43 protein-coding genes and 2 pseudogenes are annotated in these 57,279 nt (G+C 43.5%); 44 read left to right on the plus strand and 1 reads right to left on the minus strand.

What is annotated here, in order from left to right:
- Positions 1-265 precede the first annotated feature (265 nt).
- From cysK to ACTNBF_RS11985, 27 genes and pseudogenes are all read left to right on the plus strand, one after another.
- On the plus strand, positions 266-1,198 hold the full coding sequence (gene cysK, locus ACTNBF_RS11855; protein ID WP_427820818.1) for a cysteine synthase A: 933 nt from the start codon (positions 266-268) through the stop codon (positions 1,196-1,198).
- Positions 1,199-1,378: 180 nt separating this feature from the next.
- Positions 1,379-2,299, plus strand: a complete 921-nt coding sequence (locus tag ACTNBF_RS11860; RefSeq protein WP_427820819.1) for a LysR family transcriptional regulator — start codon at positions 1,379-1,381, stop codon at positions 2,297-2,299.
- 114 nt (positions 2,300-2,413) lie between these two features.
- Complete coding sequence (locus ACTNBF_RS11865) at positions 2,414-3,718, plus strand: O-acetylhomoserine aminocarboxypropyltransferase/cysteine synthase family protein (protein ID WP_427806031.1); 1,305 nt, start codon at positions 2,414-2,416, stop codon at positions 3,716-3,718.
- Positions 3,719-4,279: 561 nt separating this feature from the next.
- Positions 4,280-5,437, plus strand: a complete 1,158-nt coding sequence (locus ACTNBF_RS11870) for a MalY/PatB family protein (protein ID WP_427806030.1) — start codon at positions 4,280-4,282, stop codon at positions 5,435-5,437.
- Positions 5,438-5,587: 150 nt separating this feature from the next.
- On the plus strand, positions 5,588-6,745 hold the full coding sequence (locus ACTNBF_RS11875; RefSeq protein ID WP_427806029.1) for a helix-turn-helix domain-containing protein: 1,158 nt from the start codon (positions 5,588-5,590) through the stop codon (positions 6,743-6,745).
- Positions 6,742-8,925, plus strand: coding sequence for a double-cubane-cluster-containing anaerobic reductase (locus tag ACTNBF_RS11880; RefSeq protein ID WP_427806028.1), 2,184 nt, complete (start codon positions 6,742-6,744; stop codon positions 8,923-8,925). The genes ACTNBF_RS11875 and ACTNBF_RS11880 overlap by 4 nt, the downstream gene beginning before the upstream one ends.
- Positions 8,926-9,197: 272 nt before the next feature.
- Positions 9,198-10,418, plus strand: coding sequence for a M20 metallopeptidase family protein (locus ACTNBF_RS11885; RefSeq protein ID WP_441089320.1), 1,221 nt, complete (start codon positions 9,198-9,200; stop codon positions 10,416-10,418).
- The gene (locus ACTNBF_RS11890; protein ID WP_427806026.1) at positions 10,406-11,068 is read left to right on the plus strand and encodes an amino acid ABC transporter permease; all 663 of its coding nucleotides are present in this window, start codon (positions 10,406-10,408) and stop codon (positions 11,066-11,068) included. The genes ACTNBF_RS11885 and ACTNBF_RS11890 overlap by 13 nt, the downstream gene beginning before the upstream one ends.
- Before the next feature lie 64 nt (positions 11,069-11,132).
- Entirely contained in the window at positions 11,133-11,963 is an 831-nt protein-coding gene (locus tag ACTNBF_RS11895) for a transporter substrate-binding domain-containing protein (RefSeq protein ID WP_427806025.1), read from the plus strand.
- A gap of 44 nt (positions 11,964-12,007) precedes the next feature.
- Positions 12,008-12,745, plus strand: coding sequence for an amino acid ABC transporter ATP-binding protein (locus tag ACTNBF_RS11900; RefSeq protein ID WP_427806024.1), 738 nt, complete (start codon positions 12,008-12,010; stop codon positions 12,743-12,745).
- Between the two features lie 117 nt (positions 12,746-12,862).
- A complete protein-coding gene (locus ACTNBF_RS11905) occupies positions 12,863-13,264 on the plus strand; it encodes a DUF3842 family protein (RefSeq protein WP_441089321.1) in 402 nt (133 codons plus the stop codon).
- Positions 13,265-13,512: 248 nt separating this feature from the next.
- A complete protein-coding gene (locus ACTNBF_RS11910) occupies positions 13,513-13,917 on the plus strand; it encodes a hypothetical protein (RefSeq protein WP_441089322.1) in 405 nt (134 codons plus the stop codon).
- A 1-nt stretch (position 13,918) separates the two neighbouring features.
- Positions 13,919-14,233 (plus strand): hypothetical protein, encoded by a 315-nt coding sequence (locus tag ACTNBF_RS11915; RefSeq protein WP_441030446.1) that lies wholly within the window; start codon positions 13,919-13,921, stop codon positions 14,231-14,233.
- Positions 14,234-14,252: 19 nt separating this feature from the next.
- Complete coding sequence (gene larE / locus ACTNBF_RS11920; protein WP_441089323.1) at positions 14,253-14,999, plus strand: ATP-dependent sacrificial sulfur transferase LarE; 747 nt, start codon at positions 14,253-14,255, stop codon at positions 14,997-14,999.
- A complete protein-coding gene (gene larB / locus ACTNBF_RS11925) occupies positions 14,996-15,748 on the plus strand; it encodes a nickel pincer cofactor biosynthesis protein LarB (protein WP_441089324.1) in 753 nt (250 codons plus the stop codon). The genes larE and larB overlap by 4 nt, the downstream gene beginning before the upstream one ends.
- Position 15,749: 1 nt before the next feature.
- A complete protein-coding gene (gene larC / locus ACTNBF_RS11930; RefSeq protein ID WP_441089325.1) occupies positions 15,750-17,072 on the plus strand; it encodes a nickel pincer cofactor biosynthesis protein LarC in 1,323 nt (440 codons plus the stop codon).
- A 43-nt stretch (positions 17,073-17,115) separates the two neighbouring features.
- Positions 17,116-17,610 (plus strand): annotated as a pseudogene (locus tag ACTNBF_RS11935) (DUF362 domain-containing protein); the annotation flags it as partial.
- 460 nt (positions 17,611-18,070) lie between these two features.
- Entirely contained in the window at positions 18,071-18,712 is a 642-nt protein-coding gene (locus tag ACTNBF_RS11940; RefSeq protein ID WP_320856127.1) for a reverse transcriptase domain-containing protein, read from the plus strand.
- A 115-nt stretch (positions 18,713-18,827) separates the two neighbouring features.
- Positions 18,828-19,301: pseudogene (locus ACTNBF_RS11945) on the plus strand (hypothetical protein); the annotation flags it as partial.
- A 260-nt stretch (positions 19,302-19,561) separates the two neighbouring features.
- A complete protein-coding gene (locus ACTNBF_RS11950; protein WP_441089326.1) occupies positions 19,562-19,933 on the plus strand; it encodes a DUF2179 domain-containing protein in 372 nt (123 codons plus the stop codon).
- Between the two features lie 167 nt (positions 19,934-20,100).
- Positions 20,101-21,537 carry an aspartate ammonia-lyase gene (locus ACTNBF_RS11955; RefSeq protein ID WP_320856125.1) on the plus strand — a complete coding sequence of 479 codons (1,437 nt, stop codon included), beginning with the start codon at positions 20,101-20,103 and terminating at the stop codon, positions 21,535-21,537.
- Positions 21,538-21,558: 21 nt separating this feature from the next.
- Positions 21,559-22,926, plus strand: coding sequence for a class II fumarate hydratase (gene fumC / locus ACTNBF_RS11960; RefSeq protein WP_320856124.1), 1,368 nt, complete (start codon positions 21,559-21,561; stop codon positions 22,924-22,926).
- Positions 22,927-22,936: 10 nt separating this feature from the next.
- Positions 22,937-24,109 (plus strand): NAD(P)-dependent malic enzyme, encoded by a 1,173-nt coding sequence (locus ACTNBF_RS11965; RefSeq protein ID WP_441089327.1) that lies wholly within the window; start codon positions 22,937-22,939, stop codon positions 24,107-24,109.
- 138 nt (positions 24,110-24,247) lie between these two features.
- A complete protein-coding gene (locus ACTNBF_RS11970) occupies positions 24,248-25,180 on the plus strand; it encodes a LysR family transcriptional regulator (protein WP_427806014.1) in 933 nt (310 codons plus the stop codon).
- Positions 25,181-25,410: 230 nt separating this feature from the next.
- Positions 25,411-26,457, plus strand: a complete 1,047-nt coding sequence (locus tag ACTNBF_RS11975; RefSeq protein ID WP_427820485.1) for a GAF domain-containing protein — start codon at positions 25,411-25,413, stop codon at positions 26,455-26,457.
- Between the two features lie 164 nt (positions 26,458-26,621).
- Positions 26,622-27,707, plus strand: a complete 1,086-nt coding sequence (locus ACTNBF_RS11980; protein WP_427820484.1) for a hypothetical protein — start codon at positions 26,622-26,624, stop codon at positions 27,705-27,707.
- Between the two features lie 394 nt (positions 27,708-28,101).
- Positions 28,102-29,688 (plus strand): ATP-binding response regulator, encoded by a 1,587-nt coding sequence (locus ACTNBF_RS11985; RefSeq protein WP_441089340.1) that lies wholly within the window; start codon positions 28,102-28,104, stop codon positions 29,686-29,688.
- 88 nt (positions 29,689-29,776) lie between these two features.
- Here ACTNBF_RS11985 and ACTNBF_RS11990 read toward each other — a convergent pair whose 3' ends face one another.
- Positions 29,777-30,289: a helix-turn-helix domain-containing protein gene (locus tag ACTNBF_RS11990; protein WP_441017979.1), complete on the minus strand. Its 513-nt coding sequence runs from the start codon at positions 30,287-30,289 to the stop codon at positions 29,777-29,779.
- A gap of 204 nt (positions 30,290-30,493) precedes the next feature.
- Between ACTNBF_RS11990 and ACTNBF_RS11995 the strand changes: the two genes are divergently transcribed.
- The 17 genes from ACTNBF_RS11995 to ACTNBF_RS12075 form a co-directional block, all read left to right on the plus strand.
- Positions 30,494-30,640 (plus strand): hypothetical protein, encoded by a 147-nt coding sequence (locus ACTNBF_RS11995; protein ID WP_427806013.1) that lies wholly within the window; start codon positions 30,494-30,496, stop codon positions 30,638-30,640.
- Positions 30,634-30,852, plus strand: a complete 219-nt coding sequence (locus tag ACTNBF_RS12000; RefSeq protein WP_441050027.1) for a hypothetical protein — start codon at positions 30,634-30,636, stop codon at positions 30,850-30,852. The genes ACTNBF_RS11995 and ACTNBF_RS12000 overlap by 7 nt, the downstream gene beginning before the upstream one ends.
- A 60-nt stretch (positions 30,853-30,912) precedes the next feature.
- Positions 30,913-31,671: an AIM24 family protein gene (locus tag ACTNBF_RS12005; protein ID WP_441050028.1), complete on the plus strand. Its 759-nt coding sequence runs from the start codon at positions 30,913-30,915 to the stop codon at positions 31,669-31,671.
- A 102-nt stretch (positions 31,672-31,773) separates the two neighbouring features.
- Positions 31,774-32,763 carry a helix-turn-helix transcriptional regulator gene (locus tag ACTNBF_RS12010; RefSeq protein ID WP_441089328.1) on the plus strand — a complete coding sequence of 330 codons (990 nt, stop codon included), beginning with the start codon at positions 31,774-31,776 and terminating at the stop codon, positions 32,761-32,763.
- A 186-nt stretch (positions 32,764-32,949) separates the two neighbouring features.
- Positions 32,950-34,359 carry an NAD(P)/FAD-dependent oxidoreductase gene (locus ACTNBF_RS12015; RefSeq protein ID WP_441089329.1) on the plus strand — a complete coding sequence of 470 codons (1,410 nt, stop codon included), beginning with the start codon at positions 32,950-32,952 and terminating at the stop codon, positions 34,357-34,359.
- Positions 34,356-35,633, plus strand: a complete 1,278-nt coding sequence (locus ACTNBF_RS12020; RefSeq protein ID WP_441089330.1) for an NAD(P)/FAD-dependent oxidoreductase — start codon at positions 34,356-34,358, stop codon at positions 35,631-35,633. Before ACTNBF_RS12015 ends, ACTNBF_RS12020 begins: the two co-directional genes overlap by 4 nt.
- A gap of 13 nt (positions 35,634-35,646) precedes the next feature.
- Entirely contained in the window at positions 35,647-36,000 is a 354-nt protein-coding gene (locus tag ACTNBF_RS12025) for a DUF1667 domain-containing protein (RefSeq protein ID WP_427820476.1), read from the plus strand.
- A 24-nt stretch (positions 36,001-36,024) separates the two neighbouring features.
- Positions 36,025-36,954: an alpha/beta fold hydrolase gene (locus ACTNBF_RS12030; protein WP_441089331.1), complete on the plus strand. Its 930-nt coding sequence runs from the start codon at positions 36,025-36,027 to the stop codon at positions 36,952-36,954.
- Positions 36,955-37,404: 450 nt separating this feature from the next.
- On the plus strand, positions 37,405-37,950 hold the full coding sequence (locus tag ACTNBF_RS12035) for a hypothetical protein (protein ID WP_441089332.1): 546 nt from the start codon (positions 37,405-37,407) through the stop codon (positions 37,948-37,950).
- Positions 37,947-38,855 (plus strand): class C sortase, encoded by a 909-nt coding sequence (locus ACTNBF_RS12040; protein WP_427806004.1) that lies wholly within the window; start codon positions 37,947-37,949, stop codon positions 38,853-38,855. The genes ACTNBF_RS12035 and ACTNBF_RS12040 overlap by 4 nt, the downstream gene beginning before the upstream one ends.
- On the plus strand, positions 38,822-41,575 hold the full coding sequence (locus tag ACTNBF_RS12045; RefSeq protein WP_441089333.1) for a hypothetical protein: 2,754 nt from the start codon (positions 38,822-38,824) through the stop codon (positions 41,573-41,575). Before ACTNBF_RS12040 ends, ACTNBF_RS12045 begins: the two co-directional genes overlap by 34 nt.
- A 24-nt stretch (positions 41,576-41,599) precedes the next feature.
- Positions 41,600-45,673 carry a leucine-rich repeat domain-containing protein gene (locus ACTNBF_RS12050; protein ID WP_441089334.1) on the plus strand — a complete coding sequence of 1,358 codons (4,074 nt, stop codon included), beginning with the start codon at positions 41,600-41,602 and terminating at the stop codon, positions 45,671-45,673.
- The gene (locus ACTNBF_RS12055; RefSeq protein WP_441089335.1) at positions 45,661-47,781 is read left to right on the plus strand and encodes a DUF7601 domain-containing protein; all 2,121 of its coding nucleotides are present in this window, start codon (positions 45,661-45,663) and stop codon (positions 47,779-47,781) included. Before ACTNBF_RS12050 ends, ACTNBF_RS12055 begins: the two co-directional genes overlap by 13 nt.
- A gap of 38 nt (positions 47,782-47,819) precedes the next feature.
- Positions 47,820-49,427 (plus strand): SpaH/EbpB family LPXTG-anchored major pilin, encoded by a 1,608-nt coding sequence (locus ACTNBF_RS12060; RefSeq protein ID WP_441089336.1) that lies wholly within the window; start codon positions 47,820-47,822, stop codon positions 49,425-49,427.
- A gap of 171 nt (positions 49,428-49,598) precedes the next feature.
- Positions 49,599-51,077, plus strand: coding sequence for a hypothetical protein (locus ACTNBF_RS12065; protein WP_441089337.1), 1,479 nt, complete (start codon positions 49,599-49,601; stop codon positions 51,075-51,077).
- A gap of 168 nt (positions 51,078-51,245) precedes the next feature.
- Entirely contained in the window at positions 51,246-53,021 is a 1,776-nt protein-coding gene (locus tag ACTNBF_RS12070) for an AMP-binding protein (RefSeq protein ID WP_441089338.1), read from the plus strand.
- 307 nt (positions 53,022-53,328) lie between these two features.
- Positions 53,329-57,279 (plus strand): hypothetical protein (locus ACTNBF_RS12075; protein WP_441089339.1); only part of this gene is annotated, 3,951 nt, incomplete at its 3' end.

Below are 57,279 nucleotides of genomic sequence, written 5' to 3' on the forward strand. Positions count from 1 at the left end.
GAACTATGCAGAAAATCCTCTATTGGCATAAGAATATGGGAAGGGTATAGTTACAATCGACACCAAATATACCGAAAACTACGGTAGAAACTTATAAATAGCAACAAAAAGTAAAAAAGGGACGTTCGATGCCAGGGCTTTTGACCCCAGCATCGTGGCAAAAGAAACGTCCCTAAAAACACTTGACATATTCAAAAAGTAGGGATATAATTTAAAACATATTAAACATAGTTGATTAATAGGCTATGGAAGTGAGGAACGAGTTATGGCAAAGATTTATAAAGGAACACTTGGACTTATCGGGAACACTCCATTGGTGGAAGTAGCGAATGTAGAAAAAGAACTGGGGCTGGAAGCAACGCTTCTGGTGAAACTGGAATATTTTAACCCGGCAGGAAGCGTAAAGGACAGAATCGCAAAGGCAATGATTGAAGATGCCGAAGCGAAAGGCGAGTTAAAGGAAGGTTCTGTGATCATCGAACCTACATCAGGAAATACCGGAATCGGTCTTGCCTCTATTGCAGCGGCCAAAGGCTATCGTATTATTCTGACCATGCCGGAAACCATGAGTGTGGAGCGGAGAAATATTTTAAAGGCTTATGGAGCAGAACTGGTATTGACAGACGGTACAAAGGGAATGAAGGGTGCGATTGCAAAAGCAGAAGAACTGGCTAAGGAAATTCCGGGAAGCTTTATTCCTGGACAGTTTGTGAATCCTGCGAACCCAGCAATCCATAAAGCGACGACCGGACCGGAGGTATGGAATGATACAGACGGAAAAGTGGATTTCTTTGTGGCAGGGGTAGGAACTGGTGGAACATTGACCGGAACAGGTGAGTATCTGAAAGAACAGAATCCGGACGTAAAGATCGTGGCAGTTGAACCGGCAGGTTCTCCGGTACTATCAGAGGGTAAAGGCGGCCCGCATAAGATTCAGGGAATTGGCGCAGGCTTTGTTCCGGAAGTGTTGAATACAAAGATTTACGATGAGATTATTAAGGTGGAAAATGAGGATGCGTTTGCAGAGGCAAAACTGCTTGCGAAGAAGGAAGGCGTACTGGTCGGAATCTCATCCGGTGCTGCACTGCATGCGGCGATCGAACTGGCAAGACGTCCGGAGAATAAGGGTAAGACGATTGTGGCACTTCTGCCGGATACCGGTGACAGATATTATTCTACACCGTTATTTACGGAATAGTTGTGGAAAGCGGCGGATTTTTCCGCCACTTCTTTTGGGATTGATATTGTAAATAGAATCGACGGAACAGGCGTATTATCGCCAGATCCATCGATTTTATTTTGCTTTAGAAAACATGAAACCTATTTACACAGTAGGCAATTGATGATATGATGTCACAAAAAGGAGGCTGGGGAGCAAATGACACTGACACAGTTAAACTATCTCATCACAATAGCAGAAACAAAGTCGTTAAATAAAGCAGCGGAGCAGCTGTATGTATCTCAGCCGTCTCTGACCAATGCTATCAAAGAATTGGAAAAGGAACTGGGCATTACGTTATTCTATCGAAGCGGGAGAGGCGTTACCCTGACGAATGACGGGACGGAATTCCTGCTTTACGCAAAGCAGATATACGGACAGTATGAAAGCGTTTTGGAAAAATACGGGAAGGGCGGATCCTATAAAAAGAAGTTTGGCGTATCGACACAGCATTATTCTTTTGCAGTTAAAGCGTTTGTGGATATGGCGAAGGAATTCGATATGTCAAAATATGAATTTGCGCTTCGCGAAACGAAAACGATGGAAGTGATCAGTGATGTAAATACGATGAAGAGCGAGATCGGGATACTTTATCTCAGTGATTTCAACCGCAAAGCGATTGAAAAGTTATTGAAATCCTATGACCTTGAGTTTCACCATCTTGTAGACTGTCAGGCGTATGTGTATATCTGGAAGGATCATCCTCTGGCAAAAGAAGCATCCATTAGTTTTGCACAATTGAATGGTTACCCCTGCCTGTCTTTTGAACAGGGGGATAACAGTTCCTTCTATTTCGCAGAGGAAATCCTTTCCACAAATGAGTACTCGCAGGTTATTAAAGCGAATGACCGGGCGACGATGCTGAATCTTATGGTGGGGCTGAATGGATATACGCTTTGTTCCGGCATCATATGCGAGGAATTGAACGGAAATGATTTTGTGGCAGTTCCATTCCGGGATGATGCGCAGAACCCGAACAGTGTGATGGAGATAGGCTATATTGTTAAAAAAAATACGGTGCGGAGTAAGATGGGTGAACTGTATATAGAAAAATTGAAAGAATATCTGGTTATAGCTTAAAACTATAACTTGGTATTTTTTTTATATATTAGACAAAGGTAGCCTACTGTGTTAGTATGTATTCAACAAGAAAAACAAAGCAAAATCGAAATAAATGAATTGGAGGAAATAGAGATGGCAAATATTAAAGATTCTAAAAACTGGGGATTTGAGACAAGACAATTACATATCGGACAGGAACAGGCAGATCCGGTAACGGATGCAAGAGCAGTTCCGATCTACGCTACAACTTCTTATGTATTCCATAATTCACAGCATGCGGCTGATCGTTTTGGGCTTCGCGATGCGGGAAATATTTACGGAAGGCTTACCAACCCGACAGAGGATGTGTTTGAACAGCGTATCGCATCTCTGGAAGGCGGTGTTGCAGCACTTGCAGTTGCATCCGGTGCAGCAGCAATCGACTATACATTCCAGGCACTTGCAAAATCAGGAGAACACATCGTAGCTTCCAAGACTATTTATGGTGGAACCTACAACCTGCTTGCACATACATTGCCGCTTACCAATGGTGTTACCACAACATTTGTTGATCCGGAAGTAGAGGGTTCTTTCGAAGCAGCGATCCAGGAAAACACAAAAGCAATTTTCGTAGAGACTCTTGGAAATCCGAACTCTAATCTCGTCGATTTGGAAGAAGTGGCAAAGATTGCTCATAAGCATAACATTCCGCTTGTAGTAGACTCTACATTTGCAACCCCGTATCTGATTCGACCGATCGAGTATGGTGCTGATATCGTTGTTCATTCTGCAACCAAATTCATCGGTGGACATGGGACAGCCATCGGTGGTGTAATCATTGACAGCGGAAACTTCGACTGGAAAGCAGCAGGAAAATATCCGTGGATCTCTGATCCGAACCCGAGTTACCATGGCGTATCCTTTGCAGATGCAGTAGGTCCGGCAGCATTTGTAACATACATCCGTGCGGTCATCCTGCGTGATACCGGTGCAACCCTTTCTCCGTTCCACGCTTTCCTCTTCCTGCAGGGGCTGGAAACGCTGTCACTCCGTGTAGAGCGCCATGTGAGCAATGCGCTGAAGATTGTAGAATATCTTTCAAATCATCCGCAGGTAGAAGCAGTACATCATCCGTCACTGCCGACGGAACCAAGTCATGAATTATACAAGAAATATCTGCCAAACGGAGGAGGATCTATCTTTACATTTGAAATTAAAGGTGATGCGGCAACTGCGCAGAAATTTATTGATAACCTTGCCATTTTCTCATTGCTGGCAAATGTAGCAGATGTAAAATCACTTGTGATTCACCCGGCAACTACCACGCACAGTCAGTGCACGGAAGAAGAACTTCTGGATCAGGGAATCAAACCGAATACGATTCGTCTTTCTATCGGTATTGAGAAAGTAGAAGACTTGATCGCAGCACTTGATGCAGCTTTTGAGGCGGTAAAATAACGGAAATAGAAGCATACATTACAAGATGGAGTCGGCACTCCCTGGATATGGGAGGATGCCGGCTCCATTGTTCATGTCATAGAATTTGAAAAAGTTCTTCAAATTTATTTTTTGTGTGGTTGGGGACTATTATTTTGGAGAAGACTAATCGTTTGCAGTGCCTGCACTAATTGCTTCTGGACCTCGATAAGCTCTTGCTCTTTTTCGCGTATCTCCTGATTTTTACCATGTATCTCTTACTTTATTTTCTTGTTACATTCGGGTTTTACATTGGAAGATTGCTCCATTTGTGAATATACCGACTATCCATGACGGATAAGAGAAGTGGAAGTCTCAGAAGGAAACTTCCAGAATGAAAACATCATAGCGTAGCGGGGAATAAAAGGCAAGGAAATATTGATTTCTATTATAGAAAAAATCAATAAAACTCCATGATGTATAGAAAATGTGCAAAACATACAAATAAAACAACAAGTTTAGAGAATCTATCCGATGAAATATTTTTTTAAGATTTTATAATCTAAAGTGGTATAGTTTATGAAAAGTTCTTAGGAGGTAATTATGGATATTCAATATGTAGACAGAAGAGGAACAGATTGTAATAAATGGGACGGTCAGCAAAACATGTTTGGTGAAGAAGGACTTCATGCAATGTGGGTTGCTGATATGGATTTTAAAGTGGCAGATTGTGTACAGGAGGCTCTTCATAAATATGTGGATCTCGGAGTTTTTGGATATATGCGAGTCCCTGACAGTTATTATCAGGCATGTATAGATTGGGAATATGAGAATCATGGATATAAGATGGAGAAAGAATGGATTCGGTTTTCACCGGGGGTTGTATCGGCATTCAATTGGATCATACAGTTTATGACAGAAAAAGGAGACGCGGTCATTGTTACGACACCGGTGTATTATCCTTTCCTTCATGCGGTTACAAATAATGAAAGAAAATTGGTGACTTCAGATTTAATCAATGATCATGGAAACTACAGTATTGATTTTCTGGATTTTGAGAAGAAGATTATTGAAAATAATGTAAAACTATTTATTTTATGTTCACCGCATAACCCGGTTGGCCGTGTCTGGAAAAAGGAAGAATTAAGACAGCTCCTTGATATTTGCAAAAAGCATCATGTATTTGTTATATCAGATGAGATTCATCAGGATCTTGTTTATGGAAAAAATGAACATGTGCCATCATTGCTTGCAGGGGATTATGAGGATATGATGATTATGATTATTGCGCCTTCTAAAACATTTAATCTTGCAGGAGCACAGAATTCTGAGGTGATTATTCCGAATCAAACACTGCGCGATAAGTGGGATAAATATGTGAAGGGAATTCGAGTACTGGGAGGTAATGCATTTGGCTATATTGCGGCAGAAGCCGCATATCGTGGTGGAAAAGAATGGCTGGAACAGGTTAAAAAACAGATTCAGGATAATTATCAGTATTTGAAAGATACTTTTGCAGAAAGATTGCCGGATGCGGTTGTTTCACCGTTGGAGGGAACTTATCTTACCTGGATTGATCTAAGTGCTTATGTAGCTGGCAGTGATATGAGAGAATTTATGCAGAAAAAATGCCGGATGGCGGTAGATTATGGTGCTTGGTTTGGAGGAGACAGATTCTCCGGATTCATTCGGATCAATCTGGCGACATCTTTGGATAATGTTAAAACGGGTGTTGAGGCTATATGCAGTAATCTTGTGTAAAAAGACTTTAGCATTCATTATCATGTACAGCGGAAATATTGGAAAATTGAGATTTTGTTGTTGAAGTTTCGAAAGCATGATAAACTATGCATAGTGGATTACTATGTTTAGAATGATGAGCGATTAATAATGAGTTCTGGGAGTGATATTGTGGGGAAGATTGATGTAAATGCATGTTATAAAATTGCTTTTGATGCCTTGGCAAAAAATTTAAATTTGGATCAGGTTGTAGAGAAAATCAGAGATGATATACATGCATCGATTATGGTCGTAGAATACACTGGTAAAATCGTGTGCTATGCCAGCGGGGGATATCAAAGAAAGGCTGTCGGAATCAAGAAAAGCTGGATTACAACAGCGATGTATGATCATGCCATGCGTGGAAGAATTCCTGATACGGATTATTATGAGCTCCCGGGGTGCATGGCTGTAATTAAAAAAATAGAAAATAAAGAATGCCATTTGGGGTATTGCATTATTATCTTCAATGATAAATATGCAAAAGAGGATTATTCGGAAATAGCAGATATGCTTCGAAATGTAGTGGCAAACTATTGGATGAACCGTGAAGTATATCCGGATGAAAGTGTTTCTTTTCGCAAAAGGCTGGTGAACCACGATATATTTTGCGGAGCAAAATCAGAACTTTGTTATCTCGCACGTGAAATAAAGGGAAACTATATTATGGCTTGTTTCTCTGGGAAACAAAACAAGTATTCTCTTCCAATGACACAGGAAATATGGGAACGCTCTTATGGGAGAATGGACAATAAGTTGTTTTGGGTTCTGTTTTATGATATTAGAGACAAAAAGGACGAAGAGATTCTTTTAAATAAAATTAAGGAAACGAAGGAAGCATGCTGTGTAAGCTCCATATTTCGGGAAATAGAGCAGTGTGAAAAGAAAGTAAAATGGCTTCATAGAATGAATGAAATCAAAGAATATAACAAAGTAGAAGAAATCATGCTTGAAGGGGAATGGTATGCGCATACAATCTATACCTATGCATGGACGCTCTTAAAAAATAAGGGATTAAGAGATTATTCTGTAGAGATTCTTAAGAAAGAAGATGAAGAGAAAAATACAGATTTGTATGAAACTTTGAAAATGTATTATTTGTGCGGAAATAATATTGCTGAAACAGCTTCTAGGATGTATGTTCACCGTAATACGCTGGTCTACCGATTAAGAAAGATACGTGAATTGATCGGTTCAGACATAGATGATATGGAACAATCAGGGGAACTGCTGGCTTTGATGATGATGAATGATTTAGAACGGATTATGGATGGAGGAACGAGGGAATGAAGCTGGTTCAGGATTTGCCGGAAATATTTGAAGAATTTGGAGAGCAGAGAAGGCGTTCGTTTCTCGAAGTGAAGGAATATAAAGAAAAGGGAATCCCGGTGGTGGGAATGTACTGCGCATATTTTCCTACGGAACTTGCTTTAGCGATCGGTGCAATACCAGTAGGGCTATGTTCGTTTGCGAACGAAACAGTTCCGGCTGCAGAGCGTAAGCTTCCGAAGAGCATGTGCCCGCTTGTTAAATCAAGTTATGGATTTGCCGTGGAGGATAAATGCCCGTTTTTTCATTTTGCTGATCTTGTAATCGGGGAAACAACCTGTGACGGTAAGAAGAAGATGTACGAGATGATGGCGGAATTCAAGCCTGTTTTTGTTATGGAACTGCCTAATTCTCAATCACAGAAATCTATGGAATTCTGGAAGCAGGAGATTATACGTACGAAAGAATATCTTGAAGAATTCTTTCAGGTGATCATAACAGATGAGAAAATGAAAGCGGCGATCCATTTAGGAAATCGCATCCGGAAATCCTTGCTTAGGCTTTGTGAAGTTATGAAACTGGAACCGGCACCGGTATTGGGAGGTGATATCCAGAAAATTGTTTCCGGGTCCAAATACAGATTTGATTTTGAAACAACACCGGAAGTTGTAGATCAGATTACAGATCAGATATTAGAAGAATATTATCAGGGAACGATGCTCGAACCAAGACCAAGAATATTGATTACAGGTTGTCCGATTGGCGGGGACTCTCTAAAAGTAATCCGGGCAATTGAGGATCATGGCGGAGTCGTTGTTGCGTTGGAGAATTGCAGCGGAGTAAAAACGCTGGATCGAATGATCGATGAAGAAGATCCTGACATTTATGGGGCAATTGCGAGAAGATATTTATCGACAGGATGTTCAATCATGACTCCAAATGATAACCGCATAGAATTAATTGGGCGGATTATTGATGAATATCATGTGGACGGTGTGGTAGAGATGATTTTGACGGGCTGCCATGCTACGGGAGCTGAGTCGGCATATATCAATCAATTTGTGACTGAGGAAAAGAATATTCCATATATGGCCATTGATACGGATTATTCAAAAAGTGATGAAGGGCAGATTATTACAAGAATGTCTGCGTTTATGGAATTGATTGCAGATCAGAAAGCAGGGGATGCTCGAATAGATATTAATTATTGCTACAAATTGATATTCCCCGGATTTTCAGAAGATGGAGAAAACTGGGAAAAGGATCTTAACAGATTGTTCGAATATACGAGAATGCCTGTTAAGATTTTGGATCATAAAGGTCAGACGGTAGCAAGTATTGGACTGGAGGAAGGTAAGAAAAATCCGGAATATTGGACCGAGTATGAATTGCCGGAGAAGTCAGGCTCCTGTGTTGTGTTTTACCAGGAAAAATGTTTAAAGGAAAAAGCAGGGCAGGTTGCGAAAATTATCAGTGATTATTGCGCAATGAAAAAGCTGTTTTTGATTCCATCGAATAGAGAAGCCAGTGATTATATGATGGAAAAACCGGATTTCATGTGGGTGATTTTTTATGGAGAAGATGATCTGGATGTTTTGGAAAAAGAATTACAGGATCATTATTCAATTATAGAGAGTCATAGACAGGATAATAAAGCTGTGTATTTGCTATCGGAGATAGAAGGGAAGGGAGACAGAGATCGATTTATACAGGATTACAGGAATATTTTTGCACGGTTAAATACAGACACAAAGCTTATGGTTGGAAATGGGTTTGTATCATTATCCCAAAAAGAGGAAAACATGGAAATGATTCAGACTACATTGAAAATTGGGGAAGAATTTAGTCCGGAAAAAAATATTTACCTGATTGAAGAATACTATCAGGAATTGTCAGTATATTATATGGCACAAGAAATAGATGAAATGGATGATCGCATTGAAGAATTGGAAGTGATTAAGGAAGAAGATCGTAAAAAAAATTCGAATCTTTATGAAACATTATATTACTACCTTTTCTTTAAACAAAACTCTATGTATGCAGCAGCAAGGCTGAGAATCCATCGGAATACACTTCTTCACAGAGTAGCACAAATCAATGAGCTTATACATCTGGATGATATGGAGTGTTTGAAAAGACAGCGGATTCTTATGGTGATGCAGCTGGAACGTATAAAAGCAAAAAAACGCAAAAAATTATAAAAGGAAAACGTGACTGGTAGATGGATGATCAGTCACGTTTTTTGCTTTTCATGTATCAAAAACTCATAGATAAAATCAATAAATAGTCCTATAAATAGAAAATGTGCAGCTTTGTAAAAAATGATAAAGAGATTCGTTCTTTTTGTACGATGAAAACAAAAGCAAGGACTAGTAATATAAAACTGTTAAAAAATAGTATATGAAAAAAAAGAGATTAAGTAAGTGTGTAAGATGCAAAAAAGTTCATTTTGTATGCTTCGGGTAGGAGATATATGAGGGAGAAAATAAAGAAAATTGCAAAAGAGCGAGAGGCGGAATTGATACAGATTCGTCGTACTCTTCATCAGCATCCGGAACTAGCATTGCAGGAAGTGGAAACGGCAAGACTACTTGCAGACAATCTGAGAAAGCTTCCCGGGATTACCGTGTATGAACATATGGCAGAGGGGACCGGGGTAGTAGGGATTCTGAAAGGAAGTAAAGGGCCGGGAAAATGTGTCATGTTACGTGCAGATATAGATGCACTTCCGATTGAAGAACAGACAGATACGGAATTTAAGTCCAAAAATCCCGGGAAAATGCACGCTTGTGGACACGATGCGCATGCCACCTGGATCTTAGGAGCTGCGATGATTCTGAGTCAGCTTCGGGATGAATTCTGCGGAACGGTTAAATTTGTATTTCAACCGGGCGAGGAATGCGGAAAAGGAGCGACGGCACTGATCGAAAAGGACCAGATTCTTGAGAATCCAAAAGTAGATGCCGTATTTGCCGCTCACGCATGGCCGACTGTTCGGGCAGGAAAAATCGGAATAGCAGAAAAATATGCGTTTGGATGTCCGGGAGGATTTTCATTAAAGATAATCGGGAAAGGCGGACATGGATCCTGGCCGTATGAATGTATCAATCCCATTACAATTGCAGTTCAGATTTGTTCTGCACTTCAGGCTGTCGTTGCGGAGAATCTTGATTCCACAGAACCCCGCGTCATTTCAATCGGCTCCATCCATGCAGGAGACGCGGGAAATATTATTCCGGATGAGTGTATCGTGCGCGGTACATTTCGGGCAACAGAAATGGCAATCATGGAGCAGATAGCCACGCAGATTGAGCGGGTTGTTGATGGAATTACTGCGATGCATGGCGCAAAATATGAACTGGATGTTTTTATTGGCGGTGAGGCGGTGAAAAATGATCCGGCGATGATTGAACTGTCTAAAAAGAGTGCGGAAGAGATTCTGGGTGAAGGCAACTGTTATATCATTGATAAAAAGCATCTGGGAGGGGAAAATTTTGCGGAATACAGCAGCCGTGTTCCGGGATGCTATATGTTTGTCGGTATTGCGAACGATCAGACAGAAGGAAGATTCGGGTTACACAGTCCGATCTTTGAAATCGACGAGGAGGTTCTGGCGCCTGCGTCGGCTGTGTTTGCCAATATTGTTTTAAACTATTTTAATCAAGAAACTGAGGTGGAAAAATGTTTAAATTAAGTTATTTTCTGGAAGTGCTTCCGATTATTGCAAGAAAGGTGAATGTTACCTTTGAATTGACGATTGTATCAACCATATTTGCACTGTTGATCGGTGTGGTTGTTGCAATTATCAATTATTATAAGGTGAAGGGGCTGCATCAGCTTACCAGAGTCTATGTTTCTGTCATGCGGGGAACACCAATCGTGGCTCAGCTCTACTTCTTTTATTATGGACTGGCACTTTATAGTGCGGTAATTCGCGATATGACACCGCTTGTAGCTGTGGCGGTTGTTATGAGTTTTAACATGGGTGCTTTTATGTCAGAGAGTATTCGAGGCGCATTACTTTCTGTTGATGAAGGACAGAAAGAGGCGGCGTATTCACTTGGAATGACGAATTTCCAGCTGATCACCCGAATCATTATTCCGCAGGCAGTCAGAGTGGCGCTTCCGCCGTTGTTTAATGATGTGATCAATCTGATCAAAATGACATCGCTTGCATTTATGCTCGGCGTGCCGGATATTATGGGAGCCGCAAAGATTGAAGGAGCAAAGACATTCCGGTATTTTGAAATTTATGCGGCAGTTATGCTGATTTACTGGGTAATCATTTTTCTTCTGGGACTGGTACATAAGGTTCTGGAGAAGAAATGTGCGAATATGTATTAAACATCGGTCTTCAATGGGCAGCCATTTGAGATATATTTTATTATTAACAGGAGGATAAGAAGTTATGAAAAAAAGAATTTTAGCAGCTATGCTGGCAGCAGTAATGGTAGTAGCTGTTGCAGCAGGATGCGGAAAAAGCTCAGACTCAAAAACTGACGCATCAGGAGATGCAGAATCAAAGGATGAGGCAAGAAAAGTAGTGCTTGTAACATCCGGAGCAGGTGAACCGTACAGTCTTCTTGCAGATGACGGCACATGGACAGGTATTGACGCAGAGATGTGGGCAGAAATCGAAAAACGTACAGGTTGGGAAGTGGAAGTAAAACAGGCAGCTTTCGATTCAATCTGGGGAGAACTGGATACCAATCGTGCAGACGTAGCAGCAAACTGCTGGGCTGTAAAACCGGAAAGAACAGAAAAATACTATGCATCTATCCCGTATTATGGAGATGCTCAGTGTATTATCGTGCCGGAATCAAACACAGACATCAATACATTTGACGATTTAAAAGGCAAAAAAGTAGGCTGCACAAACGGTCAGGCAGCTCAGACGATTATTGAGCAGATGTCAGGAGAAATCGGATTTGAAGTTGTTCTTTATGAAGACAGTACCGTTGGTATGAACGACTTGAATCTTGGACGAGTTGATGCATATGCAAATACTACAACAAATGTAAATAACTTTATGCACTATAATGACACCATCAAATTCCGTTTCCTGGATGAGGATCTTACAGCAAATAACGTAGCATACTTTATTCAGAAAACAGATGAAGGAAAAGAGCTCTGCGACGAGTTGAATAAAGTCCTTCAGGAAATGCTTGATGACGGAACAGTAGCAAAGATCACAGAAAAATGGATGTTTGCCGATATGACACAGTTAATTCAGAAATAATATAAAACAGGAAGATTGAGAAAAGTATGGGAACAGAAAAGCCAATGGTTAAGATTGAACATCTGTATAAAGAATTTGATTCGGATACGAAGGTTCTGAAGGATATCAATCTTACAATCAATAAAAATGAAGTAATTGCAATTCTGGGACCTTCGGGAACCGGAAAATCCACATTGCTGAGATGCCTTAATTATCTTACGGTTCCTACCAAAGGAATCATTGAGATTGGGGACATTCGGATCGATGCTGAAAATCACACGAAAAAAGATGTGATCGAACTCCGTAAACATTCTTCAATGGTATTTCAGGGATATAATTTATTTAAAAATAAGACAGCTATTGAAAATGTAATGGAAGCACTTGTTGTAGTTCAGAAAAAATCAAAAGAAGAAGCAGAAAAAACAGCGCTTGAGCTGCTTGCCAAAGTAGGAATGCTTGAAAGAAAGGATTTTTATCCTTCCAAACTTTCCGGAGGACAACAGCAGAGAGTGGGGATTGCAAGAGCGCTGGCAGTAAACCCGAATGTATTATTATTTGATGAACCAACCTCGGCACTGGATCCTGAATTGGTGGGTGAAGTTCTGAATACAATCAAATCACTTGCGGAAGAAGGAACTACTATGATTCTGGTTACGCATGAGATTGGGTTTGCACGTGAAGTTGCAACCAGAGTTTTATTCATGGATGGTGGGCAGATTGCAGCAGACGGAACTCCGGAAGAAATCATCGATCATCCTGAAAATGAAAGAATCCAACAATTCTTGAAATTTATTTCAAATTAGTAACGATAATCATAAGAAGCGCCGCACGTGAAAAGTGTGGCGCTTTTTGAAATTGACATTTTTTCCCGCATACGATAAAGTGATTATTAGAACATTTTATTGAAGAAGGAATCGGATATGAACATTCTTGTTATTGATGCACAAGGCGGCGGAATCGGGAAGCAGGTAGTAGCCGCGATTAAACAGAATATGCCTGAGATGGAGATCACTGCTGTTGGCACGAACAGCGCTGCTACAACAGCGATGCTGAAGGCAGGGGCGGATCATGCGGCCACCGGAGAGAATGCCGTAATCGTCGGATGCCGCAGAGCGGATGTGATCGTCGGCCCGGTTGGAATCGTAATTGCAGATTCATTATATGGCGAGATTACTCCGGTGATGGCACTGGCTGTTGGACAGAGTAATGCCAGACGGCTGCTGATCCCTGTCAATCATTGTGATAATTTCATTGTGGGTGTTTCCGATCTTGCGTTGGGAAAATTGATTGAGGGCGTGATAAGTGAGATCAGGAAAATGTAGAGACGACCGGGAGAAAATCGTTGCTGTTGTCGGCTTGACTTTGGGGTAAATTCTATTTAAAATGATAATGTCTGGACAGGAAGTCCGGTATAAGCGCTGAAGCGTTTTGATTTAATTCAATTTATAAATACAGACGATGACGATATACATAAGAAGGTATATGACCGCTCAGAAGAGTGATTGTATATCTTTTTTTGCTGAGTTCGGATGTGGCTGTAGACAAAATCATTTTTCAGGAGGTAAATATTATGGCATGTTTTATTGTCCCTGTTACAGAAGCGGTTATTACAACAATAGCAGGAAAAGCATTGGAATCTAAGGAGAAAGAGGTACAGGAGGCGGATGTACAGCAAAGCACAACAGAAGTAAAAATTCCATTTACAAGAAAACTAAAATGGCTTACAAATCTTCTTTGGGGAGGTTCTGCATTACTGGCATTTGAGCATTTTTGGCACGGAGAGATCGTTCCGTTTTTCCCGTTTCTGACAGCGATGAATAATCCGGCAGATATGGCAAAGATGCTGCATGAAATGGCGCTTGTAGGTGGTACCATGGCAGTGTGGATCACTGTGATCTGGGCTGGAATCGTGGTAGCTGCTGACCACATCGTAAAACGGCCTGCTGTTGAGGAGGCTGAACTCAAGGAGGTATAGGATGACACTGCTTACTTGTATTTTCGCTGCCATCATCAGTACGATTCTCTGGTATAGGGGAGCGCCGAAGAACGAAATGAAATTACATATTCTGTGTTACTTATATTGGGGGGCCTCTCTGATGTGGATGGTGGATGCCGTGTTTGAGTACCTGGAAGCAGGTGCAGAGGTTTTTGCACCGGCACCACAGGATATGCTCAATGATTTTTTCCTCGGCCTGGCGGTGGTTGCGCTTGGTCTGATTATTTGGCTGGTAATATTATTGATCAAAGACCCGAAAGGTGTTGTGAAGGCATCCTTGAATAAGAAAAAATAATATTTTGTGAGGGATAAGTATGAACCTTTTTTTATTTTTTGAACAGCATCCCAAGGCCGCTGTTGCTTTTTCGGGCGGCGTTGATTCTGCCTACCTGTTATATGCTGCAAGTCAATGCAAAGCGGAGGTAAAAGCATATTATGTAAAAACTGCATTTCAGCCGCAGTTTGAACTGGATGATGCGATTCGGCTTGTCAAAGAGTTGAATATTCCCATGCAGGTTTTAACGCCTGATGTACTGTCATCCGAGGCTGTTGTGTCAAATCCGGACGACCGGTGCTATCACTGCAAACGTATTATTTTTGAAGAGATACAAAAGGCAGCGGAAAAAGATGGATTTACGACGATTCTTGACGGAACGAATGCGTCCGATGACGCGGGGGATCGCCCCGGTATGCGGGCACTTCGGGAGTTATCTGTATTGTCTCCATTACGGGAGTGCGGTCTCACAAAAGATGAGATACGGCAGCTTTCTCGTGAGGCTGGCCTGTTTACCTGGGATAAACCCGCTTATGCCTGCCTCGCAACACGGATTCCGACAGGAGAAAGAATCTCAAAAGAAAAATTAGAAGCAACTGAAGAAGCAGAAAAATTTCTTTTCTCTCTTGGGTTTACAGATTTTCGGGTTCGCCGGATGGGAGATACGGCAAAAATCCAGGTTCCTTCCGGGCAAATCCCAAAAGTGATCGAAAACCGTGAAACGATTACAAAGGAATTAAAAAAATATTATTCTTCCGTACTGCTGGACTTGGAGGTGAGGGCATGAGAAATGATACCAAAGCAATTCTGGAAGCGGTTCAAAAAGGTGAAATGACAGTAGAAGAAGCGCTGCTCTTTCTGAAAAAGGCACCTTTTGAGGATATCGGGTATGCGAAGGTCGATTCTCACCGCGCGATCCGGCAGGGAGTGGCAGAAGTCATTTTCGGTGCAGGAAAGACGGCAGAGCAGATGATCGGAATTGTGGAACAATTGAAAAAGAATGGGCAGCAAACGATTCTGCTCACCCGGCTTTCCGAGGAATCAGCGGAACAGATTTCCGCTGTGTATGAAATGGATTATCATAAAGATGCCAGAATCGGGTTGATCGGAAGTATGCCCGCGCCAAATGGAATCGGGAAAATTGTTGTCGCAACGGGTGGGACAAGTGATATCCCGGTTGCAGAGGAAGCGGCCCTGACAGCAGAAGTTTATGGGAATAAGGTTACGCGCCTGTATGATGTGGGCGTTGCCGGTCTTCACCGGCTGCTGGCACATCTGGATGATATTATGAGCGCCAGTGTCGTTATTGCTGTTGCCGGTATGGAAGGCGCACTTGCCAGCGTAATCGGAGGGTTGGTTGATTGTCCGGTGATCGCGGTGCCTACCAGTGTAGGATATGGAGCGTCATTCGGTGGATTATCCGCATTATTATCAATGCTGAATTCCTGTGCCAGCGGAGTGTCGGTGGTTAACATTGACAATGGATTTGGAGCAGGATATCTGGCAAGCAGGATCAATCATATGGAGGTAAAATAATATGAAGACTTTATATTTAGATTGCGGTATGGGAGCTGCCGGGGACATGCTGACAGCGGCGCTTTTGGAACTGCTGCCCGATAAGGAAGAGTTTCTCCGTGAATTGAACGGACTGGAAATTCCGGGAGTGACTGTTTCCGGTGAGAAGATTGCAAAGTGCGGAATCCAGGGGATGCAGGTTACCGTCAAGGTGAACGGAACAGAAGAATCTGGAGATATGCATGATCATGTGCATGAACACGCACATGACCATAACTGCGAACATACACATGACCATGACCATAATCATATCCATGAGCACGGCCATATTCATGATACTTCCCACGAACAGGCTCACGTTCATCACCATGTTCATTCTCACCATCACCACAGCGGAATGCATGAGATCGGGCATATTGTACAGGACCTTCCGCTATCAGAAAAGGTAAAGGCGGATATTCTTGCGGTATATTCTCTGATTGCAGAAGCGGAGAGCCACGTACATGGCGTCCCCGTGAAGGAAATCCATTTTCATGAAGTTGGCACGATGGATGCCATTGCGGATATCACTGCAGTATGTCTGCTCATGGATAAGCTCGCCCCAGAGAAGGTCATTGTTTCCCCGGTTCACGTAGGAAGCGGTCATGTCAGGTGTGCCCACGGAATTCTTCCGGTTCCTGCGCCGGCAACGGCATATATTCTGAGGAATGTACCCATTTACGGCGGCAGTATAAGAGGAGAGCTTTGTACACCTACCGGCGCGGCACTTCTTAAGCATTTTGCTTCTGAATTCGGAAATATGCCGGTTATGAAAACCGACGCAATCGGTTACGGAATGGGTAAAAAGGACTTCGATACGGTCAATTGTGTGCGTGCTTTATTGGGAGAAACCGAAGAAACTGGTGATACGATCGTAGAGCTGCAGTGCAATCTGGATGATATCACGTCAGAGGCGATCGGCTTCGCGCAGGAGCAGTTTTTCGAAGCGGGGGCTCTGGATGTATATACGATACCGGTTCAAATGAAAAAATCCCGTCCGGGTGTTCTACTTACTGTCATGTGTCGGGAGGAAGATAAAGAAACCATGCTTCGATTATTCTTCCGGAATACGACGACACTCGGGGTTCGTGAAAATGTCAGTCGGCGATATAAGCTTTCCCGGACAATCCGGAAAGTAGATACAGAATTTGGAGAAGTGCGAAAAAAGGTGGCTTCGGGATATGGCGTGACGCGGGAAAAGTACGAGTACGAGGACATAGCCCGAATCGCGAAAGAACAGGAGATGAATCTAGAAGAAGTAGCAAGAAGAATCGATATGCAGGCAGGACGAAAAGCAGAAGATTAATAATGTGCTTTATGTAATATCTGTTTCGTGCTAAACTATAGTTCATTATGATTCGATGCTGGTTCTGTCTCACTTTAAGGGGCATCCGATGGGAGGCTATGGCGGCGCATTAAAGCAATTATCGATCGGAGTGGCTTCTTCCTATGGTAAGGCATATATCCATGGAGCCGGTGTGCCGGAGAATATCTGGACCTCAGATCATGATTCGTTTCTTGAGTCCATGGCAGATGCGGCAGGATCTGTAGTAGATTATTTTAAGGGAAATATGATCTATGTAAACGTTATGAAGAACATGAGTGTGGACTGTGACTGTTGTGCGGTGGCGGAAGATCCGTGTCTGAACGATATTGGTATTCTGGTATCGACAGATCCTATCGCAGTGGATCAGGCCTGCATTGATCTGGTGTATGCCTGCGATGACCCCGGCAAGGCACATTTCCTGGAGCGGATAGAGAGCCGTAATGGGATCCATACAATTGAGGCTGCGACTGCACTGGGATATGGTACAAGAGAATATGAGTTGATCGAGGTCGAATAAGAGAATTTGTTTATCTTAACAGAGAAAATAGTAGTAAAACTAATAATCCATTTTCGACAGTTAGGAGATTTCAAAAAGTCGATAATCCTAGTAAAAAATGCAAGGGTTATCGACTTGATTTGTATTATCTTATAGGCAAAGTCATTGTATGATTTCAGATTTTCTTTCTTATGTATATCAAATTCTTTCATACCTTGTACATAAATAGGGGATTCTGTATATGAATCATGGAAATAAAATAAGTTGGAACTGATTCAGTGATGCGGCTTTTGAGGTGGTAAAAAATAGAATAGAAAAACGGAGTCCGGATTCCCACAGAAGAGGGGAGATGGACTCCGTTTTTTAAAGAGGGTCAAATTATGTCTCGGATATGTCTTTAAATTAAGTCTAAATATGCAGCCATTAATTTGAGCGTGTTTCTAAGCCCATTTATATGTGTGCGTTCCATACCATGTGAAGCGTGAACGCCAGGGCCAATCAGAGCTGCACGTGTGTCATAACCAGCTTTCCAGAGCGCAGAAGCGCAAATATATATCTGCATTATGTACTGGATAACTGGTTTGATGTAATCGTAAAGAGACAATGTAAAGGCGAATGTTATTTGATTCGCTATTGTGACGACTTTGTCTGCTGTTTTCAGAATCAACATGAAGCACAGGTATTCAAGCAGAGACTGGAAGAACGCTTTAGGAAATATGGACTGGAGCTTGCGGAGGAAAAGACAAAAATCTTGGGATTTGGAAGGTTTGCCAGGCAAAACCGAAAAGCAAGAGGGGAAAGAAAACCAGATACCTTTGACTTCCTTGGTTTCACGTTTTATTGCGGAATGGACGGAAAGAAACAGTTTTACCGTTGTAGGGTAAAGACCAGTAAGAAGAAATTGCGCAGTAAAATTAAAGCAATGAAAGACTGGATAAGAAGTCATAGGACAATGCCATTAGAACTGATATTTAAAACAGTCAATGCGAAATTGAGAGGGCACTATCAGTATTACGGAGTGACAGATAATACAAGGGAAGTAAAGAATTTTCTTATGCAGACGAAATGGCTGTTGTTTAAATGGCTTACTCAGGACATTTCCGTTACTCGAACCAAGTATTAAGGTGAGTTTGTTTTACAGATAGAGTATGAAATATAGAGTGAAAAGCCGTATGCGTTAATAGCGCACGTACGGTTTGGTATAGGGGTATGGGGAGTAATCCCCATATCTACTAGAGAATCTGGCACTTGGAAAAGAGGAAGAGGATTATTACAGAGCCGTTGCCTCCAGTTTTATGTTAAGTTGTGACAATGCACATGCAGTACATCCGAACCATCCGGATAAGACTGATAAAAATAATTGTGTGTATATGAATGAAGGAATTGTCGTGAAGTCCCATGCAGGACAGAAGTATACGAGCGATGGTGTCAGCATTGCTATTTTCCGTGATATTTGCAAAAAAGTAAATATACCAATTCAGTTCTTTGCAAATCGCTCTGACATGGAAGGGGGAAGTACACTGGGCAATATCGCAATGTCACAGGTATCAATGAATGCAATTGATATAGGCTTACCTCAGCTTGCAATGCATTCTGCATATGAGACTGCAGGAGTAAAGGATTGTTATTATATGATGAAGCAATGTCATTTAGTTAGCGTCGTGTATCTTAAATGGTTAGCCATCAAAAAATCAAAGATCTGTTTGAGTTAGCTGTAGAACATATTTGTTCTGATATTTCGGATTATTCCCTTCATCCGGATATCGATTTTCAAAGGAATCGAAAGATCTCATCTCAAAAACTTATTTCTTTTCTCGTTTCGCAAGGCTCTTCCTCCACCAAAGTGGAAATGCTTGACTTTTGGGGATTGGACGCTTCTTCCATGCCTACTTCTTCCGCTCTTAACCAGTAGCGTCAAAAGCTGAAACCGGCTGCCTTGGAAGCTGTGTTCAAACATTTTAATTCATCTGCCATGGGATTGCTCCCAAGTACTTTGAGCGATGGCAAATACCGCTTTCTGGCTGCCGATGGTTCGACCTGCACTTATTTCAGTACACCATCTTTCTCTTCCGCTGAATATTATTGCTCACCTGGAAATTCCATCAGAGGGGTCTACAGCATGCATTTGAATGCTTTTTATGACCTTACAACACACACCTATACAGATGCCCTGATCCAGCCTGTCCATTGCAAAAATATGGAAATTGTGACAATTCTTGAGAAGAATGAGTATAGTAAGTTGTTGGCATTTCTTCAGCAGGCAGATCCGGCTGCATTTGTAACGGTAAGTACGGTAAATGAAGTTATTGGCGAATGGAACAGAAAGAAAAGTGTTTTAGGATAGGAGTGAACCGCTATTGTCGGAGATATAGTTTTAGAATTATATTTTTTATAAAAATTTATGTATTTGATTGTGCAAGATGCCCGGGATATAATATAGACGAATTGAGAAACAGACTGTAAGTGGCGCCCTTGCAGAAAGTATAACAAAAGACTTTGGAGGAGAAAATCATGGCAGAAAATGCTTATCGTGTGGAAAAAGATTCTATTGGTACAAAGAACGTACCGGAAAATGTATACTATGGTGTCCAGTCACTCCGGGCGGCGGAAAATTTCCGTATTACAGGTCTTAACATGCATCCGGAAATTATAAACAGTCTGGCTTATATTAAGAAAGCTTCAGCAATTACAAATTGCGAAATTGGAATTCTGGATAAGAAAATTGCAAGTGCGATCGTACAGGCATGTGACGAGATTCTAGAAGGAAAGTTTCGTGACGATTTTATCGTAGATCCGATTCAGGGAGGTGCGGGGACTTCTTTGAACATGAACGCCAACGAAGTAATTGCCAATCGTTCTATTGAAATCCTTGGCGGACAAAAGGGTGACTATACAATTGTAAATCCGAATGATCATGTAAATTGTGGTCAGTCTACTAACGATGTAATTCCAACAGCCGGAAAAATGACTTCTCTTAGGCTTTTAGATAATCTGAAAAAGGAATTACTTCGTCTTCACACCGCACTTTCTGAAAAATCTAAAGAATTTGACCATGTGATTAAGATGGGACGTACACAGATGCAGGATGCTGTTCCGATACGTCTTGGACAAGAGTTTCATGCATATTCTGTTGCGATTCTCAGGGATATCAATCGTATGGACAAGGCGATGGATGAGATGCGTTCCGTGAATATGGGAGGAACAGCCGTTGGAACCGGTATCAATGCAGATGAGAATTATTTGAAGAGAATCGTACCGAATCTGGTAGAAGTGTCCGGCATGAATTTTGTTCAGGCATTTGATCTGGTGGATTCTACACAGAATCTGGATCCGTTTGTTTCAGTATCTGGTGCAATCAAGGCCTGTGCAGTTACTCTGTCTAAGATTGCGAATGATCTTCGACTGATGTCTTCAGGACCAAGAGCCGGTTTTGGAGAGATTAATCTGCCTGCTAAACAAAATGGTTCTTCCATTATGCCGGGAAAAGTAAATCCTGTTATCCCTGAGGTGGTCAATCAGGTAGCGTTCAATATTATTGGAAACGATGTTACAATCACTATGGCAGCAGAAGCAGGACAATTAGAACTGAATGCGTTTGAGCCGATTATTTTTTACTGTATGTTCCAATCTATTGATACACTTGCTTATGCGGTACAGACATTTGTGGATAACTGTATTTCTGGTATTACGGCCAATGAAGATCGTTGCCGCTATCTTGTTGAAAACAGTGTTGGAATTATAACAGCAATTTGTCCTCATGTTGGATATCAGAAAGCCGCTGATATCGCTAAGAAAGCAATAAGTACCGGTGATTCAGTACGCAAGCTTGTTGTTGAAGAAAAACTTTTGTCAGAGGAAGAATTCGATTATATCTTAGAACCGCGGCAGATGACTGAACCTGGAATACCTGGAAAAGATCTGTTGATGCGCGGCAAAGAAAGTGAATAGAAAGAGCAAGGTAGAAAAGTCATGAGCGAATATCGTATGGAACATGATACCATGGGAGAGGTGAAAGTTCCGGCAGAACATTTTTGGGGGGCACAGACTCAGAGAAGCTTTCAGAATTTTGAAATCGGTACCGAAAAAATGCCGCATGAAATCATAGAAGCATTAGTAATATTAAAACGTTCAGCTGCAAAGGCAAATAATCGTTTTGGAAAAATAACAAAGGAACAGATGAATGCTATTGTGGATAGTTGTGACCGGATTCTTAACGGAGAGTATGAAGAAGAATTCCCATTGAAAGTCTGGCAGACGGGGAGCGGAACGCAGAGCAACATGAATGTAAATGAAGTGATTACTCACATTGCTGCAAAGAATTACCCTGATATAAAGCTACATGCCAATGACCATGTAAATATGTCTCAGAGTTCAAATGATACTTTTCCGACAGCAATGAATATTGCCGCATTTATGTCTATCCGACGGAATTTGTATCCGGCGTTGGACAAAATGATAGAAACTATGAAATCTCTGGAGGAAAGGAATCAGCATATCATCAAGATCGGGAGAACACATTTGCAGGATGCAGTTCCTCTTCGTTTCTCACAGGAAATCAGTGGATGGAGAGGGATGCTGGAAGAAAACCGGAAGATGTTAGAAGAGTCCGTGGAACATCTGCGTTATCTTGCTGTCGGCGGTACTGCGGTTGGAACAGGGATTAATTGTCCGAAAAGCTTTGGAGTAGAATGCGCCTTGAATATCTCAGATTATTTGGGTGAGGGATTCCGTGCATCAGAGAATAAATTTCATGCATTGACATCAAAAGATGCATACGTATTTACGCATGGCGCACTGAAAGCACTGGCGGCCAATCTGATGAAAATTGCCAATGATATACGTTGGCTTGCCAGCGGTCCGAGATGTGGTATTGGGGAAATCAGTATCCCGGAAAATGAGCCCGGAAGTTCTATTATGCCCGGTAAAGTTAACCCTACCCAGTGTGAAGCAGTTACTATGGTTGCAGTACAGGTGATGGGAAATGATGCAACTGTCGGTTTTGCCGCATCTCAGGGAAATTTTGAATTAAATGTATTTATGCCGTTGCTTGCGTATAATATGTTGCAATCTGTGCGCCTTCTGAGTGATGCTATGGACTCTTTTAATAAGAACTGTCTGAGCGGCTTGAAAGCGAACGAGAATAAGATTCGGGAGAATCTGGACAATTCACTGATGTTGGTGACTTGTCTGAGCCCGGAGATTGGATATGAGTATGCAGCCGCTGCTGCGAAAAAAGCTTATAAGGAAAATAAATCTTTAAAAGAGGCTGTGATTGAACTTGGTTATATGAATAGCAGTGAATATGATGAGAAAGTAAATCCTGAGAAAATGGTATGAGGTGAGATAAATGGATTACGCAAAAGAATCATTAGAAATGCATTATGATTTGAGAGGGAAAATTGAAATGACATGCCGTGCGGCAGTGGATTCCAAAGAAGCCTTAAGTCTGGCTTATACTCCGGGAGTGGCTGAACCGTGTCTGGAGATTCAGAAGGATGTAAAAAAGAGCTATGCATTAACAAGACGTTGGAATACTGTGGCCGTTGTGACTGATGGAACGGCTGTGCTGGGACTGGGAGATATTGGACCTGAAGCAGGAATGCCGGTTATGGAAGGCAAATGTGTACTGTTTAAAGCGTTTGGTGATGTGGATGCAATTCCACTTTGTGTGCGCAGTAAGAATGTAGATGAGATTGTAAATACGGTTCGTTTGCTGGCAGGAAGTTTTGGAGGAATTAATCTGGAAGATATTTCTTCACCAAGATGCTTTGAAATAGAAAAAAAGTTGAAGGAAACTTGTGATATTCCAATTTTCCATGATGATCAGCACGGAACAGCAGTCGTCACACTTGCCGGAATCATTAATGCACTTAAGGTAGTTGGAAAAGAATTAAAAGACGTAAAGATTGTTACTTCAGGTGCTGGAGCCGCAGGAATTGCGATTATTAAACTTTTGATGTCTATGGGACTGAAAAATGTGATTATGACGGATAGAAAAGGCGCTATTTATGAGGGAAGAGAAGAGCTTAATCCAATAAAAGAAGAAATGGCAAAGATTACTAATTTTAATCACGAGAAAGGCTCTCTGGGAGAGGTGATTAAAGGAGCGGATGTGTTTATCGGTGTATCGGCACCTGGAACACTGACAGCTGATATGGTTCGCAGTATGGCAGATAAACCGGTGATTTTTGCCTGCGCAAATCCAACACCGGAGATACTGCCGGAGGAGGCAATAGCCGCAGGGGCAGCAGTTGTCTCAACCGGAAGATCCGATTATCCGAATCAGGTAAATAACGTACTTTGTTTCCCGGGAATTTTCCGCGGTGCACTGGATGTACAGGCAAGCGACATCAATGATGAAATGAAGGTGGCTGCTGCCTATGCAATTGCAGGTCTGGTAAGTGATGAGGAACTAAATGCAGAATATATATTACCTGCAGCATTTGATCCCAGAGTCAAGGATACGGTTGCCAGAGCAGTAAAAGAAGCTGCAATAAAAAGTGGCGTAGCTAGAAATTAAAGGTGTTTTTTGAGGTATGCAGGTGTTATAATTATTATAGGTTACACTTATATAGAAAACGGACGAAACTGATCGGGTTCGTCCGTTTTCAAATCGTTATCAAAGTGAATAGCTGAGGAATACGTTATGTTTAGCAATATGAGATATATTTATAAAATTTATAAAGAGGGAAGCTTTTCAAAAGCGGCAAAGGATCTTTATATTTCCCAACCGTCATTAAGTGCTACAGTGAAAAAGGTGGAACAAAAAATAGGAATGCCGTTATTTGAGAGAAGTACCAATCCGATTCAGCTTACAGAATGTGGAAAACAGTATATTAAGACAGCAGAACAATTAATGAATCTCGAAGAACAATTTGCAAATTATGTGGAAGATCTGAATGAACTTAAGGTGGGACATCTGGCAATAGGCGGGACGTATCTTTTTTCAGCTTTTGTTGTTTCAACAGCTATTCTGAAATTTCAGGAAAAGTATCCGAACGTGAAGGTGAGCCTGTTTGAAGGAAGCACGCCGATTTTGGAAGAAAAGCTATTTTCCGGAGAACTGGATATGATTATTGATAATTATCCGATGAATGAGGACATTTATGAAAAAAAATATTTTATGAAGGAACATCTTGTTTTGGCAGTTCCTTCTGGTCACCATAGTAATCAGGAGGCAAAGCAGTGGAAACTGACAGCGGAAGATATACAAAATAATGTACATACAAAAAAGGAAATTCAGGGTGTGCCGTTAAAGTTGTTTGCTGATGAGCCTTTTGTAATGTTGAGAGCGCATAATGATACAAGAGAGAGGGTTGAAGCTATTTGTAAAAGAGCGGAAATTAATCCCAAAGTAGCGCTGAAACTGAATCAGTTAATGACCGTGTATCATTTGACGGAGAAAGGAATGGGAAATGCGATTCTTAGCGATACGGTAGTAAAATGTATGCCGCCAAGTCCCGGAATTGTTTATTATAAGATTGATGATCCATCTGCAGAAAGAAACGTTTATTTCTATTATCGTAAGAATAAATACTTCACAAAAAGTATGGATGAATTTATTAAGGTGGCGATTTCGGATCAAAGGTGAGCATAAATATCTTTTTCCCTGCTTGACGCTCCTCTTACGAGGAGGCTGTAAAATGATTCCAGAGCAGATCAAAGGAGGAATCAGAAATGAAGATGCGAGAAGATGTAAAGTAATGATTCATCTTGCAACGATAAAAAAAGAAACGTATTGTGGAATTTCGTCTTGATAGAGCTTTGTGGGAAATGTATAATTGAAATCAGACAAAGTATACCAATTCCCGGGGGTGTATCATGAACGAGCTTTCACAAAATCTGTTAAATCAGGAGCAGGCAATCAAGCATTTCCTGCATGATTACGCAAATAAAGAAAAGGGTGGACAAACGATTCAGAATATTCTTGCTGATGCAGGCAGATACTATGATGCGGACCGTGCCTATATTCTGGAATGGAATGTTCAGAAGACGGCAGTCAACAACACGTATGAATGGTGCCGTGAGGGAGTCGCGGCCAAAAGAAATGCGCTTCAGAATATCCCTGCCGACATGGTGGAAGGCTGGTTCAGGCTGGTTAAAGAAAGAGGAGAATTTTTTGTTTCGGCACAGGATGAAGAGTTTGTCTTTGGATCAGAGACATACCAGATCCTTGAACTAAGAGGGATCGACAGTGCAGGGGTTTCGCCTCTTGTGGTGGATGGCGAGATCATAGGCTTTTTCGGAGTAGATAATCCCAAACGGAATACCGGACATCTTCTGCTTCTATCTGTTATTTCATCGACTTGCTGTATTGAGATTGCGAACAAACGACTGGAAGATTCTAATAAAGCATTAGAAGAACGGATGAAGATCATCCAGTCATTGAGTGAAATTTATACATCGGTATATTATATTGATCTTACAAAGAATTATTTTACAGAGCTCTCATCGGTATCTGATGTACGTACGCACATCGGAGCATCCGGTGATGCACAGGAACGGCTGAATTATTTTTCCCATCATATGGTGACTCCTGACTGCACGGATGAGTTACAGGTATTTGTAGATCTTTCCACTTTGGAGGAACGGCTCAAAAACACCCGGATCATATCGAAACAATATCGAAGTACCATTTTCCCTTCTGCGGAAGCCGGGGGATCGGCGGCAAGCTGGGGACAGTGCTCCTTTATTGAAGGAAATCGGGATCCCGAGGGCAGGTTGACACATGTTTTTTTGCCACGCAGTCCATTCATGGGGCTAAGCTTCAGGAACTGGAGGCCAAAAAGAAACTTCAGGAGACCAATGAGGAGCTTACCGTTCTTCTTCAAAACGAGAAGCAGCACACGGCCATTATCGGTTCCCTGAGCAGTATTTTCTTTGCACTTTATTATATTGATATAGAAGAGAACTCTTACCAGGAACTTATCTCGGTCGACAGTTCGCACCATGTTTACAGCAAAAAGGGAAATGCACGGGAATGCCTGAAAAGGATAGTCAAAACGCAGGTTTCGGAAGAATCCCGACCGAACATGCGGATTTTTACGAATCTGAATACGCTTGACGCGAGGTTGGGGGAAAAAACAATCATTATTCAGGAGTATATTTCTGTATCCGGAGGATGGATCAGATGCGCATTTATTCCGGTCGAGAAAAATGCAGACGGAAGAAATAAAAAAGTGATCTGTACATTTCGGAATATCACTGCCGAAAAAGCAACGATGGGAATCCAGGATAATCTGATTCAGGCGCTGGCTGTCTCCTATGAAAATGTATATGCAATCAATATGAATACCGGAGAAGCCGTCTGCTATCGTATGGGGCAGACGATGAGTGACCGCTACGGCACGAAGTTTGCAGCGGGAAATTATGACCGGAATCTCAGCGCTTATATCGACAATGACGTCTTTGAAGAAGACCGGCATCTATTTGACGATGTCCGTACGGTGGCCGGTGTGAGCACGCTTCTGGAAGATAAACAGGCTTATTATTTTAATTACAGAGTCTTTCGGAATAGTGAAATGCAGTATTTTCAGTGCCAGATCGTAAAACCGCTCAGAGAGCGAAAAGAATTTGCCGTTGCGTTTAAAAATATTGACGAAGAGAAAAAGAAAGAGCTCGCCCAGCAGAAGAAGATTGAGGATGCGCTTACAGCCGTTGAGAGAACCAACGAGACACTGAAGGATGAAATGGAGATTGCCAATGCACTGAGCAAAGAGTATCCGGACGTTACACTGATCAATTTTGAAGAAGACAGTGCCACGACTCTCAAAAAGAACGGAAATCTTATTCCCAAGGATAAGCGCGTCTCAAGACATTCCTACAATACGACCTGGGATTACTATATTTCCAAATATGTTGTGGACGAGGATAAGAAAAAATTGAAAGATGCCGTCTCTGTTCAGAATGTGCTTCGCGCTCTGGAAGAAAGTGATGAGTATGTATGCAATTATCGTGTAAATTATGATGAAAGCGGCACCCATTATTTCCAGGCGGTCTTTATCCGGATCTATTTCTGGGCACACATCGGAAAGCTGGATTATTCTGGGATTCCGAAATGTCGATTCGATCGTGGAAGAAGAAAGAAAACATATCAAAACTTTGGAGACACAAAGTGAGATTATAGAGGGAATTGGCTCAGAGTACTATTCTGTTCTTCTTGTTGATCCGGAAACGGATACCGTGACCACTTACCGCGCACAGGATGAAGACGGCCGTGCTATTGCGGAGCATTTTTGTAAGCATAATGGCTGTTGGTCAAAAGGATTGCGCAGTTACGCAGAGGAACTTGTTTCGGAAGAAAGCCGCGGTGAATTTATCGAAAAACTGTCGTTGGATCATATTCGTGCAGACGGCAAAGACTACTCTTTGACTTATGAAAAACATACAGATGACGGAACCATATATCTGCAGGCAAGGGTTGCGTTTGTAGAGAAAAAAGACGGTGGTTTCGTCGCAGTAGTCGGTACCAGAAATGTAGATGATCTGATCAAGAAGGAGCGCCAGCAGGAAATGGCACTGCAGGCAGCATTTGATGCGGCAGAAGCGGCAAATAAGGCTAAGACGGATTTTCTGTCCAATATGTCCCATGATATCCGCACACCTATGAACGGCATTATCGGAATGACGGCAATTGCCGCGTCGCATATTGATGATAAAGAGCGGGTTCAGGATAGCCTTCAGAAAATTACTCAGGCGAGCAAATATCTGCTCAGCCTGATCAACGAAGTTCTGGATATGAGTAAAATCGAGTCAGGAAAAGTGGATCTGATCGAGGAAGAGTTTAAACTTTCCGACCTGGTGGATAATCTGCTCTCTATGACCAGTTCACAAATCGCAGAGCACCATCATGAGCTTTCTGTCAACATTTCCGGTGTGATCCATGAAGAGGTAATCGGTGACAGCCTCCGCATCCAGAAGGTGTTCACCAATCTGATGGGAAATGCGGTAAAATTCACACCGGATGGCGGAAAGATCCGGCTCTCTATTTCTGAAAAACCTTCGAACCAGGCGGAAATCGGCTGCTATGAATTCGTTTTTGAAGATAACGGAATGGGGATGAGTGAAGAATTCATGGAGAAGATTTTTGAACCGTTCACCCGAGCAGAAGATGGATGCGTAAATAAAATACAGGGGACCGGTCTTGGCATGCCGATCAGCCGGAATATTGTCCGCATGATGGGAGGAGATATCAAGGTTGAAAGTAAGCCGGGAGTCGGTTCGCGCTTTACGGTGACGATGTACCTCAGGCTTCAGGAAGGCTCGGATGTACAGTATGACAAATTTGTTGATCTGGATGTACTTGTGGCGAATGATGATGAATTAAGTCTCGAGTCCTGCCGCGGCATGCTGAATGATATGGGGATGAAAGCCGAGGGTGTGTCTACAGGGGCCGAGGCTGTTGATCATATTGTGCTTCACCATAACCAGAAGCGGGATTATTTTGCCTGCATTATTGACTGGAAGATGCCGGATATGGACGGGGTTGCAACGACAAGAGCAATACGGAAAGCCGTGGGAAATGACGTGCCGATCATAATCATCTCTGCCTATGACTGGTCGGATATTGAGCAGGAGGCCAGAGCGGCCGGTGCAAATGCATTTATCAGTAAGCCGCTGTTCCGCTCCAGACTGACAAAAACGTTCAATACTCTTGTAGGAGACGAGAAAGCACAAGAACCGAATATACCGTTTGTTGATCTGAAAAATATGGATCTGACAGGCCGCCGCGCGTTGCTGGTAGAAGATAATGAACTGAACGCAGAAATTGCAACAGTCATCCTGGGAACAACGGGGCTCGCAATCGAGCATGTGGCTGACGGTACGGAGGCCGTTGACAGAATGGCATCATGTAAGGACGGTTATTACGATATCATCTTTATGGATATCCAGATGCCGCGGATGAACGGGTATGATGCTACCAGAGCGATCCGCTCCATGGATCGGAATTACTGCAGACAGGTACCAATCGTTGCCATGACGGCAAATGCATTTGCGGAGGACGTACAGGCGGCCAAAACGGTTGGTATGAATGAGCATATTGCCAAACCGCTTGATCTCAAATCGCTTGCCAGAACACTGGACAGATGGTTGAACTAATGTAAGAAGGATGACAGAATATGTAACAATTTGAATCTATTTTGCTGAGAGTCTGGCTGTTTGCCAGGCTCTTGCGTTATGAGCAAAATTATTTTCTGTGAATGATTTCTTCCAGTACTTGTTTGTCAATCTTCCCGGAAGCAATGGTGTGATCCAGCCACAGATTCAGGGAATCGATGGCAAGAGCCATTTTCGACAATTCATCTTTGATTCTAAGAAAATCAGGCAGTTCATCTTCCGTAAGTTCGCCGTCTACTGTTATTTCAATAAGACGTTCCTTCGCGTGTGACAGCCGATTCAATGTGGCTAGCATCTCCAGGGTAATCTGGGAGAGTTCTTTTGCATGAATCTCAGGTACATACTCGATTCCAATCGGGCATTCATGAGAGCAGAAATAGTTGCATAAAGAAGGATTTTTGTAGCAGTCTGCCATCGCAAGTACCTCTTCCGGATGCGGCAGTGTCCGTTCATTTTCGATTTTTTCAATACGGTCAGAAGAAATGAAGCCAAGTTTCTCGGCTGCTGCTTCCCGGGAATATTCCATATTTTCCCGGCTGATCTGATAAATATTTTTAATTTCTTTTGTTGATTTTCTTCCCATAATAAAATCCCCCTAATTAATCTGATCCTGAAAATATTATATATGATATTGACAACGAAGGGAATTTATTTATTCTTAAGATTTACTTTATATCACCTCAAAAAAGGAGAAATAGATGATACTAATTCGCAAATGATTTTGTTTATTTGAAGGAAGGATTCAAGTATAATATTGGCATAATCTGGCGGAAAGGAGAATAGGAAGATGAGTATAGAACAGAGAGTCAGGATGTGCCTTATGATTGAGAGAATACACGAACAGAAAGATTACAGTAAGATACTTGGACTGGAAGAAAATTCAAAATTCCATGGGAAAAGAATCGCAGAAGAGGAGGATGAAGAACGATGTTAACATTCATATTTACAATTTTCATGTTTTTGATATTTGGAAAAATACTTGTTTTTGCGGTGAAAGCAGCATGGGGAATTTCAAAAATCATAGCCAGTGTTGTGCTGCTTCCGTTATTTTTAACCGGCCTTGTGGCAGTCGGCCTGATTAAAATTGCATTTCCGGTGTTGTTGATCGTGGGTGTGATTTCACTGTTTGCGCCGAAGCGTTTATAGGAAAAACGTACTGCTAAAAGTTATTTTTAAGTCTAAAAACTAATAAAAGGAGAATGAAAAATGTATCAGATTAAAAATTTTATGGAAAACGATGATGTGAAGGTAATTGATTCTTTGGGAGCATTTTCAGTGGTTGAGTACCAGCGCGACTTAAGTGTTATGCCGGAAACGGCAATGGAAGCATTTTATGCGAGCCAGATGAATGTTCGAAAAAGGCAGGTTGTCTGTGATGTCTCCAAATCGAATGTGACGGTTCAGGCAGGCGCGATGCAGTGGATGGTCGGGAATGTAAAGGCCACAACGGGAATCAAAGGCGTCGGCGATCTGTTCGGAAAAGCAGTGCGCGGTTCCGTGACAGGAGAATCGGCAATCAAACCGGAATATACCGGAGACGGAACATTGGTGCTTGAACCGACGTATCAACATATTTTGCTGTTGGATTTAAGCAAATGGAATGGTTCGGTTGTGCTGGATGACGGACTCTTTCTTGCATGTGAATCCTCATTAAAACACAAAGCAGTGATGAGGTCGAATCTGTCTTCCGCAGCTGCCGGAAATGAAGGATTATTCAATCTGGGTATTCAGGGAAACGGAATCGTCTGTCTCGAATCACCCTGCCCGAAAGAAGAGTTGGTGGAAGTTACGCTGGATAAGGATGTTTTGAAAGTAGACGGGAACTTTGCTATTGCATGGAGTGGCAGTCTGGAATTTACCGTGGAGCGCTCCGGGAAAAGTTTACTCGGATCGGCAGCATCGGGAGAAGGGTTGGTAAATGTGTACCGCGGAACCGGAAAGGTGCTGCTTGCACCGGTCAGATAGTAACAAAGTTGCAGGTCTTGCATTGAACTTGTTTGTGGAGAATGATAATATGATATCAGACATTACAAATATCTGGTCTTGATGCGAGGAGAAAAGATTGATATGCCAAAGGGAACGAATCAGAAATTTAAATTATACCGGGTTGCACAGATCATGCTGGAGAGGACGGATGAAAATCACTATATCACAATGCCGGAACTTCTGGAGGCGTTAAGAGAGTATGATATCACCGCAGACAGAAAGAGCGTTTATTCGGATTTGAAAGATCTGGAAAAGTTCGGGGTTGAGGTTGCGGGAGAGCCGGTGGGTAACCGGTACCATTATCACGTGATCGACCGTCCTTTCGAACTTCCGGAACTGAAGCTTCTGGTGGATGCGATCCAGTCTTCCAGGTTCATCACAGAACGAAAATCGAATGCATTGATCAAGAAGCTGGAAAAACTGGTCAGCAAATATGATGCAATGAAGCTGCAGCGCCAAGTATATGTATCCGGGCGAATCAAGACCATGAACGAGAGCATTTATTATACGGTCGACGCGATCCACAATGCGATTTCGGAGAATAAGAAAATCCGTTTCCAATATTTTCAGTGGAATGTAAAGAAACAGATGGAACTGCGCCATGATGGAGCTTATTATCAGATTAGCCCATGGGGACTTTCATGGCATGATGATAATTATTATCTGGTTGGATATGATTCGGAGGCCGGGAAGATCAAGCATTACCGTGTAGATAAGATGCTGCATATCCAAATGTGTGATGAAGCCAGAGAAGGGAAAGAACATTTTAAGAAACTGGACATGGCTGAATATGCTAAGAAGAGTTTTGGAATGTTTGGAGGAAAAGAATGTCAGGTCAAACTTCTGGTAGATAATGCGCTGGCGGGAGTTATCATTGACAGGTTCGGGAAAGATGTGATGCTTGTCCCGGTGGATGAGGAGCGTTGTACAGTGAATGTGAAAGTCTATGTCAGCGGGCAATTCCTCGGGTGGATTATTTCGCTTGGAGAAGGAGTGAAAGTGGTTGGACCGGATGATGTTGTGGAAATGATGAAAGAAGAGATTAAAAGGTTGACGCGACAGTATGTATAGGGGGGAATGTGGGAAGGGGACATAGCCACCCCTTTAAAGCAGATCAAGGACCTTCTTGAGTTGCTTTTTATTGTACCGGGAAAAGTTTCGTGATAGAATTAAGGTATAAATTTTGCCGGTTGATTGGAGATGCCTGGAGCAACCGGGTAACACGGACAGGGATTTGCCTAAGGAGGATGATCGGAAATGAAAGATGTCATCATTATCGGAGCCGGTGTATCGGGATGTGCAGTGGCAAGAGAGCTCTCCAGATATGAACTGGATATTTGTGTACTGGAGAAGGAAAGTGATGTATGTGAAGGCACCAGCAAAGCCAACAGTGGTATCGTGCATGGGGGATTTGATGCGAAACCGGGAACACTGAAGGCGAAGCTGAATGTGCTGGGAAATCAGATGATGGATGAGATGGCGGAGAAACTGGATTTTCCTTTCCGGCGCAACGGGGCTATGGTCGTGTGTCAGAGCAAGGAAGAGATGGCGGTACTCGAGGAGCTGATGGAGCGCGGTAAAAAGAATGGAGTTGAGGGAATGGAGATGCTGAGCCGCAGTCAGGCGCTTCTTCTGGAGCCGAATTTGGCCGATACCGTATATGCAGCGATTCATATCCCCTCCAGTGGAATCGTATGTCCATTTGAAATGAATCTCGCCTATGCAGAAAATGCAGTGCAAAATGGAGTTCAGTTTCATCTGGAGACAGAGGTGAAGCAAATCGAGAAAATGGAGAATGGATTTCGTGTTCTGACCGATAAAGGAATGTTCGAAACACGATTCCTGATCAATGCGGCTGGAGTGTATGCGGACATATTTCACAACATGGTCAGCAGGGAAAAAATCCATATTACTCCACGCAGAGGGGAGTATTGTCTGCTGGATAAAAACGCGGGCAATTTGGTTGAACGTACGATTTTCCAGATCCCGACTCCAAAAGGAAAAGGAGTGCTCGTGACGCCGACTGTGCATGGGAATCTGTTGATCGGGCCTACAGCCGCCGATATTACGGATAAAGAAGGAACCGAAACAACATCCGATGGACTTGAAGAAGTTATGAAAAAGTGTACAAAATCCGTTAAAAATATCCCGAAACGGCAAATTATCACTTCGTTTGCAGGACTTAGGGCACATGAAGACGACGGTGATTTTATCATTCAGGAAGTGAAAGACGCAAAAGGATTTATCGATGTGGCAGGCATAGAATCGCCGGGACTTTCCAGTGTACCTGCGATAGGTGTTTATGTTCGCAATATTATGGCAGGGCTCACAGAATTGTGCGAAAAGAAAGAATTTTGTGAACATAGAAAGAGAATTACTCGCATTTCGGAGCTTTCAAGAGAAGAACAGAATGGTCTGATTCAAGAAAATCCGGCATATGGCCAGATTGTTTGCAGATGTGAGGGTGTTACAATGGGAGAAATCCTTGACGCGATCCACCGCCCTCTGGGAGCGACGACGCTGGATGGCATCAAGCGGAGAACGCGTGCAGGTATGGGACGGTGTCAGGCTGGATTCTGCACGCCTAAGAATATGGAGCTTCTTGCGGAAGAACTTCATCTGGAACTGAAGGATATACGGAAAACCGGAAGGAGGGATGCAAGATGAGAAGCTGTGATCTGGTTATTATCGGAGGCGGACCGGCAGGACTGGCGGCGGCTGTGGCGGCAAAGAAAAAAGGAATCAATGATATCCTTGTGATTGAACGGGACGAACGTCTGGGTGGTATTTTGAATCAGTGCATTCATAATGGGTTTGGCCTGCATACCTTTAAGGAAGAGCTTACAGGCCCGGAATATGCAGATCGTTTTATCCGTCAGGTGCAGGAGTTGGGGATTGTGTGTCAGACGAATTCCATGGTGCTGAACATCACGTCGGAGAAAAAAGTGACGTTTTTAAGTCGCACGGAAGGGATGCAGGATATCCAGGCTAAATCGATTATTCTTGCCATGGGATGCCGGGAGCGGCCGCGAGGGGCTCTGAACATTCCTGGGTACCGACCGCAGGGAATCTATACAGCCGGAACAGCGCAGAGGCTGGTTAATATGGAAGGATATCTTCCCGGAAAAGAAGTTGTGATTTTAGGTTCCGGGGATATAGGGCTTATTATGGCGCGCAGAATGACACTGGAGGGAGCCCATGTTCAGGTAGTGGCAGAGCTGATGTCATATTCCGGCGGCCTAAAGCGGAATATCGTTCAGTGCCTGGAGGATTATGGAATTCCTCTGAAGCTTTGCCATACGGTGATCGACATCAAGGGGAAACAAAGACTGGAAGGTGTTACGCTTGCGGAAGTGGACGAAAACGGAAGACCGATACCGGGAACGGAGGAAGAATACTGCTGTGATACACTGCTTTTGTCCTGTGGTCTGATTCCGGAAAATGAACTGTCGCAGGGAATGGGTGTCCGGATGAATCCGGTTACGAACGGTCCCGTTGTTGACGAAAGTCTTGAGACCAGCATTCCAGGGGTGTTTGCCTGTGGGAATGTACTGCATGTGCACGATCTGGTGGATTTTGTGTCAGAAGAAGCAAAATGTGCGGGAGAATGTGCAGCAGATTATATCCTGGGCCAGCTTGACAAAGCAGGAAAACGTGGAATTGCGATCGAGGTGGAAGGCGGAATTCGTTATACGGTTCCGACAGAAATCTTGCCGGAACGCATGCGGGGGAATCTGAAAGTACGTTTCCGGGTGGGAAATGTATACCGCAATTGCTACATCAGTGTGTATTTGGATGAGAAACGGATTGTGCATAAAAGAAAACAAATTGTGACTCCTGGAGAGATGGAAGAGGTTATTTTAGAGAAGGAACAATTAGAAGGGGCCAGCCGGCCTGAGAAGATCAGGATTGTTTTGGAGTGCGGTGAAAAGCAGGATTGAGGTGAGCGGAAATATGGAGAAGAAGGTATTGATTTGTATCGGATGTCCCATGGGCTGTGAGCTTCAGGTAGAGATGGAAGACGGCAGCGTGATCAGTGTTTCCGGAAATACCTGTAAACGTGGGGATATTTATGCAAGGAAAGAAGTGACGAATCCGACCAGAATTGTGACGACGACAGTGCGTTTAAGCGGAGGCGGTGTAGTTCCGGTAAAGACGAAGGAGGATATTCCGAAGGAGAAGATCATGGACTGTGTCCGGGAATTGAAACAGCTTGTAATCGCAAGACCGGTTCAGATTGGCCAGGTGATTCTCGAAAATGCAGCCGGAACAGGAGTACCTGTGGTTGCAACTGCAAACAAAAAATAAGCGGTGGAAGGGGAGAAAAAACGGATGAAAAGGAATTTATACTATACTTCGGCGGATGGCGAGACGAGAATCCATGCGATTCTGTGGATACCGGAAGGAGAAGTCAGAGCGGTTCTTCAGATCAGTCACGGGATGGTGGAATACATCGGCCGCTATGAGCGATTCGCAGAGTATCTGAATGAATACGGAATCTGCGTAGTCGGAAATGACCATCTGGGACACGGAGAATCGGTAATTTCTGATGAGAAGCATGGTTTCTTTAAACAGCCGGATGGAAATGAATGTGTAATAAAAGATATTCATAAATTGCGTTTATACATGGGAAAGCAATATCCGAATACTCCCTATTTTATGTTGGGACACAGCATGGGATCATTTTTGATCCGACAGTATATGATGCTGCATGGGGAAGGCCTTTCCGGAGTGATCGTAATGGGAACCGGGGCACAGCCGGAACCGGTTCTGGTTCTGGCGAAACTTCTTTGCAGAGCGATGGCAGCATGCAAAGGATGGGAGTACCGGAGTAAGCTTGTTGACCAGCTTGCATTTTCTGGAAATAACAAAAAGTTTGAACCTGCCCGGACGCCGCAGGACTGGCTGACAAAGGATGAAAAAATCGTTGATGCTTATCGGGAAAATCCGTGGTGTACGTTCACATTTACACTGAACGGATTCTATCAGTTGTTCCGGACGATTCAGTTTGTTCAGCGCAAAAAGAACATTCAGAAAATCCCGAAAGATCTGCCGCTTTTCTTTGTCGCGGGAAGCGATGACCCGGTGGGGAATTTCGGAAAAGGTGTCCGGAAGGTGTACGAGTCCTGTCTAAAGGCCGGGGCTCAGAATGTAGAATTAAAATTATATGAGAACGATCGTCATGAAATCCTGAATGAAACGGATTATATGGATGTATTTGAAGATTTGCGAAAATGGCTGGAAGAAACTTTTGAAAAATAATGCTTGAATTTTCAAAAGTTATGTGATATTGTAAATGCAATCTCAGAAAACATTCTCAGATTCGTTTCGTGTAAATGGCTGCACGATTTCTGAACAGATTCAGTTTTATTATTATATCAATTGATTCCATTTATCAAAATTATATTTATACAATATCTTTCATGGCGCACTTTTTTGTGCGCCATCTAAGGACAGAATCTTTTCTGTCTCAAATATCATATCGTTCATTCTGTATCGAATGAATACCATTTTAATATTTTAACAGGATATTGCTTTAAAGTGCATATCAAAACAAAGGAGAGTGCGAATGATTCGTAAAAGAAAAAGACAGATTTTGTCGAAAGGTCTGGCTTTCTTCTTCCTACTGACTCTGCTGTTCAGACGGTTACGGTACGCGCCGGAGAACAGGATAGCTATCATTCAGATGCCCGGTGCAGCCTGACAATCGAATTGAAGGATCTGGGAACAAGGCCGGAACATACTGTCTTCGACATTTATCAAGTCGGAACGGTTGAGGCAGAGACATCCCTTCATTTTCGATTGCTGGACAGGTACCGGAAAACGGGGATCAATCTGAAGCGGATCCGTCTGGCGGAGGAACAGGAAGAGGCAGCCGCGAAGCTGACCGGTGTGTTGAATGAGGACACACTGGTTGCAGAGATGGAATCCGGAGAAAATGGGGTGCTTGCCATCGTCGATCTGGAACAGGGGGCTTATCTTGTCAGGCAGAAAGGCCCTGCCGATTATGGAAATGTCGCGCCGTTTCTGGTGTTCCTGCCGTATGGAACGAGTGAGAAATGGGAATATGACCTGAAGGTTTCGCCCAAAGCGGAACGCCTGGAACAGGATAAAACGCCGCTGCCGGAAATGCAGATTCAGACACATGTCCTTCCGATCGAAACAGGGGATTCATCTGAAGCGGTGATCTATGTGTCGTTATCCGTGGGTATGCTGTGTATTTTAATTATTTTAGTAGAAAGGAAACAAAAAAGTTGAAAAGAAAAGTATCTTTGATGGTATTTGTTTTCTTCTATCTTAGCTGTATTGCTATTATGGATTACCCTTATCTGGCGCGTATATATAACGGCCGTGTTCAGGGAAAGGCTGTGACAGAGTATGAAGAGACCATTGAAAAAATGGACCGGAACATGTGGCAGGAACAATTGGAGAGAGCTGAGAGGTACAACTGTTTCCTTGGCTCGGGAACGGAAGAGAGGCTGGAAGATCCTTTTGGAAATACATCTCAGAACCATCGAGAATATGAGGAACTTTTAAACGCGGGAAAAGAAGGGATTATGGGGTGGATCGAGATACCTCAAATACAGGTCACACTGCCCATTTATCATGGCACTTCTGAAAATGCACTCCAGAAAGGAGCAGGTCACCTGGAGGGGAGTTCTCTTCCGGTAGGCGGAACGGACACACATACGGTGATATCCGCACACCGGGGACTACCCAGCAAAAAGATGTTTACGGACCTGGATCAACTGGAAACAGGCGATCTCTTTTACATTCATGTGTTTCAAAAGATCCTGGCTTATCAGATTACGGAAATAGAAACGGTAAGACCGGATGAAACAGGGCCCCTGGCAATCCGTAAAGGGGAGGATCTGGCAACACTGGTCACTTGCACACCGTATGGAATGAATACGCATCGGATGTATGTTCATGGGAAGAGAGTTCCTTTTGAGAAAATCACAGGAGAAAGCACCGGGACAATCGAGATGGAGAGGTGGATTCGGGAATACGGGTGGCTTTGCCTGTCCATTGTACTGATTGTATGGCTTTTGATTCTAATAATACGTTTTTGCGGAAAAAAGGAAGATGCAGTCAGAGCAAGAAAGAGAAGGAGGAGAAAGGTAAAAAAATGCGGGAAACAAAATCAATCTGGAAAAAAGTGACGGTAGCTCTTTTTGCGGTGTTTATTCTTGCGCAGGCTGTTCCAAGAATACTGTCCGCAGAAGATAATACGGCAAATTGGACACTGGATGTGTATTATGTGAATGAAACGTCCCTCTACGATACGAAGAAGACGCAGGATTTTACGTTGAAATATCAGATGGAGTTCCATACAAATCAGGATCTGGGGGAAGGAAGCGTAGAGATCCGGATTCCAAAAGTGTTGCTCACCTATCGGGACGGCACGGAAATTCTTCCGGCAGATATTGCCGTGCCGGCGGGAACACCGGAGAATCCGATAGATGGGAAGAATACGCCGTTTAATTACTATGAAGAAGAGGATGAACTGGTATTTTTCAATTATAAGGAGATGTGTTCCGGGTCAAATGCGGCATTTCAAGTATTGTATAAGAACCTGGCTGTCATGAACATTGTTGACATGACAGAATGGTCGCTGACACCCAGGATTCAGGTGACTACAGAAAATGACACAGAGACGGCTGAACTGAAGCCGCTTACGGGGCGTGTGGACACCTATGCATCACTTGGCAGTGTGACGAAAACAACGTATGTAAGCGGTCAGAGCTATACGCCCGGACTTTATACAAAAAAGCAGGCAGAAGCATTTCTTTCGGGAAAGCTTCCGGAAGAATACGAGGAACATTTTGAAAATTACAAATATGTAGTCTGGGAAGTAAAAGCAAATGGAAATGGTACACAGCCATTTACACTCAAAATGGAAGAAACACCGAAGGCTGCGGACCAGACGGCAGGGAGTATTGTCGGTATTAAAGTAAAGCGGGGATTTACCGTGATAAGTCCGATTGATTATTCGGCCGGCACGGTAGAAATACGGGCGTCGGGCAGGCAAGATTCCTGGTCCGGAAGTCTCTATGTAGTGACGGCATATCCGGCAGAGGCAGCCACGGATGGGACGGTGCTGAACAACGAGGCGGCGATGATACTGATGCCGATAGACGGAAAAGATCCAGAACAGAAAAAGACAGGATCGGCCTCATGGACTTACAAAGAATATGAGTGGATCTATCCGGGCGATATTCTGAATGTGAATAAAGAGCAGGATCAGACATGGGAGAGCTGGCTGGAAGTATTCCGGTATGCAAAGGCGAATCAGGAAGATAAAGGAGCATTTCCATTTTCGACAAAAAGTATATGCCGCGGGTATGGTTACACACATGAGCTTTCCGGAAGCGAGATGGGAACATATCGGGAGGGAAGCAGCTATACGGTCAGCACCTTTGACGATACCGTCTGCGCTTATCTGTCTTCCGAAAAAAATGCCAGAGCAATGACGGGAGAAGATTATTACTTCTCGGAAGTTAAGATCATACAGAAAGACCGGGGATATGATGTGTGGGAAAATGATTTTGAACAGCCGGAACAGAATGAGGATGTGGACCAGAAGCTGGCTGTTTATGCGGTCTTTGCAGACACGGATCCGCGGGGAAACGGGGAATGGGAGCATATCGCAGATGTCGGTTGGAATGAAGAAGGAGAGATGACTTATTCTTTTACAGAGGCGCAGCTTGTGAGAAAACCATGGAAAGTCAAGGCGGTACATCAAAGCATCAATTATCAGACGACATGCGAAATATATGTGCAACTTCGGCTACGCTATGATTCCCCGGTGATGGAGGAACTTCTTGCAGCAGATCCGGACCAGATTATTCTGAAAAACAGTTCCGGCGCCGAGGTGCTGCACGATGGCGGACAGTTGACGATGCAGGACGATGCGGCAATTAAGCTTTCCAAAATGCAGATGCATGCGGCAGCTTATAAGACGGCAAAGACGACAAACGATGTGGTAAACGGCAGGGCGCAGGTGGAATATTGCCTGACCGCACATGATGGCTACCTGGTAGAATCCAATGAGGATGCAGTATATTTGAAACAAAATGGCGTGAAGAGTCCCGGAAGAAAGCATCTGGTATTTTATGATCTTCTTCCATATGGGATGAGATTTGATCCTTCCGGAGAAGTGATCGCTGGGCGTCTCAAGAATCTGAGTTATTCCGGTGTGTACAATACACCACAAAGCTGGGATACCACACAGGTGGAAGTGGAAATGGATTCCGAGAGAGATGTGATTGAAAATTATAAGGGAACCGGGAGAACGATGGTAATCTTTCATTTGACATATCAAGGAACGGATTCCTCTGTGATGACAAGAAATTCTAATCAGTATACTTACTGGATGGAAGGCTGGGGCGTCAGCTTTCAGGCGTATTATGACTGGAAAGATGAGCAGGTCAGTCAGTCGGAAGCAAATATCTGCGCTTTTATGCCGGGGCAGGAGGATACAAAGCCGCTTCTGGGAACGCAAAGCGAAGTGGCCTGCGATGACGGAATCATCGTGCCGGAAGGATTTGAGGAGGATTATAAAAGTCTGGGAAGCGACATCAATCAGGACGGGATCACCAATATCCGCAATGTGCTTTACGCAAGAACACTTGCAACGGAAGACATCGCTCTGGCATCCCAGTCGGCTATCCAGAAGCTGGTCCGCGCGGATGAGGACCGTTTCGGGGTGTACCTGAAAAGCGCGAGAGTATCACCTTCGGGCGGCTATACCTATGACATAACGGTTACCAATACCTCTGCACAGCCGATGAGAAATATTGTGATTTTCGACAGACTGGAACATGCTGCATCCGACAGACGAGGAGTGCCGGAAGAGATCGATTTTGAAGATTCCTGGTGATACGGGAGCTTTCGGGAAGTCGTTTTGGAGGGATTACAAAATCAGGATATTGCACCGGTCGTTTATTACAATGAAGATCGGGAAGCGGTGCTGCCCGAAGAAAAACAGTCTCCCGGGGAAGTTCTGACGACGGCGAATGGATGGTACTCAGAGGAAGAGTGGCAGTTACTTGGAAAGACAGCGGATGAGGTACGTGCGGTTGCGGTGGATATCAGCGATAAAAGAAATGGCGACGCGTTCATACTCGATTCGATGGAATCGGCGACATTTCAGATCAAGATGAAAGCACCTGAAAATACAGAAAACGGGGCTATTTATGCATATAATAATCCGGTTTTCTACTCTGTGACGGGGATGAATGGAGCAGAGAGTGTATATACCGTTAGCGGAAATTCCGTGAAAGTGTCTCTGGGAGGCAGCGGAATTCTGGAAATTGAAAAGCAGTTCGTGAAGGAGGTACCGGATGCCGTCAAAGCAGAGGAGTTTGAATTTTATTTAACAAGAATCGAGGATGATGCACCCAAATATGCCAATCAGGAATATCAGCTCTGGCGTACCAAAGACGATGGCACCTGGGAACAGGTGAATGGGATCTATGCTACGGACGCAAACGGAAAGCTTGTACTTCGGGCAGGAGAAAAGGCGGTATTTCTCCGGGTGAAAGATGTGGCACAGATTCGGGTGGAAGAGGAGGAAAATCCATTTTGGGAAGCTGAACAGACGGATGCGACCACCTCAGAAGATGGAATAGAAAAACGGGTAGTCCAGGTGAGAAATACCTATCGCCCGGTATTGTACGTGCAGAAGAAATTGCTGGCAGTTCCGGAGGGAGATGCGGCAGCGGAAGATATTTTCACATTCCAGCTCCTGGCAGATGGGGAGCCGTATGCCCATCGGGAATTCTGGTATGTGGACAGCGTGCGGACGGATGGCGGGATTCCGCAAAAGGTTACAGCGTCCGGGCAGAACGGAATCGGGAAAACGGACAGTGATGGAAGATTTCAGATCAAAGCAGGGGAGATTCTTGCGCTCTTTCCCGGGGATTGCGGGACCAAGTATACAGTAAAAGAATGTGTGGAGAAAGACGCGGATTGGATCTGCAAAACGGATACTGTTGAAGGGATTCTGCCGGTTCAGGGAGCTTCGGCGAGTATTACCAATATTTATCGGTGGAAAAATCTGTATCTGACAAAGCAGATCACCCATCAGGATGTAAATGCATGCACGCAGGCATTTACATTTCGTATCACCGATTCAGAAGGAAATCCTGTTGGCGGAAAGCACTGGGTATTACTGGAAGAAGGAGAGGAGACCAAAGCAGAGGGTATCTTGAACCCGGATGGAAGCTTCACCTGCGTATGCGGTGGAAAAACGGTGAAAATAGAAGGATTGGAGGCGGAACAGACCTATCTGGTGGAAGAAACGGTAAGCGGGGAGCTTTACGAGAAAGTCAATCCGGGGACGGACGAGATTACTATGCCGCTTTACAGCAGTAAGAAAGAGATGGTGATTACCAATGATTATCGGAAACGATCCTTCTCGGTGTCCAAACAAGTGATCTATGATGCGACGGATTCGCAGCAGGCTGCAGAATTGGAAGAACGGTTATTCACGATGACGGTGACGGTAAGAGGAGAACTCCTGAGTGAGTATCCATATACTCTTACGGAGCAGGGCGAGACGGTGGATGGAGATCACAGGACGGATGCAAATGGACAGTTCCGACTGAAGGACGGTCAGACGGCCATTTTTGAGGAAGCGGGCCTCCGGGGTGATGAAATCACCGTTACAGAGACGAAAGATGTGTATTATCCGCAGATCTATCCTCCTTCCCAAAAACCATGGGAGGGTGAGCTGGGAGATGATACAGAAATTATCATCATGAACGGAAAAAGCGGAGGGCTTCTGATCGGGAAAACATATGTCGGCAAGGATGATGATTCCAAAACATATGTGGAAGAAGTGAAGGCAAAGGCATCATCTGTAAAAAAGCACGCGGTGAAGATGGTGCTTCGCGTGACGGATAAAGGCGGAAATACATATCAGTGGCCGACCTCCAGCCAGTATGTGAAGTCCATTCATCCGGATGGCACCAGCGGGAGTATATTCTGGTCGAAGGCAAGTGATTCTTCGGATGGTGCTTTGACGATAGAACCGTGGGATCTGGTTTACCTGACCAGTAAACAGATGAAGGATATTGTGTCATATTCGCTGGAAGAGGTGGAAGAATCTCGGCACCAGATCCGTTACTGGAAGGACAATAAATGGATGATCATCAGTCAGGATACACCCAGGGGAAATCAGCCTGTTAAGGGAAAACTGAATGAGATGGCGTTTGCTTCGATTATCAATAAAGTAGAAACCATGGAAATGACCGGCAGTATGGCGCAGAAGCGTATGCAGATCGGAAGTGAAGAGGTACCTGAGGGAGCAAGGCTGGTATGGCGTGTGGAACAGTATGACGGAGCCGGATGGAGCCCGGCGGAAGGGACCGAGTATCTGTCCTTTGACGCGGCAGGCATAACCTGTAGCGAAATCCTAAAGACAGGAAAGGAAGGAAAGATTATACTGACTAAAACAGCGAATGAATTTCCTTATATTCAATTTTGTGAAGATCGGGTCTACCTGAACCAATATGGAAATGCATCAGAAGGAGATCTGAGAATTGTTGAATTGACAGAAGAATCGGATGAGAGCTGGGGATTTCTGGTGGGATACGGAACAGAGGAGAATCTTGTGGAGTACAGCTGGGATCTGGAGCCGGAACGGGCGATCGCTTTCGTGAACGGAAACTGTGATGCCGCTATGGATATAGAGAAGAAAATGGATGGAGCTTCCGATGAGATTTTTGTTATGAATCTGAAACAGGTAATCTCGATTCGGAAGAATCCGGTGACAAAACCGGAAGACATAGCCGCAGAGCGGGCAGCAGCCGGCATTCCATATCGGATATATGACAGGAAAAGCGGAAAAGTGGAGGGTGAAGGAATAACCGGTGCAGAAGGAGAGATACAGATGAAGGCGGGCCAGTATGCCCGGCTGGAAGTCCCGGGCGATACCTTGTGGACCGTGTCCGAACAGGGGGAAGCGTCCTATGTACTTAGAAAACTGAGCGGGACTTCCGAGAAAAATACGGTCAAGCTCGGGAGGAACCGAATGCTGATCCGCCGTGAGATCCCGGAAGGGCAGATCGAGGAAATCATCCTTACACAGGCTATGGTGAATCAAGGCGTGGTTGACGCATCCACCCGTCAGAAGGTGAAGCTGAACAGCGGGGATGTTGTGATACCGAAAATGATCTTAAAGGATGGAAAAGTGTATGTTGTGGCAGGAATCGGAGAGAAAGCATTTTACAGAAATAAGAGTATTACCGGAATTACGTTCCCGGATACGATTAAGACTATAGGAGATGACGCATTCTACCTTTGCAGAGGGCTGGAAAGCGATCTGGTTTTGCCGAAGGCACTTAAGTCGGTTGGAAACCGGGCTTTTATGGAATGCAATTATATGACCGGAGAACTGGAGATTCCGGAAAGTGTCGTGACCATAGGCGAATCCGCATTTTCGGGCTGCAGATCTCTTACGGGAGAACTGAAAATACCGGAAACAGTAAAAGAGATAGGAAGCGATGCCTTCGGAGCCTGCATGGGATTTACCGGAACGCTTGTTATGCCGGGGAGCGGTACAGTTATGGGAGAACGGGTGTTTAACAATTGCCATGGAATTACAGAGGTTGTTATTCCGGAGGATATCACACGGATTGAAACGCGGACTTTCTTTGCTTGTAAAGGATTGAAAAAGGTATGGCTGACCGATCAGATTACCAGTATCGGAGATTACGCGTTCGCTTCCTGTGAAGTCCTGGAGGATCTGAAAATAGGAAATCATCTGGAGACGATAGGGGGAAGGGCTTTTCACAGCTGCTATGGGTTGAAAGGCCAGCTGAATCTGCCTTCCAGTATTCAGACCATTGGGGAAAGTGCATTTTATGATTGTACCGGACTTACCACGATCTATATTGACAGGCCGAAGGATTCTGTTGAAGGTTCTCCGTGGAATTTTCCGAAAGGAAAGGTAGGGATACTATGGAAAGAATAAGAATTCTTACTGTAAAAATAATGATGTTCTGTATCTTGATCGGTTCCTGCCTGGGGATGATGGTTGTGTTTGTACAGGCCGAAGAAGATATACCGGGAGTGATATTTGAAAACAGCAGGAATGAGGCACCGGATCTGTACATTAAAAAACAGGTGAAAACCGCCATGGAAGGATATGATCCGCCGGAAGATCAGGAATTTTCCTTTGTATTGAAGCTGGATGGAGAACTGGCGAAAAGGTTGGAATATAGAGTGTTTGATAAAGAGGATGAGGAAATCTTTGATCGGGATATCCTGGGGAATCGAAAACGATTTCAGACGGACCGTTCCGGAACGTTTGCACTGAAGGCGGGCCAGACGGCATTGTTTGAATATGTGGGTTCGGGAGTCAGGTATGAAGTGACAGAGCAGCCGGTCGAAGATTACGTTCAGATCCAGCCGCAGGGAGAAAGCGCTGCGGTCGGAACGGTGCCGCCTTCCGGAGCATATGTGAATTTTGTGAATCTTTATATTCCCAAAAGTGATCGGGATACGGCAAATCTGATGATTCAAAAGAGTATTTCCTTTCCGGAGGGGTATGAAATGCCGGAAACGCCCTGGTTTTCCTTTCAATTACAGCTGGATGGCCGGAAATTCTCTTTGGAACAATATGAAATACATGATTCAAGAACGGATGAACTGTTGGATAAAGGAGTAACGGATTCGGAGGGCATATTTAAGATAAAAGGCGGATGCACGGCTGTATTTCGGGAGATACCGACGGATATAGATTATCTGGTTACCGAGAAGCCGGAAGACGGATGGTACAGCACCAAAGAGACCTCTTTAGAAGGAACGGTCACTGCGCCCGGAACGATTGTAAATTTTAATAACAAAAATGTTTCTTTTGCAGTCAGTAAAGAAGTAGAAGGCGGTGAGTCGACCGAAGAATTCCGGTTTCTGCTTACGAAAGCCGACCGGACTGTCTGGGCGGACGCGGCATATTATCTGTATCGGACCGTGGATGGAAAACTTGTTGATGACCTGGTTCATCAGACCGAAAAGGATGGAAGCTTCCTGATGTGTCACGGACAGACGGCTGTTTTTATCGGCGGAGAGCCGGGAACAATTTACAATGTTTCGGAAATTGCGAATCCGGACTATGTTCAGGTGCTGCCTGCAGATTCCAGAGGATATACAGATAAAATGGTTTTTGATGGTGTGGAAGTGCTTCCCTTTATAAATAGGAAGGAATCGAATGCGGGGACCTTAAGTGTGACGAAAGTAGTTGAAAATGTGAAAGGAACAGCGGTATTCGCACAGGATGAATTCGGTTTCCTTTTATATAGGAAGAAACTCAGTGAAAATGAGCAGGAATCTGTCTATGAACCTGTGAAAAATGCGGATTTTGTAATCAGCTCGGGCGATACGGAATTGACCGGGCAGACCGATGCAGAAGGAAAGTTTACCATCAAGGCTAACGAGACGGTGAGATTTACCGGACTTGATTATGGAGAATATAAAGTAGAAGAATCGCAGCTTTCCATTGAATATGTGGCGAAAGATGGCCAGAAAGTTCAGGAAGGGATTTTGACGGAAGAGGGCTTGCAGTTTACATTTGTAAATCTGTATTTGTGTAAAGAACTCGATCTGTATCTGACTAAAAAAACTACAGATGGACAGCCACTGGAAGGTGCATCCTTTATGCTCTATCGGGATGCGGCGCTTACCAATGCGGTAAGGGAGGAGCCTTTTGTGAGCGGAGCGGATGGCATGGCAATTATTTCTGATTTAAAGGCAGGAACCTATTATTTGAAGGAAATCCGGTCACCGGAAGGATATCGGCTGTGGGAAAACCCAATCAAAATCGATGTTATGCGTGTAGGGGCAAATATGGAAGTGACGGTTGATGACAGCCTTTTGGGAGCGGATGAAGCGGGGCAGATTTATACGAAGCTGTATCAGGATCGAGATGATGAAGCCTATATTACCGTTTATAACAGCAGAAATTTTATGCTCCCGATGACAGGCGGAACAGGTGTATTCCTGTTCACGTCACTTGGTATGCTGGGTCTTACGATTGGCACATTGCTCTATAAAAAGCAATGTTCTCATCGTGCAAATCAGTGAGGATGTTGTTTGAAAATAAAAGAAAAGGAGAAGAAACAATGATGAAACAAATGACAAGAAACAAAGCGGCAGGAAGGAAAAACAAGAAAAAAAGCATGCAGTGGGCGGCTGCGGTAATGGCACTTGCTCTGACCGGAATGAATGCGTCCGAAATGGCGGCGATGATACCGATGCAGGTAAAGGCTGCCGAGACAGCCAATTCCATCATCGACGGAACGCAGACGACGGGGAGCCTGGTCATCAAGAGAATGAGTAAGGAGACAGGGCAGGCGGTTCCGATTGGCGGTGCCAGATACTCCATTTATAAAATCATGAGCTTGATTCCGGGAAGTACAGTGGGAGAATTTGCATCATTTGAGAAAGTAGCAGCGTATCAGGACGTACTTAAAACGGTTCAGCCTGATGAATTGTTCGGCAGTTATTCGGCTGCAGAACTGGATGCACTTGCGATACGACTGGAGCAGGCTGCCGCAGAGCAAACGCCGACTGCCTCCGGGATTACTGCAGAAACAGACGGAACCTATACCTTTGAGAATCTGGCACTTGGTTATTATCTGATAGTAGAGACGAAAGCGCCGGACGGTTATGTGGCAGGAAAGCCATTCCTGGTGTCAATTCCCTCAACCGATAATTACCAGAGCAATGCGGCAGGAACAAAATGGGTCTATGATGTGGCAGTTGCTCCGAAAAGCGCAGAAATATCCATTGATAAGAAGCTGGCGGACTCTGAAGACGGAAGTGTGAAAGAAGGAGACTACGTACAATATGTCATAGAAACTTCGATTCCGGAATATACAGAAGATTACACCAACCCGAAATTCATAATCAAAGATACGATGAGCGACGGACTGGAAATTCTGAATGATACCACACACCCTGTTACGATCAAGATAGACGGGATCCCGATCAGCGCATCATTAGATACCTATGCATTCACGGCAGAAAACAAGACCGGCACAGCGGAAGATCTAAGCATACAGTTCCAGCCGGATTATATTAAGCAGAACCTTGGGAAAGCTGTGGAAGTGACTTATTTTGCCAAAGTGAATGACAAGGCAGTGATGGGAATCACAGGAAATTCAAACCAGGCTGTCCTTGAGTATCACAACAAACCGGGAACAGATGCCCAGGCCGAATCGGCTGAAATCAAAGTCTACAGCTTTGGCATCGAGGTGGAGAAATTTGCAAAACCATCTGCTGCCCTGGAAGGAGCCGTGTTTGAGCTTTACTCGAACGAGAATCTGTCCGCAGAAAACAAAATCGGGACAGCAACTTCGGACGAAGACGGAAAACTGCAATTCTCCCGTCTTGATGAAGGAATCTATTATCTGAAAGAAACACAGTCACCTGCAGGCTATACTCTGCTTGCAAATCCAGTCAAAATTGAAATTACAGCATCCGAAATGAATCAAGTTGCAACAGGCACATTTACACTCAAAGTGAATGATAAAGAAATAACAGCGACAGATGGATCATTCGTGACAAAACTTAATACGGATTCCGGTATTTCCACGGTTGCGGTGGAGAATCAGAAGGGCTTTTCGCTACCGGAAACAGGCGGGATTGGCATCATGATCTTTCTGGGAATAGGAATTGTGGGAATCTTGATCCTTTCCGGAATTATGGTTAAAAAGATGAAACTTTGATGAAATGATATCAATAATTTACAATCTCCTCAAATAATGGTATAGTAATGAGAAGTAAGGTATGTATTTTTAATGAATTTGGTGAAAGTTCATATTATATAACTTCGGATGCAGGTAACAAATCAGCCGGGCTCTGAATATATATCATGTGAAAATGAGGGACAGGAAAGCATGGAAGAAAAGAATCGATTCAGCAAATTATTGAATAATCTGATGACAGAAGCAGAACTGAAGAATAATACACTGGCACAGGAGCTGCAGTACGATGTATCCTATATCAGTAAATGGGTGAGCGGGCGCATGATTCCGGCAGAAAAGTCATCCAGGAAAATACTGGATGGAATCAGCAAATGCATTGTCAATAATGCCAGCGAAGCGGGAAGAAGAAGTCTCATGGAGAATTATCAGGTGGATAATATCGGGGATCTGAAGAGCGCGATTCTGGATAATATAATGGCGGAATACAATTATGTAAATGAGATGAAGAAGAATACCGGCAATGATGTGGCACCCAAGACATTATTTTTCCCGGAACTGAATCTGTCGCAATACATCGGGAAAATGCATCACCCGGTTCTGCGAAGGGTTAATTCGCTGGATGTTGTGGCGGTCATGGATCTGATGTCGGTGGATCATGAATACCGGATTCAGTTTACGATGATCGAGAATGAGCATATCCCGGATCACAGAGGATATCCTGACGTGCATTATTCCATGATTCTGAATATACAGCTGGAAAAATGGGATTATCTTTATGACACGTTATTCCTGATCCATCTTCTCACGGATAACACGTTTGTTGATTTCCAACTCTACGGCGACGAACAAGCGGCAGGTCGGCTTATCTTTGCGGTGAAGGATGATTTCGTAATTAGCGGACTTCTTATTAACACTGACAGATGCATCTCAGTTGCTTTGAGTGAAGAAGTGGATAATTGTAATACAATTTATAAAAATATGAAGGCATTCTGCAGTAAAGAGCGTCTCCTTTTCCGAAGAGTTCAGATGAGTGATCTCTTGCTTCAGCACGATTATGTACATAATCTCCTGTCACCGAATCTGAGATGGGTCATCGGGCATTTGACGGAGCATTTCCTTCCGGATGAGCTTTTTGAAGAAATTCTGGAAGAATTAAGTCTTACCGGAAAATTGACGACGAGCGTTGAGGTGGTTCGAAACACGCATCGGCTTGCGAAAAAGGTGATGGAAGAATCACATATCCGGATGATGATTTATGAAACGGCGTTTTCGAATCTGGTTACAGCACACAGTGTGGATTTCTATAATCATAAAGTTTATCTGAGTGCGGAACAGAGAATGAAATATATGAAGCACATGCTGGCTTTGTGTGAAAATTATGAAAATCTGGAAATCCGTCTGGTTTATGGTAAATTCATTTCTGATTTTGAATTCGCAGATGATCAATGTATATTTCTGTCGGATACGATTTCCTGTATACGGCTGAAAAATGTGGGAAGTCCGAATAATATGATGTTAGTGAACCGGTTTGACATGCAGAAAATACTGGAACAGTCATTTGAAACGTGCTGGGAATATGAAGATAATGTTGTGATTTACGAAAAAGAAGCCATTGTTGATTATGTAAAGCACATGATGCACGGAATGGAAATGGTCATGAACATGGAATAATCAGAAATAATATGGCACGATGTGAATAAATGGAAGCGTGTAATTCGAAATGAATCACACGCTTCTGTTTTTTGTCAAAATGACTCCCGTGTGTTCCTGTTTACACTGTGCTACACTGGTAACAGTTTTTACAGCAAATACAGAAAATACAAGAAGGAGTTAGTTGTGATGAATGTGAATGAGAAAATGACCGGGAAACCAAGTGTAGATCGTCCGTGGATGAGATATTATCCGGAAGCGTTAATCAGTGGATTAGAGGTACCGAAGTGTACAGTCAATGAATATTTGAAAATGAATTGCCCGGGAGATGAGGTCGCGGCGATGCATTATTACGGAGCGGATATTCTCTGGCGGGAAGTATTTGAGAATGCAGAAGCGGCAGCTCGCTCTCTGAGTGCATTGGGATTTGGAGAGAATGATCAGATTCCGGTATTCCTGCGTTCGGTTCCGGAATTCGTGTATCTGCTTCTGGGGGCAGAGAAGATTGGTGCCTCCCTGCTTTGCAGAGATAATACGTTGGAAGAAAATGTGGAAGCCGTTGCCAAATCCGGTGCGAAGGCGATCGTAGCACATGATTTTCTCCAACAGAATGAGCTGGAAGCATATCTGGCTGGAAGTGAGACGAAGAAAGTGGTTCTCGTGAATCCCTGCAATTCCTGCAGCCGGAGCGATATGCCGGATTATATTCAGAAATGTCTGGACAACAATTATGCCGGGCAGGAAGCACATGGACCGGCCTCTATGAGCTGGGATGAATTTATGGAACTTGGAAATGAATATACCGGAACGGTAGAAGCACCGGTGGATGTGAATCGTCCCCTGCTTCGTGCATACACAAGTGGTTCCACCGGCCCGTCAAAACAGGTGATCCATTCTTCCTATACCATGATCGGAACCATTCATCAGATGAATTTCTATGCGGGTTCCGATGCGTTCCGCCCGACCTGGCTGGTGACCGCGCTGCCGCCTGCTCTCGTAGCGGTGGTTGTGTCCATGATATTAATGCCAATGGCATCCAATAAATTGTTGATTCTGGATCCGTTCTGTGATCCGATCGATGTGGATCTGGAAGTGATGCGTTATCGCCCAAATGCATGGCCGACCATTCCGATGTTCATGGAGATTCTCATGTATAACGGCCGTGTCCCGGAGGATTACGATATGTCACATCTGCTTGCTTCGGGAGTGGGATGCGAATCCTATAATAACAAGCAGATCCGGAATGCGCAGAAATTCCTGAATGCCCATAACTGTAATGTTCGATTTACCGTTGCATACGGATGCAGTGAAGGCGGTTCCAATATGACTCTTCCTATGTCAGACAAGGAAATGGCAAATGGTAATGTCGGTATTCCGCTTCCGCTGAGCATGATCAGCATCTTCAAACCGGGAACACAGGAAGAACTGGGATACAATCAGCTTGGGGAGATCTGTGAATGCGGCCCAGGTGTCATGCTCGGATATGATACAGAAGAAGCGACAGCGGATGTGCTCCAGAAGCATGCAGATGGCAGAATCTGGCTTCATACCGGAGACATCGGATACATGGAAGAAGACGGAAGCGTGCATGCATTCACCCGCGGAGCAGCACCACGCTATGGCGGTGGGGATCTGGCAACTCTTCAAATGGAAAATTTGGTAGCAGATGCAAATATCGCAGGAATCCATGATGAATTCTTCGTGGTGGCACCGGATAACAAGCATAGTGGATATCATCTTCCGTATCTGTATGTCATGCTGGAAGAGGGATATTCGGTTGAAGATGTTGAAGATGAGATCCGGGCCTGCCTTGAGAAACATATGCAGCCGGTTCGAATCACGGAACTGCCGGAACGCCCATTCTTCCATTTCAAAACCAATCGTCTTGGACTTAAGAGTGAGATCCTGGCAAGTGGATTCGGAGAAGAAAGCAAGAAAAAGGAAAAGAAAGAAAAATATGCATAGCATGTCGGTGGACAAATTTGGGTATAACTTTGTTGAAAAATGTGACAACATTTAGTGGAATAAATTGGGTATATTTCTGCTTGAAAACAAGTAGAATTCATGCTAATCTTAGAGTAGCATTTCTGCGCCTTTTACTGCATCCGGAGGGGGTAATAATGTGAAACATCAAGTCAGCTAGGTTTGCAGTAAAGTGAAATGTGAACAGCTTTTGTCCACAATAATCCGTGGAAAAGTTGTTCGTGCAGTCAGTGCATTTGCACAGATTGTGGTAACTTTTCAACAAATAATTAATAAAGGAAGGAAAATTATGAAAAAAAGGATGAAGAAACTAGCGAGTCTTCTCCTCTCCGTCTCTATGACGTTCAGTATGATTTCGTTCCCTGTATATGCGACCCCAGCTGACGATACAGAAAATGAAACTGCTGTTACGACAGAGAGCCCGGAGACAGAAGAACCCGCCGACGCTGCTGGCGAGACGACTGAACCGGTGGCCGAAGAACAAGAAACAACGCAGCCGGAACCGACGAATCCGGATACAACTGAACCGGAGGCACAGCAGGAAGAAGAACAGCCTACAGTTACTCCGATTGAGGAGAATTTTACAGGGTATACGGTACATGCGGAAGATATTGATGTGTCAGGTGTAACACCGTACAGTGTACCGGTGGAAGAAGACGTTACAGTAGATGAGAATGATCCTGTGATGAGCACCATTGAGGAAGAACTGCAAGGTATGACAGTTCTGGATGAGGAAGGAAAGTCAGTCCCCTTAACAAAAGAGCAAATTCAGCAGGTTCTGACTATGTGGGAAAACTATCAGGATCAGTGGGCAGCTAATGCTAATGTACTTGGTGTACAGCTCCCATTCTTCCTCTCTTATAATGATAGTGAGAAAGATGGACTTGGAGTTCTGGGAGAGATGCTGGTTCTGGCAGATGTGCCGATTGAAGATGTAAGATCTGGTAAGTATAGTTTCGATGATCTTATGGGAATGATTCAGAACTTTTACTATGCTGATCAGTTTGGTGTCAAATTCTATGGAGATGCTATTGCTAAAAAACGTAATGCAGCATTGGCGGAAGTAAAAAAATCCGGTGCTGAGACAATGGCTCAGAAAATGCTCGTTCTGAATGACTGGATTGCGCATAATGCTACCTTCGATATGTCATATATCATGCAGGATGATAAGGGTAATCCTATCATGGTAGCACAAGAATCTAAGGAACATGAGCATTATGATGAAATTTATAGTGCAATGCATGAACTGTATACAGATCAGATAACAAAGCAGTTCCATGATCAGATTTTTGCAGGCATTGAAGCGGATCTTCGTCAGCAGTATTATGAAGGTGCTATTAAGAATATCATTTATCAGCAAGCACTTGGAAAAGCGGAATCTGCCGCAACGGAGGATGAAAAGGCTGCGGCGAACGAAGTGGCAAAAAATTATATGAATAAAAATGCTGATGCCATTTCAGAAGATGCGGAAGGATTTGTTAAAACTAATTTTGGACCAGAAGCAGCAGAACAGATTAGTAATGGGGCAGACGACTTCATAAGCAAGGCCGAAAATGAGGGCGTTGAAGTGCAACAGGGAGTTACAATGACTGTTGAACAGCTGACTCAATACACAATGGAAAATGAGGCGATTGTAGATACTGGTGAAACAGATGAAAATGGTGATCCTATAAAAATCAAACCGAATCAGGCAATTCCGAAATTTGCAGAACAAGCTGCAATAGGTCTTACAGAAGGTATTCTTGGCGCATGGGAAGGAAACCATATCGGTATTCTTGCAGAAGGAACCGGTGTTTGTGCAGGTTATTCGAAAGCATTTGCTTATCTGTTACAGTATATGATGCCGGAGTATTATGCAGTTGAGGGGCAGACAGATTTGAGTGTGTCAGAAAACTGGAAGACTCCTAAAGAATTGTATTATGATGACGATGGTAATCTTGATATTAATAAAGATTACGTTGTTGATATGGTTCGGATTACTTTTGCTGCGGAGACATCGATGTTTGGTGAGCCGGGAAATTTTGGTGAGGTTCACTTCTGGAATGCTGTAAAGGTTGGTGGAAAATGGTATTATGTTGATCCATGTTATACAGATATCTATGTAGAGTGTATGTCTCGTGACCGTGTTGAAATCGATGGAACGATGAATCACATGTATTTTATGTTCAGCCATAAGACAGCGGTAGAAATGTATGACGGAAATATGGAAGAGATTGCGTCGTTGTATTCTGCTGAAGGTGTGACTGATGATTCATATGAAGATTCGTGGTTTGCACGTATCTCAAGTAATGCATATTCTGATGGAACGAACTTTTATTATTTATATGATTCTACGGATCAACTTTCTATGATGAGAGAGTTCCAGAACATGGATCCGGGAAACATGACTGAATCGGATTTTGAAGCTTTGTTGGAAGGGTCAGATCCTGAATACAAACTTGTATATCATCGGATTACGGATCCCGATGTTGTAGAGGGCGGAGCCGATACGGCTTATACCACATTAATTGAGTTTAATCCAAAGGATGATAATGATGATACTACTTCTGCGCTGGTTTATGATCCTGAATCAGATGGTATGGTGGAAAATGAATTGTTAACAGATCTGTTTGCGCGTTATAAAGATGATTGTGATATTTATCCTTCTATCAAACTTACAGCAGCATTGTATAATGGCAAACTTTACTTCAATCTTAGTAATTGCATCCTGAGCTATGAAATTAGTTCAGGTAAAGTTGAAATTGTTAAGGAATACAATGTAGTATCTGGAGTAAGAGATAATACAAATCCGTTTGGTGGAATGGCGTTCTCTGTTCCTAAGGAGGGAGTAACACCTGATTTCACATTTACGAATCATCCAATTGCAGCAATGACAATTAAAAATGATGGAAATATGTATGTTTCTATCGCGACAAACCTTGGGTTCATTTCAGGTAAGAATGCAGTAAATGATACTACAAGTTATGGATATGAATTTGAGGAAAGTAATTATAATCCAAATTACAGCAATTATACGCAAGATTCAGATTACAGTGATGAACAACTCGCTGAAATGGGATATAGCAAAGAAACGAATGACAATGACGAGTTCATGTGGAGTGCTGTTTTTGTTGATACTATTGAAATGGGAACAACTTGTGAACATAATTATGAAACTGTAACAGAAACATTCTGTGGACGTGATGGATATACAGAAAATCGTTGTACGAAGTGTGGTGCTGTTGAGACGGGAACACGTGTTGTAAATGAAGATACAGCTTGCGATCATCATTATGTACGTTTTGATGAAACGTATTATACAAAAGATAGTGATGGAAATTGGAATACTGGTTATTGCTATGTCTGCACTGTTTGTGGATTTGCAATTGAAGAACCTACAAAGCCTAGTGAGGATAGCTCTGATAAACAGAAGGCAGAATATGAAAAAGAAAAGAAAATCTGGGATTACGCTGTTGAACACCATGGCCATACATATGAGCCTACAGACGCGCAGTGGAGTGAAGATTCTTCATCTGTAACATTTTCTAATTTACAGTGTTCATCTGTTTGTCCGGAAAAGAAGAGTAAGTTAGACTGCCTGTTAAATGATGATACTATTTCTGTAGGATTAGCTGAAGAAACAACAGCAGAAGCAGAAGTTACTGGACATGAAGGTGAATGTTCAAAAGGTGTTACTGATGTATATACAGCTGAAGGCGAAGTCATTGTGGGCAAAGTAACATATAAGTATACTGCAACAAATAAAGTGAAGCAGGAAGCTGGCGAGCATAGTTATACGGCTGAGTTTACCTGGACATCTAATGAAGATGAAGAAGCGGAAGTTCCTTATAATGTAACTGTTGGTGAAATTACATGTGAAGTTTGTGGACAGAAACTTAAGGGAGAGACCACAGTTGAGGTTGTACCGAGTGAAGAGAGTGTTCCGGCAACATGTGTAGCAGATGGAACAAATGTGTATGTTGCAACGGCAACTGTTAAGGCTGAAGACGGAACTGTACTTGGAACGGTAACTGATGAAAAGACAGATGTAATTGAAGCACAGGGTCATTCCTATGTAGAGGATGGCAATGATGCAGAACACGAGGCATGGACATGGTCAGAAGATCATAAGCAAGCATCATTAGTACTAACCTGTACAAAATGTGGCGAAGCAACCGAAGTGATTGAAGCGAAAGTTGAAGAAACCCCGGTAAGCGCAAGCTGTACAGAAGCAGGAGCAACAATTTACACTGCAACGGCA

The organism is Bariatricus sp. HCP28S3_A4 (genome assembly GCF_052066395.1).
GTDB lineage: Bacteria > Bacillota > Clostridia > Lachnospirales > Lachnospiraceae > Allocoprococcus.

What these genes read in the sequence shown, in the direction of transcription:
- cysK (WP_427820818.1), top strand. Translation starts at nt 266, where the DNA reads ATGGCAAAGATTTATAAAGGAACACTTGGACTTATCGGGAACACTCCA.
- ACTNBF_RS12010 (WP_441089328.1), top strand. Translation starts at nt 31,774, where the DNA reads ATGCCAAAGGGAACGAATCAGAAATTTAAATTATACCGGGTTGCACAG.
- fumC (WP_320856124.1), top strand. Translation starts at nt 21,559, where the DNA reads ATGAGCGAATATCGTATGGAACATGATACCATGGGAGAGGTGAAAGTT.
- ACTNBF_RS12030 (WP_441089331.1), top strand. Translation starts at nt 36,025, where the DNA reads ATGAAAAGGAATTTATACTATACTTCGGCGGATGGCGAGACGAGAATC.
- ACTNBF_RS12025 (WP_427820476.1), top strand. Translation starts at nt 35,647, where the DNA reads ATGGAGAAGAAGGTATTGATTTGTATCGGATGTCCCATGGGCTGTGAG.
- ACTNBF_RS12000 (WP_441050027.1), top strand. Translation starts at nt 30,634, where the DNA reads ATGTTAACATTCATATTTACAATTTTCATGTTTTTGATATTTGGAAAA.
- ACTNBF_RS12045 (WP_441089333.1), top strand. Translation starts at nt 38,822, where the DNA reads ATGCGGGAAACAAAATCAATCTGGAAAAAAGTGACGGTAGCTCTTTTT.
- ACTNBF_RS11990 (WP_441017979.1), bottom strand. Translation starts at nt 30,289, where the DNA reads ATGGGAAGAAAATCAACAAAAGAAATTAAAAATATTTATCAGATCAGC.
- ACTNBF_RS11860 (WP_427820819.1), top strand. Translation starts at nt 1,379, where the DNA reads ATGACACTGACACAGTTAAACTATCTCATCACAATAGCAGAAACAAAG.
- ACTNBF_RS11870 (WP_427806030.1), top strand. Translation starts at nt 4,280, where the DNA reads ATGGATATTCAATATGTAGACAGAAGAGGAACAGATTGTAATAAATGG.
- ACTNBF_RS11955 (WP_320856125.1), top strand. Translation starts at nt 20,101, where the DNA reads ATGGCAGAAAATGCTTATCGTGTGGAAAAAGATTCTATTGGTACAAAG.
- ACTNBF_RS12015 (WP_441089329.1), top strand. Translation starts at nt 32,950, where the DNA reads ATGAAAGATGTCATCATTATCGGAGCCGGTGTATCGGGATGTGCAGTG.
- ACTNBF_RS11985 (WP_441089340.1), top strand. Translation starts at nt 28,102, where the DNA reads ATGGCACTGCAGGCAGCATTTGATGCGGCAGAAGCGGCAAATAAGGCT.
- ACTNBF_RS11905 (WP_441089321.1), top strand. Translation starts at nt 12,863, where the DNA reads ATGAACATTCTTGTTATTGATGCACAAGGCGGCGGAATCGGGAAGCAG.
- ACTNBF_RS11950 (WP_441089326.1), top strand. Translation starts at nt 19,562, where the DNA reads ATGGGATTGCTCCCAAGTACTTTGAGCGATGGCAAATACCGCTTTCTG.
- ACTNBF_RS12060 (WP_441089336.1), top strand. Translation starts at nt 47,820, where the DNA reads ATGATGAAACAAATGACAAGAAACAAAGCGGCAGGAAGGAAAAACAAG.
- ACTNBF_RS11880 (WP_427806028.1), top strand. Translation starts at nt 6,742, where the DNA reads ATGAAGCTGGTTCAGGATTTGCCGGAAATATTTGAAGAATTTGGAGAG.
- ACTNBF_RS12020 (WP_441089330.1), top strand. Translation starts at nt 34,356, where the DNA reads ATGAGAAGCTGTGATCTGGTTATTATCGGAGGCGGACCGGCAGGACTG.
- ACTNBF_RS12055 (WP_441089335.1), top strand. Translation starts at nt 45,661, where the DNA reads ATGGAAAGAATAAGAATTCTTACTGTAAAAATAATGATGTTCTGTATC.
- ACTNBF_RS12065 (WP_441089337.1), top strand. Translation starts at nt 49,599, where the DNA reads ATGGAAGAAAAGAATCGATTCAGCAAATTATTGAATAATCTGATGACA.
- ACTNBF_RS11975 (WP_427820485.1), top strand. Translation starts at nt 25,411, where the DNA reads ATGAACGAGCTTTCACAAAATCTGTTAAATCAGGAGCAGGCAATCAAG.
- ACTNBF_RS12070 (WP_441089338.1), top strand. Translation starts at nt 51,246, where the DNA reads ATGAATGTGAATGAGAAAATGACCGGGAAACCAAGTGTAGATCGTCCG.
- larC (WP_441089325.1), top strand. Translation starts at nt 15,750, where the DNA reads ATGAAGACTTTATATTTAGATTGCGGTATGGGAGCTGCCGGGGACATG.
- ACTNBF_RS11915 (WP_441030446.1), top strand. Translation starts at nt 13,919, where the DNA reads ATGACACTGCTTACTTGTATTTTCGCTGCCATCATCAGTACGATTCTC.
- larE (WP_441089323.1), top strand. Translation starts at nt 14,253, where the DNA reads ATGAACCTTTTTTTATTTTTTGAACAGCATCCCAAGGCCGCTGTTGCT.
- ACTNBF_RS11980 (WP_427820484.1), top strand. Translation starts at nt 26,622, where the DNA reads ATGCGGATTTTTACGAATCTGAATACGCTTGACGCGAGGTTGGGGGAA.
- ACTNBF_RS11995 (WP_427806013.1), top strand. Translation starts at nt 30,494, where the DNA reads ATGAGTATAGAACAGAGAGTCAGGATGTGCCTTATGATTGAGAGAATA.
- ACTNBF_RS11890 (WP_427806026.1), top strand. Translation starts at nt 10,406, where the DNA reads ATGTTTAAATTAAGTTATTTTCTGGAAGTGCTTCCGATTATTGCAAGA.
- ACTNBF_RS11910 (WP_441089322.1), top strand. Translation starts at nt 13,513, where the DNA reads ATGGCATGTTTTATTGTCCCTGTTACAGAAGCGGTTATTACAACAATA.
- ACTNBF_RS11970 (WP_427806014.1), top strand. Translation starts at nt 24,248, where the DNA reads ATGAGATATATTTATAAAATTTATAAAGAGGGAAGCTTTTCAAAAGCG.
- ACTNBF_RS11885 (WP_441089320.1), top strand. Translation starts at nt 9,198, where the DNA reads ATGAGGGAGAAAATAAAGAAAATTGCAAAAGAGCGAGAGGCGGAATTG.
- ACTNBF_RS11965 (WP_441089327.1), top strand. Translation starts at nt 22,937, where the DNA reads ATGGATTACGCAAAAGAATCATTAGAAATGCATTATGATTTGAGAGGG.
- ACTNBF_RS11895 (WP_427806025.1), top strand. Translation starts at nt 11,133, where the DNA reads ATGAAAAAAAGAATTTTAGCAGCTATGCTGGCAGCAGTAATGGTAGTA.
- ACTNBF_RS12005 (WP_441050028.1), top strand. Translation starts at nt 30,913, where the DNA reads ATGTATCAGATTAAAAATTTTATGGAAAACGATGATGTGAAGGTAATT.
- ACTNBF_RS11900 (WP_427806024.1), top strand. Translation starts at nt 12,008, where the DNA reads ATGGTTAAGATTGAACATCTGTATAAAGAATTTGATTCGGATACGAAG.
- ACTNBF_RS11865 (WP_427806031.1), top strand. Translation starts at nt 2,414, where the DNA reads ATGGCAAATATTAAAGATTCTAAAAACTGGGGATTTGAGACAAGACAA.
- larB (WP_441089324.1), top strand. Translation starts at nt 14,996, where the DNA reads ATGAGAAATGATACCAAAGCAATTCTGGAAGCGGTTCAAAAAGGTGAA.